At 43.9% G+C, this 57,671-nt stretch carries 56 protein-coding genes and 1 pseudogene (1 of these 57 running past the window's edge); 41 read left to right on the top strand and 16 right to left on the bottom strand.

The window, feature by feature from the left end; translation table 11 throughout:
- Nucleotides 1–20, bottom strand: the beginning of a protein-coding gene (locus tag AB4375_RS16050) for a winged helix-turn-helix domain-containing protein (protein WP_017071813.1). 742 nt of this gene lie to the left of the window's left edge; 20 of the gene's 762 nt are visible here — the first part of the coding sequence; the start codon lies at nucleotides 18–20; its stop codon lies beyond the left edge, outside the window.
- Between the two features lie 652 nt (nucleotides 21–672).
- Here AB4375_RS16050 and AB4375_RS16045 point away from each other — a divergent pair.
- The 12 genes and pseudogenes from AB4375_RS16045 to AB4375_RS15990 all read left to right on the top strand — a co-directional run bounded on the left by AB4375_RS16045 (nucleotide 673) and on the right by AB4375_RS15990 (nucleotide 14,465).
- Nucleotides 673–1,696, top strand: a pseudogene (locus tag AB4375_RS16045) (ISAs1 family transposase).
- 536 nt (nucleotides 1,697–2,232) lie between these two features.
- On the top strand, nucleotides 2,233–2,730 hold the full coding sequence (locus AB4375_RS16040) for a hypothetical protein (protein ID WP_017068469.1): 498 nt from the start codon (nucleotides 2,233–2,235) through the stop codon (nucleotides 2,728–2,730).
- A gap of 23 nt (nucleotides 2,731–2,753) precedes the next feature.
- A complete protein-coding gene (locus AB4375_RS16035; RefSeq protein ID WP_017071811.1) occupies nucleotides 2,754–5,444 on the top strand; it encodes a TcfC E-set like domain-containing protein in 2,691 nt (896 codons plus the stop codon).
- On the top strand, nucleotides 5,431–6,135 hold the full coding sequence (locus AB4375_RS16030) for a hypothetical protein (protein ID WP_017071810.1): 705 nt from the start codon (nucleotides 5,431–5,433) through the stop codon (nucleotides 6,133–6,135). The genes AB4375_RS16035 and AB4375_RS16030 overlap by 14 nt, the downstream gene beginning before the upstream one ends.
- A complete protein-coding gene (locus AB4375_RS16025; protein WP_372051994.1) occupies nucleotides 6,119–7,147 on the top strand; it encodes a hypothetical protein in 1,029 nt (342 codons plus the stop codon). The genes AB4375_RS16030 and AB4375_RS16025 overlap by 17 nt, the downstream gene beginning before the upstream one ends.
- Before the next feature lie 378 nt (nucleotides 7,148–7,525).
- A complete protein-coding gene (gene gbpA, locus AB4375_RS16020; protein ID WP_029235571.1) occupies nucleotides 7,526–8,977 on the top strand; it encodes an N-acetylglucosamine-binding protein GbpA in 1,452 nt (483 codons plus the stop codon).
- A 33-nt stretch (nucleotides 8,978–9,010) separates the two neighbouring features.
- A complete protein-coding gene (locus tag AB4375_RS16015; protein WP_017068474.1) occupies nucleotides 9,011–9,463 on the top strand; it encodes a TlpA disulfide reductase family protein in 453 nt (150 codons plus the stop codon).
- A 3-nt stretch (nucleotides 9,464–9,466) separates the two neighbouring features.
- Nucleotides 9,467–10,681, top strand: coding sequence for a hypothetical protein (locus AB4375_RS16010; RefSeq protein WP_372051992.1), 1,215 nt, complete (start codon nucleotides 9,467–9,469; stop codon nucleotides 10,679–10,681).
- Nucleotides 10,678–11,007, top strand: a complete 330-nt coding sequence (locus AB4375_RS16005; RefSeq protein WP_017068476.1) for a hypothetical protein — start codon at nucleotides 10,678–10,680, stop codon at nucleotides 11,005–11,007. The genes AB4375_RS16010 and AB4375_RS16005 overlap by 4 nt, the downstream gene beginning before the upstream one ends.
- On the top strand, nucleotides 10,970–12,103 hold the full coding sequence (locus AB4375_RS16000; protein ID WP_240698623.1) for a cytochrome-c peroxidase: 1,134 nt from the start codon (nucleotides 10,970–10,972) through the stop codon (nucleotides 12,101–12,103). Before AB4375_RS16005 ends, AB4375_RS16000 begins: the two co-directional genes overlap by 38 nt.
- Complete coding sequence (locus tag AB4375_RS15995) at nucleotides 12,069–13,091, top strand: hypothetical protein (protein ID WP_017068478.1); 1,023 nt, start codon at nucleotides 12,069–12,071, stop codon at nucleotides 13,089–13,091. Before AB4375_RS16000 ends, AB4375_RS15995 begins: the two co-directional genes overlap by 35 nt.
- A gap of 597 nt (nucleotides 13,092–13,688) precedes the next feature.
- Nucleotides 13,689–14,465 (top strand): sugar ABC transporter substrate-binding protein, encoded by a 777-nt coding sequence (locus AB4375_RS15990; protein ID WP_372051990.1) that lies wholly within the window; start codon nucleotides 13,689–13,691, stop codon nucleotides 14,463–14,465.
- A gap of 65 nt (nucleotides 14,466–14,530) precedes the next feature.
- Here AB4375_RS15990 and AB4375_RS15985 read toward each other — a convergent pair whose 3' ends face one another.
- From AB4375_RS15985 to hemC, 6 genes are all read right to left on the bottom strand, one after another.
- Complete coding sequence (locus tag AB4375_RS15985; protein ID WP_017068588.1) at nucleotides 14,531–14,953, bottom strand: ketopantoate reductase C-terminal domain-containing protein; 423 nt, start codon at nucleotides 14,951–14,953, stop codon at nucleotides 14,531–14,533.
- A 107-nt stretch (nucleotides 14,954–15,060) separates the two neighbouring features.
- Nucleotides 15,061–15,441: a 2-dehydropantoate 2-reductase N-terminal domain-containing protein gene (locus AB4375_RS15980; RefSeq protein ID WP_372051989.1), complete on the bottom strand. Its 381-nt coding sequence runs from the start codon at nucleotides 15,439–15,441 to the stop codon at nucleotides 15,061–15,063.
- Between the two features lie 876 nt (nucleotides 15,442–16,317).
- Nucleotides 16,318–17,499, bottom strand: a complete 1,182-nt coding sequence (locus AB4375_RS15975) for a heme biosynthesis protein HemY (protein WP_372051988.1) — start codon at nucleotides 17,497–17,499, stop codon at nucleotides 16,318–16,320.
- Nucleotides 17,499–18,725: a uroporphyrinogen-III C-methyltransferase gene (locus tag AB4375_RS15970; protein ID WP_017061006.1), complete on the bottom strand. Its 1,227-nt coding sequence runs from the start codon at nucleotides 18,723–18,725 to the stop codon at nucleotides 17,499–17,501. Before AB4375_RS15970 ends, AB4375_RS15975 begins: the two co-directional genes overlap by 1 nt.
- A gap of 19 nt (nucleotides 18,726–18,744) precedes the next feature.
- On the bottom strand, nucleotides 18,745–19,473 hold the full coding sequence (locus AB4375_RS15965; RefSeq protein ID WP_372051987.1) for a uroporphyrinogen-III synthase: 729 nt from the start codon (nucleotides 19,471–19,473) through the stop codon (nucleotides 18,745–18,747).
- Nucleotides 19,474–19,475: 2 nt separating this feature from the next.
- Entirely contained in the window at nucleotides 19,476–20,414 is a 939-nt protein-coding gene (gene hemC / locus AB4375_RS15960; protein ID WP_017061008.1) for a hydroxymethylbilane synthase, read from the bottom strand.
- 344 nt (nucleotides 20,415–20,758) lie between these two features.
- On the opposite strand from hemC, the gene AB4375_RS15955 reads away from it, so the two are divergent.
- Nucleotides 20,759–23,287, top strand: a complete 2,529-nt coding sequence (locus tag AB4375_RS15955; protein WP_017068591.1) for a class I adenylate cyclase — start codon at nucleotides 20,759–20,761, stop codon at nucleotides 23,285–23,287.
- Nucleotides 23,288–23,359: 72 nt separating this feature from the next.
- Here AB4375_RS15955 and cyaY read toward each other — a convergent pair whose 3' ends face one another.
- Entirely contained in the window at nucleotides 23,360–23,674 is a 315-nt protein-coding gene (gene cyaY, locus AB4375_RS15950; protein WP_017061010.1) for an iron donor protein CyaY, read from the bottom strand.
- Nucleotides 23,675–23,749: 75 nt separating this feature from the next.
- On the opposite strand from cyaY, the gene lptM reads away from it, so the two are divergent.
- The 8 genes from lptM (at nucleotide 23,750) to AB4375_RS15910 (ending at nucleotide 33,720) form a co-directional block, all read left to right on the top strand.
- Complete coding sequence (gene lptM / locus AB4375_RS21680) at nucleotides 23,750–23,866, top strand: LPS translocon maturation chaperone LptM (protein WP_017068592.1); 117 nt, start codon at nucleotides 23,750–23,752, stop codon at nucleotides 23,864–23,866.
- Nucleotides 23,867–23,908: 42 nt separating this feature from the next.
- Nucleotides 23,909–25,162 (top strand): diaminopimelate decarboxylase, encoded by a 1,254-nt coding sequence (gene lysA, locus AB4375_RS15940; protein WP_017066756.1) that lies wholly within the window; start codon nucleotides 23,909–23,911, stop codon nucleotides 25,160–25,162.
- A gap of 11 nt (nucleotides 25,163–25,173) precedes the next feature.
- Complete coding sequence (gene dapF / locus AB4375_RS15935) at nucleotides 25,174–26,004, top strand: diaminopimelate epimerase (RefSeq protein WP_017061013.1); 831 nt, start codon at nucleotides 25,174–25,176, stop codon at nucleotides 26,002–26,004.
- A gap of 44 nt (nucleotides 26,005–26,048) precedes the next feature.
- Nucleotides 26,049–26,747, top strand: a complete 699-nt coding sequence (locus AB4375_RS15930) for a DUF484 family protein (RefSeq protein ID WP_372051985.1) — start codon at nucleotides 26,049–26,051, stop codon at nucleotides 26,745–26,747.
- Complete coding sequence (gene xerC / locus AB4375_RS15925) at nucleotides 26,716–27,648, top strand: tyrosine recombinase XerC (RefSeq protein ID WP_017061015.1); 933 nt, start codon at nucleotides 26,716–26,718, stop codon at nucleotides 27,646–27,648. Before AB4375_RS15930 ends, xerC begins: the two co-directional genes overlap by 32 nt.
- A gap of 15 nt (nucleotides 27,649–27,663) precedes the next feature.
- The gene (gene yigB / locus AB4375_RS15920) at nucleotides 27,664–28,380 is read left to right on the top strand and encodes a 5-amino-6-(5-phospho-D-ribitylamino)uracil phosphatase YigB (protein WP_372051984.1); all 717 of its coding nucleotides are present in this window, start codon (nucleotides 27,664–27,666) and stop codon (nucleotides 28,378–28,380) included.
- 168 nt (nucleotides 28,381–28,548) lie between these two features.
- The gene (locus AB4375_RS15915) at nucleotides 28,549–31,047 is read left to right on the top strand and encodes an EAL domain-containing protein (protein WP_372051983.1); all 2,499 of its coding nucleotides are present in this window, start codon (nucleotides 28,549–28,551) and stop codon (nucleotides 31,045–31,047) included.
- Nucleotides 31,048–31,239: 192 nt separating this feature from the next.
- Nucleotides 31,240–33,720 (top strand): EAL domain-containing protein, encoded by a 2,481-nt coding sequence (locus AB4375_RS15910; protein WP_017063759.1) that lies wholly within the window; start codon nucleotides 31,240–31,242, stop codon nucleotides 33,718–33,720.
- A 145-nt stretch (nucleotides 33,721–33,865) separates the two neighbouring features.
- Here AB4375_RS15910 and AB4375_RS15905 read toward each other — a convergent pair whose 3' ends face one another.
- Both AB4375_RS15905 and AB4375_RS15900 read right to left on the bottom strand, forming a co-directional pair.
- Entirely contained in the window at nucleotides 33,866–34,462 is a 597-nt protein-coding gene (locus tag AB4375_RS15905) for a tRNA-uridine aminocarboxypropyltransferase (protein ID WP_017061019.1), read from the bottom strand.
- 2 nt (nucleotides 34,463–34,464) lie between these two features.
- Nucleotides 34,465–36,009, bottom strand: coding sequence for a COG3650 family protein (locus tag AB4375_RS15900; protein ID WP_372051981.1), 1,545 nt, complete (start codon nucleotides 36,007–36,009; stop codon nucleotides 34,465–34,467).
- 39 nt (nucleotides 36,010–36,048) lie between these two features.
- Between AB4375_RS15900 and AB4375_RS15895 the strand changes: the two genes are divergently transcribed.
- The gene (locus AB4375_RS15895) at nucleotides 36,049–36,516 is read left to right on the top strand and encodes an EVE domain-containing protein (RefSeq protein WP_372051979.1); all 468 of its coding nucleotides are present in this window, start codon (nucleotides 36,049–36,051) and stop codon (nucleotides 36,514–36,516) included.
- 87 nt (nucleotides 36,517–36,603) lie between these two features.
- Here the strand turns inward: AB4375_RS15895 and AB4375_RS15890 are convergent, their stop codons facing one another.
- Together AB4375_RS15890 and AB4375_RS15885 are read right to left on the bottom strand one after the other, a co-directional pair.
- Nucleotides 36,604–37,431: a Cof-type HAD-IIB family hydrolase gene (locus AB4375_RS15890; protein ID WP_372051978.1), complete on the bottom strand. Its 828-nt coding sequence runs from the start codon at nucleotides 37,429–37,431 to the stop codon at nucleotides 36,604–36,606.
- 182 nt (nucleotides 37,432–37,613) lie between these two features.
- Nucleotides 37,614–38,594, bottom strand: a complete 981-nt coding sequence (locus AB4375_RS15885) for an alpha/beta fold hydrolase (protein WP_017061023.1) — start codon at nucleotides 38,592–38,594, stop codon at nucleotides 37,614–37,616.
- An 81-nt stretch (nucleotides 38,595–38,675) separates the two neighbouring features.
- Here AB4375_RS15885 and rhtB point away from each other — a divergent pair, with 81 nt between their 5' ends.
- From rhtB to AB4375_RS15850, 7 genes are all read left to right on the top strand, one after another.
- A complete protein-coding gene (gene rhtB / locus AB4375_RS15880) occupies nucleotides 38,676–39,293 on the top strand; it encodes a homoserine/homoserine lactone efflux protein (protein WP_017061024.1) in 618 nt (205 codons plus the stop codon).
- 45 nt (nucleotides 39,294–39,338) lie between these two features.
- Complete coding sequence (locus AB4375_RS15875) at nucleotides 39,339–40,559, top strand: EAL and HDOD domain-containing protein (RefSeq protein WP_017061025.1); 1,221 nt, start codon at nucleotides 39,339–39,341, stop codon at nucleotides 40,557–40,559.
- Between the two features lie 99 nt (nucleotides 40,560–40,658).
- Nucleotides 40,659–41,000, top strand: a complete 342-nt coding sequence (locus AB4375_RS15870; protein ID WP_017063763.1) for a metalloregulator ArsR/SmtB family transcription factor — start codon at nucleotides 40,659–40,661, stop codon at nucleotides 40,998–41,000.
- Nucleotides 41,001–41,040: 40 nt separating this feature from the next.
- On the top strand, nucleotides 41,041–42,042 hold the full coding sequence (locus tag AB4375_RS15865; protein ID WP_372051977.1) for an ArsJ-associated glyceraldehyde-3-phosphate dehydrogenase: 1,002 nt from the start codon (nucleotides 41,041–41,043) through the stop codon (nucleotides 42,040–42,042).
- 21 nt (nucleotides 42,043–42,063) lie between these two features.
- Entirely contained in the window at nucleotides 42,064–42,555 is a 492-nt protein-coding gene (locus tag AB4375_RS15860; protein WP_372051976.1) for a cyclin-dependent kinase inhibitor 3 family protein, read from the top strand.
- A gap of 96 nt (nucleotides 42,556–42,651) precedes the next feature.
- Nucleotides 42,652–43,872 carry an organoarsenical effux MFS transporter ArsJ gene (arsJ, locus tag AB4375_RS15855; protein WP_372051974.1) on the top strand — a complete coding sequence of 407 codons (1,221 nt, stop codon included), beginning with the start codon at nucleotides 42,652–42,654 and terminating at the stop codon, nucleotides 43,870–43,872.
- A gap of 169 nt (nucleotides 43,873–44,041) precedes the next feature.
- Entirely contained in the window at nucleotides 44,042–45,055 is a 1,014-nt protein-coding gene (locus tag AB4375_RS15850; RefSeq protein WP_017061031.1) for an acyltransferase, read from the top strand.
- A gap of 60 nt (nucleotides 45,056–45,115) precedes the next feature.
- Here AB4375_RS15850 and AB4375_RS15845 read toward each other — a convergent pair whose 3' ends face one another.
- Nucleotides 45,116–45,445 (bottom strand): DUF2500 domain-containing protein, encoded by a 330-nt coding sequence (locus AB4375_RS15845; RefSeq protein ID WP_017061032.1) that lies wholly within the window; start codon nucleotides 45,443–45,445, stop codon nucleotides 45,116–45,118.
- Nucleotides 45,446–45,689: 244 nt separating this feature from the next.
- Here AB4375_RS15845 and AB4375_RS15840 point away from each other — a divergent pair, with 244 nt between their 5' ends.
- The 4 genes from AB4375_RS15840 to AB4375_RS15825 all read left to right on the top strand — a co-directional run bounded on the left by AB4375_RS15840 (nucleotide 45,690) and on the right by AB4375_RS15825 (nucleotide 48,732).
- On the top strand, nucleotides 45,690–46,064 hold the full coding sequence (locus tag AB4375_RS15840) for a hypothetical protein (protein ID WP_004736595.1): 375 nt from the start codon (nucleotides 45,690–45,692) through the stop codon (nucleotides 46,062–46,064).
- A 929-nt stretch (nucleotides 46,065–46,993) separates the two neighbouring features.
- Nucleotides 46,994–47,614, top strand: a complete 621-nt coding sequence (locus AB4375_RS15835) for a lysoplasmalogenase (protein ID WP_372051973.1) — start codon at nucleotides 46,994–46,996, stop codon at nucleotides 47,612–47,614.
- 90 nt (nucleotides 47,615–47,704) lie between these two features.
- Entirely contained in the window at nucleotides 47,705–47,941 is a 237-nt protein-coding gene (locus AB4375_RS15830; RefSeq protein ID WP_017066763.1) for a YecH family metal-binding protein, read from the top strand.
- 206 nt (nucleotides 47,942–48,147) lie between these two features.
- Entirely contained in the window at nucleotides 48,148–48,732 is a 585-nt protein-coding gene (locus tag AB4375_RS15825) for a YhgN family NAAT transporter (protein ID WP_102321185.1), read from the top strand.
- Between the two features lie 117 nt (nucleotides 48,733–48,849).
- Here AB4375_RS15825 and AB4375_RS15820 read toward each other — a convergent pair whose 3' ends face one another.
- Both AB4375_RS15820 and rsmD read right to left on the bottom strand, forming a co-directional pair.
- On the bottom strand, nucleotides 48,850–49,116 hold the full coding sequence (locus AB4375_RS15820; RefSeq protein WP_016784000.1) for a DUF1145 domain-containing protein: 267 nt from the start codon (nucleotides 49,114–49,116) through the stop codon (nucleotides 48,850–48,852).
- A gap of 10 nt (nucleotides 49,117–49,126) precedes the next feature.
- A complete protein-coding gene (gene rsmD / locus AB4375_RS15815; RefSeq protein ID WP_372051971.1) occupies nucleotides 49,127–49,729 on the bottom strand; it encodes a 16S rRNA (guanine(966)-N(2))-methyltransferase RsmD in 603 nt (200 codons plus the stop codon).
- Between the two features lie 230 nt (nucleotides 49,730–49,959).
- On the opposite strand from rsmD, the gene ftsY reads away from it, so the two are divergent.
- From ftsY to glpG, 6 genes are all read left to right on the top strand, one after another.
- The gene (ftsY, locus tag AB4375_RS15810) at nucleotides 49,960–51,144 is read left to right on the top strand and encodes a signal recognition particle-docking protein FtsY (protein WP_372051969.1); all 1,185 of its coding nucleotides are present in this window, start codon (nucleotides 49,960–49,962) and stop codon (nucleotides 51,142–51,144) included.
- Nucleotides 51,145–51,222: 78 nt separating this feature from the next.
- Nucleotides 51,223–51,900 carry a cell division ATP-binding protein FtsE gene (ftsE, locus tag AB4375_RS15805; protein ID WP_004736585.1) on the top strand — a complete coding sequence of 226 codons (678 nt, stop codon included), beginning with the start codon at nucleotides 51,223–51,225 and terminating at the stop codon, nucleotides 51,898–51,900.
- Nucleotides 51,887–52,855 carry a permease-like cell division protein FtsX gene (gene ftsX / locus AB4375_RS15800; RefSeq protein ID WP_017061038.1) on the top strand — a complete coding sequence of 323 codons (969 nt, stop codon included), beginning with the start codon at nucleotides 51,887–51,889 and terminating at the stop codon, nucleotides 52,853–52,855. The genes ftsE and ftsX overlap by 14 nt, the downstream gene beginning before the upstream one ends.
- Before the next feature lie 177 nt (nucleotides 52,856–53,032).
- Entirely contained in the window at nucleotides 53,033–53,890 is an 858-nt protein-coding gene (gene rpoH / locus AB4375_RS15795; protein WP_017055518.1) for an RNA polymerase sigma factor RpoH, read from the top strand.
- 440 nt (nucleotides 53,891–54,330) lie between these two features.
- Nucleotides 54,331–54,651: a thiosulfate sulfurtransferase GlpE gene (gene glpE / locus AB4375_RS15790; RefSeq protein WP_017061039.1), complete on the top strand. Its 321-nt coding sequence runs from the start codon at nucleotides 54,331–54,333 to the stop codon at nucleotides 54,649–54,651.
- A gap of 58 nt (nucleotides 54,652–54,709) precedes the next feature.
- Nucleotides 54,710–55,552: a rhomboid family intramembrane serine protease GlpG gene (gene glpG / locus AB4375_RS15785; RefSeq protein ID WP_017063770.1), complete on the top strand. Its 843-nt coding sequence runs from the start codon at nucleotides 54,710–54,712 to the stop codon at nucleotides 55,550–55,552.
- A gap of 87 nt (nucleotides 55,553–55,639) precedes the next feature.
- Here glpG and AB4375_RS15780 read toward each other — a convergent pair whose 3' ends face one another.
- Nucleotides 55,640–56,047 (bottom strand): flagellar basal body-associated protein FliL, encoded by a 408-nt coding sequence (locus tag AB4375_RS15780; RefSeq protein ID WP_017063771.1) that lies wholly within the window; start codon nucleotides 56,045–56,047, stop codon nucleotides 55,640–55,642.
- A gap of 162 nt (nucleotides 56,048–56,209) precedes the next feature.
- Between AB4375_RS15780 and AB4375_RS15775 the strand changes: the two genes are divergently transcribed.
- Both AB4375_RS15775 and ubiA read left to right on the top strand, forming a co-directional pair.
- Nucleotides 56,210–56,752: a chorismate lyase gene (locus tag AB4375_RS15775; protein WP_164091128.1), complete on the top strand. Its 543-nt coding sequence runs from the start codon at nucleotides 56,210–56,212 to the stop codon at nucleotides 56,750–56,752.
- Nucleotides 56,753–57,607: a 4-hydroxybenzoate octaprenyltransferase gene (gene ubiA, locus AB4375_RS15770; protein WP_017061043.1), complete on the top strand. Its 855-nt coding sequence runs from the start codon at nucleotides 56,753–56,755 to the stop codon at nucleotides 57,605–57,607.
- Nucleotides 57,608–57,671: the final 64 nt, after the last annotated feature.

The raw sequence follows: 57,671 nt of genomic DNA, 5'->3' as shown, positions 1-57,671 counted from the left end.
GGTTGATCAATCTTTTTCATAAATACTCATTACTAAAACTATAGATATAAATTAGCATATTTAAACCTCAGATTAATCAACTACCGGCTTAATCAGCCCCACCATATACGCGAAATACGCGAATTTAAAAACTCATTTAAAAAACTCATAATAAAGGCAACTACATTAAAAACATAATTAATCAATATGCAACCCATTAGATAAGCATAAAAGTTGATTTGATTTATTCGACTTAACATACACTTACCCATTAAAAGGGCAATAGTTTCTTCATTTAATTCTAATCGAAAATGCTATTTCCGCAAGTTTCTACCACATACCATATCAACATCAAACACTTAATATTTAATGATAATAAAAAAACATAAACAACTGATAAATAAACCTTTATTCAATCAAGCCCACAAAAGTAATACAAGGAACAACCCCAGTAAACCGTTCACACAATTAGTAAAAATATAAAGGTAAACAAAAAAATCAGAATTTTAACATTTGTATACACCACGGTATTCAACAAACGGCTAATAACGCTAGGTACGGTAAAACGGTCACTCAAAGCGCACCATAAAGAAGCTTTTATCACTCTCTAGAGTATTTCCTTTATCAGGGCGGGATCGCACTTTGTGAGCAACTATGATCTAATAGGCTCAAACCCACAAATCGGTATCAACTTTGAGCCTCATAGAACACCTTTCGATTGTCGAAGATACGCAGTCATCCATCAACCAAAATCATGATTTAGTTGACATTATTTTCCTTGTCATTAGCGACATAACTGCTGGCAGCGAGGGCTGGCAAGATATTGAAAGATATGGTGAACATAAACTGGAATGGCTTAGAAAATATCGACCATTTGCTCACGGTACCCCTCGTCGGCACACAGTCGCAAGAATATTACGTTCCGTTGTCGCCGAGTCTTTACTCGAAGCTCTCGCATTGTGGATTAATGAGCAAAGAGAAAATCAGAGTAAACCCGTTATCACTTTCGATGGAAAAGTGCTTCGCTGCTCTTATCGCTCTAACCCCAAAACGGCACTATGCCTACGATACAGAGCGTGGTCTTGTTCTCAGCCAGAAACCGACAGAAACAAATAATGACGAAATTAATATTGTAAGGCAGATGCTTGATATTATTAACGTTAAGGGCAGCATTATCACCATTGATGCATTACATTGTCAGTGTAAGACATTAGAAAAAATAGCTGCGAAAAACGCCCATGTTGTTATCCAAGTAAAGAAGAACCAACCTAAGTTGAGAGATGTCGTTGTCTCCCAATTTCAAACCGTTTTTGACGCGAAGAAAGAAAAAGTGGTGACGGAAGTAACGCAAACTCTGCATGGGAGAAAAGAAGAACAAATTGTGTTTCAACTCAAAGCAAAGCTTCCCCAGGAACTCGCGGAAAAGTGGACAACAATACGCAGTATTATTGCCGTAGAAAGTCACCGTACAATCAATGGAAAAGGCACTGTAGATACCTCGTATTATATCAGATCTCTTTCACCCAATCACAAGCTACTTGGTCATTATATCCGTCAACACTGGCGAATCGAAAACAGCCAACACTATGCTTTAGATGTTGTTTTTAAAGAAGACAGTTCACGAATCTGTTTAGAGGGTGCGGTGGAAAATATTGCTTTATTTAGACGTTTTGTGATGAACACGCTCAAACAATGTGAGTGCGGCGCTCCGAGCTAAAGACAAAAACTAAAAAATCGGGTTGGTGTGACGCTTACAGAGCACAAGTATTCTTTGGGTTATAAATCAATAAATCAATAAATAAATCAATCAATAAATCAAAGTATGCTAGAACCTTTATAAGCTTAGAATGAATGGTTTACGACTCACTTCTTTCAAAAAACTCTAACCGAGAGTTGGTAGAAACCCCCTCACTTGGCTCCAATGACTTCTTAATCAATAGCAAAACTGTTGCTAATTTTCATTCAAAATACCAGTAGATGAATTTACTTTTAATATGTGATTGGGTGCTTTCTTTTAATAACTGGTTTTCGCAGTAATTGAGCTTTTTCTGAAGAAGATAATCCATTTCTGTTAAATAGGTAAAAATCAGTCACTTGCATTGTTTTATTAATCATTAAAGTTTAATTATTTTTTATGGGGCGACAATATCTATATATTGGCGTCGTTCTATAAAAGACTGAAGCTTATCCCGCTTTACATGCGAGTAAAGCTAAATAATAGCTACAGCAACACTCCGTTAAAGGTGATTACAAATGAATGTCGGTAAAGTGGCCCTCTTTATGATTGTTTCGGCTGCGTGCTGCGCAGCCACGATTAATGCGAAAGCCTCTTCCTTCAGCAGGAGTTCGGAGGGGTTTCAGGTACAGGTGTCTTCAACGGTTAAACCTTCAACTTTTCCACCCATTATTACAGGTGAAGATGGAGCTCCAATTCCGGATTCGATTGAGGTTAAAGGCGATGCAGGAACTAATCAGATTAGGACACTTGAGGCAGTAGTTTTAGAGTCAATATCATCGATAAATGGCAATGAAGTCTCATCAGATTGGGACGTTAAGGTAAGTAGCTATTTACTCGATAGTACTAATCTCGATCCCGGCCTAATTGATATCTATATAGATGGCGTCAAGCAGGATTCTATCGATAATGTATCAAAATTGTCACTAAGCGTTGAAGCCGAAAATCAAGTTTTGCGGGCAGCTCAAGTTATCAACATTAAAGTTGAAGTTACCGCATCTATTTATATTCCCTGAGTGGATTGTTAGCGTAGTTAAATATGAAGTATATATATATTGCCTCAGCAGCAGGACTATTATTTTCGTTCTCATCGTTTGCTGTTATACCAGAAGGTTTTAAGTCTTTTTATATTGAGAAACAAGTCAATACGGCTGTCAATTTTAACGGCTCTGAGACGACTGTTTCTGCTTTGATGAGTTTTGAACGATATAAAGTATCTCAAAAGGGGACTGGTCAATTACGTAAATTTCTAGGTGGTAAGGTCAAGCCAGAATACATTGATAAGCTAGTTGCTTACCTCAATGATGGCGTAACATACAGTGAATATTGCGTAGGCAAAAGCTACGAGCAATGCGCGTTTATGCCAGAAGATATTGCGTTGGTGTTCGATTATCCGACTAAACAGGCAAAGGTATTTGTACACCCCGATGGTTTAATTAAGGAAGTAACCCAACAAGAATATGATGATGGTATTTTAGATAACAATGCGTTGATTAATTCAGTTAGTCTGGATGCGTCATATGATTCTGAAAGTAACACTGACTCTTCACTATATGGTGATGCCACGTTAGGAGTTCACTATGGCTACTTTAATGCAAAATACGAGATTTCAGAGCAGTCAGAGTTTTCCAACTTAACCTACACTTTAGATAGACCGGGTTATGCTTTCGTCGCTGACTACGCCAAAGATGGCGCAAGAACGTACTCCTCTTTTGGGCTATTCCCCTCAAGCAACCCAAACGGTGAAGTATACTCCCTTGGGGTAGTGACGTCTGAGAACCTGAACATTGATAAAGGTGATAATGGCCAGGTGCTTAATGTATTTTCCCCTGTGAATGGAGTTATGCGGATGTATAAAGGTGATCGTCTGATCGCTTCCAAAAATGTCAGTTCAGGATTTACTAAAGTCCCTTATTCAGGTTTACCCAATGGTATCTATGAAGTAACCATTGAGATTAGTGAACGAAATGAAGTGGTTTCAACGTACAATACTCAAATTTATAACTTAAATACGAGTAGAACGCATTCGAATTATAGTCTGAGATACTCATTTATAGATAGGCAGGATAGGGCTCTTCCTAGTTATCTTGACAATGTCGTGTCGCCTGAAACGTTATCAGATTTTCAACAAGATACTGGCATACTCGAGTCCGAGTTCGTTCTTCCAGTACTGGATAGTGCTAGGCTCGGCTTTTACGCGCTACTAGCCGATAACCTTGACTATGGGTTAGGAATAGGGGGCGAAGTCATTAACGACATATTTAACGTCGTTGGGTCTGTTAAAGTGTATGACGATATGGCCTATCAATTGTCTTCAGGTGTAAGTTTTGGGCCATTTAACTTGAGCTATAGTGATATTAATCACACTGATGGGTTTTCTGGTCACTATCCATTATCCAGATTAATGAATGGTAGCCAAAGCGAGAGTCTATTATCCTTAGGCTACTTCACTCAACTTGGCGAGAGAACAACGTTTAATCTTTCTATAAACGAGGCTCGTAGCACCGACTATGAAACATTCAGTGCAGATAGCGAAATTGGCTACCGCTTTACTAATGGTTGGGAGGTCAATTTGGGGGCAGGCTACGATAAACAAAGTGTGACGACTTCAAAAGAAGATGAATATTCAGCATCTATTAGGTTATCGATTCCTTTAAGTCGAAACATAGAGTTCTACTCTTATAACAGCGGTAAAGCGGCGGACTTTATCAGCCGAAATGAGATTCAATACTCCGGTGAATCTATTGATAGTGCAGGGGTTCGCACTACAATAGAAAAAGACGCTAAAACAGAGAGTGAGCTTTTTGTCGTAGACTCATATAAGAATGATGTCTTCGATATAGATTATCGAGGTGAACTTGATTCTGAGAGACTTAATGCAAGTACGTTCATTAACAATACGCAAGTAATATCTACAGAAGGTATCTTTTTTACGGCGGATAGCAATAAAAGTTACCTTATTGAGACGCCTAAAGTGGTCAGTAGTGAGGCCATGCTATCCAATGATGTTCTTGGAACGGCTAGGGTAAGTACAGAAGATCGAAGTAATAACTATATCCGAATCGGTCAAAATGATTTTTTAGTTGGGCTTGAATCCTACAAGGGTTATTCACATCAATTTATGCCAAACAATACTAGTTATATACTTGCAGAGGAATCATTGCTTATGACCGACCATTTTTCATTACCAGGATCAGTCGTTCACGTGCAGCCGCATTTAGTGAGCGTTTCAAGCAATATGGTTAGGTTGTCTATAGAAGGAAATGAGGTAGTGGAGTCTGCCCAATGCTTGACTGATTCATGCTATGACGCAAACGAAATAGCACCCGGAATCTATAACGTCAAGTACGCAGGCAAGCATACACTGTTAAGCAATAACCATGTGCTTTGTTCAGTAGAAACAGACCTGTCTTCTGCCGTTGCAAGTAGCTCGTGCTTTCCTGAAGTTGAGCCACTATCCGAATTTGTATTGGGTAAGGGTGAATATATTATGCTATCCGTCATATTCGAGGATAATGTGGAAATAAAACGTAATATGGAGCGTACTTTCGGCAAGCATGTTTTGTTCCACAAAATGGGTGATAATGTCGAAGTTGCATATATTCCTAAAAGTTTAGCAGATCGATACAAAATTTCTCAATTTACAAAAAATAATGAAGAAATGATTATTTCTTTGAGGAATGTTTATAAAAGAATTAATGAAAAGGATGAAATCTATGCTCAAAACTAATATTTTTCGACTTGGAATTTGTCGTTATTTTATTACTGCAATAGTCACTCTAGTTTATTCTAACCCGTCTCATTCACTAGATATTGAATCTTTAGTTGAATACTCTGATAGAGGAGAAAAAATCGACTATGTTTTAACTAACAATAAAGATGAAGATCTATTTATATCAACGAAAATATTTGAAATACATGTTGATAAAACTGGTGAGAAAGTAGAGAAAGAGTACTCTTCTGAAAATTTTGATGATTGGGATCTTACGCTATCGGAAGCTAAGTTTATTCTTAGGCCAGGTGAGGTTAGGACCGTAACGGCTTATCGTATCCATCCTGACCGTGAACTTGCATCAGATAAAGTGTTTAAAGTTCGATTTTCTCCTACTTCTGTAAATACTATCCAGAATACTGTAGCTATTAACTATGGTTACGGCATCCTTTCGATCTTTGAAACAAGCAACGAGCCGCAAGGGTACCCGGAAGTAAGCAAAGTAAAAGACAAGATTGAGATATCTAATAAATCAAATAAGTTCTTAGAGGCTAAAATTTGTTCTAGTAAGGATGACTGTGGTGGTGTGGACTATATTCTTCCAGGTAGAAAAACGAATATTTCACTTCCAGAAGAAATGGATATCAATAACGTATATGTTGAATTTTCAAGTAATGATGGGTCATTTGAATATGAAGCTGAGTTATAAGTCAATTTCGCAATTAGTTATCCTTAGCTCTGTTATTGCTTGCAATGCAACAGCTGATACTATGATCGCCGGAACTATTGAAGGAAAAACTATCAAATGGACCGATGGTGAAGAAAAGAACGATTACGTGATTTCGGAAGGGAATGAGCCTATGGGGCACATAGAGTATGCGACGGAGTGGAAGGCTGGTGTAAAATCCTATCCAAGTCAGATAATACTGAAGCACACTGGCACAAGCGACTCTGTGTATTTAACAATAGACAAAGTCGGAGGCTCATTTACTTATTCATATTCGCCTGCTAGCGTTCAAAACAACCCTGATGCTCGTTCGTGTGCTTATAGTGATTCTAATGGTTTGGCTTACGAGGTAATCTCCAGCAACGGTGTCTCTCGATGTTATGGTGAGGATAAAATATCTCTTTCTAGCTCTATGCAGCCATTCAGTTATATTAAGCCAATTGTTAGTTTTTCCAACATAATAGGTGCATTTAATGATAAACCAGCTGGTGTGTATGTTGGCTATATTCCGATTTCTTATACATACGGTTTTAATAACAACAGTGATCCTACCGGATACCGAGATATAGCTATAATGCAAAAAGTTGTTATTTCTAACATGCCTAACTTTATTCAGAGTATTGACCTATCTGCTGCTACTTTGGATCTCACCCCCCAAACTGATGGCTCAGGATCTATCTTTGCAGAAGAAACTTTAACGGTGACGGCCAATGGGAATATGGGACCGAAATTGAGTCTATATGTCCCTCAAGTTATGTTTAATTTGGTAAGTGGTAAAAATCTCATCCCTTTGAATGTTGAACTCTCAAGTAATAATAAGACTCAAATCATAGCTTCGGATGCAGTAAGGCAAGCAAGAACTTTTGATATTGAAACCCAAGTTAACCATTCCTCACATAGCTTTGATCTGATATTCAGCTACTCCGAAGATAGTATAGAGGATGGAGTGTATAGTAACAGCTTCTACTTCTTGGTAGAGATGCCATTACAGTAAAGGTTGATATTTATAATATTTATCAACCTTTAAATTTTAAACAATAAATAAATCAATTTTAAGGCTCTCTGCTTTATATCGGGCAGAGGGCCTTTTTATTTCCTATTTCTGCTGTTTGTTTCTCTAATTTTGTCTATTTTAATCCCATTCGATTCGAGTTTTAGGTTATTGTCTTATTTAACATTAGGTAATTGATGTTTTTATTAAGTTTTAAATAGTGTTCATTCTTATCTTTCGAAGCAATAGTGACGTTGCAGTCTTTGTGCACTGAAGCTAAGCACTAGGATTTTCACGGTTATAGCGATAAAGGAATGTCTTATTGTAAAAACCATTTGTAGTGCTTAAAACTTAAAACTTAAAACTTAAAACTTAAAACTTATGAAATTGGAATTTAAAAAAAGCGTAATTGCAGTTATGTTGTCCACCCTTAGTGGAGGAGCATTGGCACACGGTTATGTATCACTTTCTGAAGATGGCCTTATTGGCCGAGCTGCTCTATGTGGCTCCTCTCAATCGGAGGGTCTAACGATCAACACGAACTGTGATGGTGTGGAATGGGAGCCGCAAAGTGTAGAAGGACCAGATGGTTTTCCTGAAGTTGGCCCTGCTGATGGAAAAATCGCCAATGCTGGTATGGCAAGGTTTTTAAACTTAAATGAACAGACGGCCCAACGTTGGGTTAAGCAACCCATTCAATCTGGCAGTCAACAGTTTGAGTGGACTTACACTGCGCCACACCCAACGGCAAGCTGGAAGTACTACATCACTAAGCAAGATTGGGATGTTAATAGCCCGTTAACACGCGACTCGTTCGATCTTATTCCGTTCTGTGAAGTACAAGGTAATGGCGAACTCCCAGCAGCAGGTGCATCTACCGCACACGAATGTTCTGTTCCAGATAGAGATGGCTATCAGGTAATTCTTGCTGTTTGGGATGTATCAGATACGCCAGCTTCATTCTATAACGTGATGGATGTTGAGTTTGAAGACAACGGTCCACAGCTACCCGATTGGGAAAGGGCTGGTCAAATTATACCAACTATGGATCTTAACGTTGGAGACGCAGTTTATACACGAGTTTTTGAAACAAATGGTGAAAATCCAGCATTGAGCACGCGCATCGAAATTACTAGCGAGCAAAACGGCAAGAAAAGTAATTGGGCTCACGAACTTGCTAAGAAAGTGAACCAAGAGCAAGACGGCAGTAAGAGATACATTAAAGCGGGTGCTCTAGTTGAAGGAGAGCTTGTTCCAGCTTATGGCGCTAACCCAGTGTATGTAAATAAAGACCAAGGCTTAGTTAGTGTTGAAATTGGTTACGACATTGATGTCCCAGAATCCGAAATTAAGACTGAGGTTTCAGGACTGGATAATGAATATTTGATTGACGATACACCAACGGTTCTTGATTTGGCATTGGCTTCTCAGGGTGATGCACAAGTCGAGATTACGGCGTACAACCACAACCGTGATACTTTAGCCCATTGGGAAGATGCAGTGAAAGATGGGGAGTCTGTAAATCCTCAGCTTGAACTTTCTAAGTCTGAGCCAGGTCATCATATGTTGGTAGTAAAAACCAGAAACAGTGAGGGTAAGCTAGTCGGCCAAGAAACGCTGGACTTCAATTTGGTTGAACCCGCGGGAGATGTTAACTACGTATACCCAGATGGCTTTGGTCGCTATGTTGCTGGTGATGTCGTTAAGTTTGAGAATGAAGGTGTGTACGAATGTTTCGGTGCTTGGGCTGCGCATTGTAACACTGATGGATTCCAGCCAGGTGTTGCTGCGGATCCTGCTTGGGTCGCTCAGCAGTGGAAAAAATTAGACTGATTAGTCTATAGCCATCTAATAAAAGCGGCTTAAATGGCCGCTTTCTTTTCTTCGCATTTGAAACTCAAAATTATGAAATATGCCCAGTATCTAACTCTTTTTTTGGTGCTATCACCAGTTATGGTAAAAGCCTCGCCTTTTATTAATAGTGAACATGATAATGAAATTAACGTCGTTTCCTATTTCGCTGAGTGGTGTAAACCTTGCCGTAAAGAAGCAAAAATTCTAAACAAACTTAGTCAACAAGGTGTGAGTGTAGCAGGTATAAACTTTGACCAAGATAGCGATCAGTACACGCAAAAAGTCATCAAAAATCTGGGCATTGAGTACCCAGTGTACAAACAAGGTAAGCACGATACACGACTACCTCCTGTATTGCCAACCACATACATAATGTCTCAGGGGCAAGTCGTTCAGTCCCTTTACGGTGCACAGAGTTATACCGATATTATGCACGCGCTAAAATTTCGCGATAAGAGGCTCTAGACTATGAAGAAATTTCTACTTAGCCTTGCCTGTATATTACCTAATACCAGCTTTGCCACAGAGGTTAGTCTAGTTGCTACGCCAGCTGAAGAGGGAGCGGCTATGTCTCGTCTATACTCGAACGGCCAACAAACTGTGTTGTCTTGGGTCGAGGTTGAAGGTTCTGTCGCGACTTTAAAATACTCTCTACTTGAAGGAAATGAATGGAATGTGCCGACAACGGTTTTGAGTGGCAGTAACTGGTTCAATAATTGGGCGGATTACCCAAGTGTACTTGTTGATGGGGATAAAGTTCGCGCTCACTGGTTGGAGAAAACCAACTCAGGTAAATACGATTATCGAGTTCGTGTCACTTATTCAGAAGATAGTGGGGAAAGCTGGGCCCAGCCTTTTACCCCGCACCGTGACGGTGTAGATGCCGAACATGGCTTCGTTTCTATGCAGCAAAGCGGCTTAGAGACGTTCATTACGTGGTTAGACGGTCGTAACACCAAATCACCAACTGAACATGGCGATGATCAGCGCAACCATCATGGACATAGCGGAGCAATGACACTGAGAGCTGCTATGTTCAAAGGTGGAAAAATAAACCAAGAATGGTTGGTGGATGAACGCGTTTGCGATTGTTGTACTACAGCTGCGGCGACAACGGAAGAAGGGATCATTGTCGCTTATCGAGATCGCAGTGATGACGAAATCCGAGATATCCGTGTTCAACGCCTAGTCGGCGGGAAGTGGTTGCACTCAGAAAGTGTCCCTAAAGATAGTTGGAGCATAGCCGGGTGTCCTGTCAATGGACCCTCGCTCGCAGCATCGGGCAAGAATGTAGCATTGGTGTGGTTTACTGCGCCTAATGAACAGCCGCAAGTTAAGCTCGCGGTGTCTCTGGACAATGGCAAAACGTTTGGAAAAAGTATCACAGTATCTGAACAAACGATTGGCCGTGTCGATACCGTACAACATGATGGTCATGTGATTGTTAGTTACTTAGCGGTAAACGGTGGTAAAGCTGAACTTAAAGTAGACCGATACCATTTGGATGGCAATCGCATAGATTCCGACACCCTTGATATACTCAGTCTAGATCGGAAAACAGGTTTTCCTAGCCTTGGTATTCACGATGGCCAAGTCATAGTGTCGTGGAACAAAGATACTGTCTATACCGCGCAATTGGATTACTCTCGCGGAGCTCAAAATAGGGTGAGACTGAAACCATGAATATGCTTGTTATCGTGCTGTCTATAGGGGCTATGTGCTTGTTTTACTCTTTTGACGTGTTTGCTAAAAACGAAGCACAAAGTATGGCTACCAATACTATATACGCCTTTAAATTTGAAAAGCCCGATACCGACTGTGAGAACCTAAAAGTTTCTGGTTATATGTTGGGTCACAATCACGGTCTACCCACTAACCCAGTGGTTAGTGGCACGGGCGAACAGCAATGTGTAGTGAAGGGTTTAATGTTTAATATGCCAGGGAAATGGAAAATACAGATTAGTCGAGACAATGAAACGGTTCGTATTCTGTCTTTTGATGTTCGTTAGTTCCGCACTTGTTATTGGTACATGGTTGAGCTCCTCTCCTGAAGTCATTTCAGAGCCTATTACACCCTACGAGGAAACGTTGCTAAAGCGAACGATGCTAGATGTTCATTATCGTGCCGAGAGGAAAGAGGGGCTTTCATTGCAAGCCAAACTTGGTGAACGGTTGTTTCATGACCTAGGTCTGAGCAGGGGTAAAGATATAAGTTGTGCATCTTGTCATGTGCCTGAACACAATTTTCAGGATGTGGATAACCTATCAGAACAAGTTAACGGGTCGCCAATCCGTGCATTGAGCCTTCGCGGGGTTGCTGAGCAAGACTGGTATTTTTGGGATGGAAGAGCTGATTCGTTATGGGCTCAGGCTTTAGAAGCAATAACAAAAGACCATGATTTATCCACTCTAGAGGCGGTTAAATATGTTTGTGATACATACGGGCAACAATACGCCTCAGTGCTAACTCAATGTGGGCAAAGTGAATACTCAGAGCAACAAGCAGTTGAAGTGGGGAAAGTAATTGAATCCTATGTCTCTACAATAAATCACTATTGGACTCGTTTTGATGAGTATGTTTATAGACATTTGATTAAGGTGGAACAAAATAGTGATGTGCTTACGAGTGACGAACTTGCTGGAATGCGCTTGTTTTTCGATTCTGAAAAAACGGGGTGTATTGACTGCCATAGCGGGCCGCGATTCACTAATGGAGGCTTTTTCGCCATCGGAACTGGGCGAGACGAACAACATGATCGCATTGCCGGTGGAAAGAAGTATCAGGATTCCATCTACCAGTGTCAAAATTGGCAGGATCCAGAACATTGTGGTCACGCTCAATACGCGAGGTTTGAAGGCTCAGATTTAAAAGGAGCATTTAAGGTTCCATCACTTCGAAATTTAGCAGGTAGTCCATCTTTTATGCACGATGGTCGATTCAAAAGTTTGGAAGAGGTTATCGATTTTTACATTAACCCTTACGAATATCCTTTAGTGCATACAGATGTGACGCCGCTGAGGCTATTGCCTCATCAAAGAAAACAATTAATTTTATTTTTGCAGGCCCTAAATGATGAATATATCCCCCCATCGAATCCCAAATAAATATAAATGGTTTACGTTACTACTTTTAATACTGCCTTCGACATCATTCGCGCATGTCCAATGGTTTGTTGCCCCTGAGGAGATGAAACAGGTCTCCTTTGCATGGGATTGGGTGTATTACAGTATTACTTTATTGGTGTGCAGTTGTGCATTACTTGGTGTTCTTGTCTCCCATAATAGTGACAGATTAGGTGCTGTTAACTGGCTTATTGCAAAACCAGTCAATGGCAGTAGAGCTCTATATTCAGGGGTATTCTCTGGCCTGACTGTGCTGTTTTTTTTATTACTGGTTATCAGAGGGGGCTTCATAGCACCTAATATTAATTTACCAAGTGAATGGATAACAGCTGGAGTGATTTTACAAGGTTTAATAGTGCTATCTGCTTGTATTAGTATTTCGCTTTCGGGATTTTTTATTCTCCTGACAACGGTTTTTATGGGTGTAAATATTCCCGCAGTTATTACTGTCAACTACCTGTTTGAGTTTATCGCTGTAGGTATGTTTATGTTGTTAACTGGACACTACATCTCGAAGAACGACCAAAGGCTGGTTGAAGCTTTGAATTTGGATAGTGAGAACATGTGGAAAATCGCACTGATCATACTACGAATTGGAATTGGTTTGCAGTTGGCTATTTTGGCATACACAGAGAAGCTAGCTTATCCAGGTTTGGCTCTTGTATTTATTGAAATGTTCCCATTTTATAATTTCTTCCCAAGCATTGGTTTGAGCGTGATTTCGGATCTCCACTTTGTGTACTTTATCGGTTTATGTGAGTTGCTGCTTGGGCTGCTGCTAGCTTTTGGCTTTGCTAACCGTCTCGTGATGGTGATGTTAGCGTTTGCATTCATAACTACATCATTTATCCATGGTGCCCATGAAATTGAAGGGCATTTACCCATTTTCGCTGCTGCATTTGTATTGCTGCTTGAGTTATACAACCGACCAAAAGCGTTAGTGGAAAAAGTAACGGTAAGTCATGCCTGACAGAATACTGAGCATGGATGCTTGGTGACTGCACCGTAATTTGATTCAATGTTCAAAAGAATTTCAAACTCATGCCTATAACCAAAGATACTAAAGAAAAGTTCATTCAGAAAGCTATTCAACGCTGGGGAGAACGCTATGATTACTCCTTGGTAGAATATGTGAACAGCAGGACAGCAGTAACCATTATTTGTCCTGTCCACCAGTACCGGTTTACCCAGACTCCTAAAGCTCATTTTGCAGCCAAGCATCATTGTTGTCCGATATGTTACAAGGAGGTTCGAGGAAGTTATCAGAACAGGTGGCGTTTATCCTCTGAATCAAAATCTCCTTTGCGCATGAAATTACCTAGTCAAATTAATCAAGTTTTTCGTTTTTAGCCTTTAACTTCTGGTTGGTGTGTTAAAGATTAATTAGTTTTAAAGACTGGTTAACTTATATGAAAAAATATACGGTATTCATAATTTAGAAGAACTTTTCACTCACTTTATTATGATAAAAAAATTAAAGCGAATTTTCAAAAGTAGTATTCCTCAACAAAAAGTAAACTTGTTAGTTCACTCGCCTTGGGTAGGAGATTCGTCTAAGGCAATACTTGTGAAAAAGCTAGCATTTTTATCACAAAACTACGGTTGGAATATGAAAGTGACTCGACACCCCATAGAGTTTGGTGAACTCCTAATGTCAAAATTAATACCAACTGCGATTGTCGTCATGAATGACATTAGACCAATTGAAATATATTTGGATATGGCTAGTGACCAAGGCATTCCTATTATTGGTATGGACTCTATGGATTGTCCTTATCTTACTGCAAGCGTAAGTAGTAATAATGCATCAATGGCTCGAGAAAGTGCCGCTTATTTGGCAGCTGAAACTAAAGGTGAGATAGTAATAATAGGTTCGAATGCGCACCCTATGATTTACGAGCGTGAATTAGTAGCAAGATTTGAGTTTGCAACTCACAGTCACATCGAGGTGTCCCAAACGCTAGATTATGATAATAGTTTAGGCCATCAAATCTTAAAAAAGAAGTTAGCTGACGTTATAAAATCTGATAAAGGTGAACAGATCTCTGGTGTTTGGTCAGCTTGGGATAGACCTACTCTGGTTATCACTAAAATGATAGACAAGCTAGGCTATTCAGAAAGAATTAAAGTGGCCGGAGTCGATGGAACTAAAGGCACACTTGCATTACTAAAATCTTCACGCTCACTTATTGCTACATCAGCTCAAGATTTAGATGGCATCGCTCAGCGAGTTGCACATTTAGTTTCCATAAAAACTGAACGTTTATCTCCTGACTTACCTCACATTCAACTGCCAGCTAGATTACACACTAAATCGGATTTGCTTGAAGATCTCAGCATCTAGAAATCATTTTTCAAAATGAGCACTTTAAGCGCTACGCACCTAGTGCGATAGCGCTTCACGTCATTCTACTTCCTCAGCAGGTTCTCCAGCGTGTGACAAACTTGATTACCACGAGTGAACGACACGTGGTGAAGGGCGGCTAAGCTTCGTGTAGCTTGGAAAATGGCTTCAAACTCAACTTGTTTTTCACTGTCGAAGTCCTCTTTCATACTAAAGTAAGCCCCTTCGTAACTTGGTGCGTCCAGTAAAGAGAGCAGCTCAGAAATGGTGAGTTTGGGATGCGGAATAGATAAAGCGTCAAATAGTGTTAGAAATTCTTGTTCCACTTCTAACATCAACTCTCGGCATTTAGTATTTGTAGCTAGGCCACGCATATCTGAATCGTAGAGAAACGAAGCGGCGTTAGCTGCAAAGCTGATCATAAGTTTGGGCAGTCTCGCATGGTAAGTGCTGGTTTCACGTTTTACCTCATCAAAAGCATGGCTCAATATGGAATCCAGATAAGGATTCGCTTGGCCTTTATGAACGGCGTAAACACAGTCCAGTAACTGATTGTGCAAAGTGACCTGATAAGGGGCGGTGGTGTAACTGGCTTTTAAATGAGTGATTGCACTGATGATAGCGTTACTTGAATCGAGTGCTTGAGCGAGTTTTTCATCTTTCCCAATGCCATTTTGGAGTAAAACGATCGTTTTGTTTGTCCAGGCTTTGGCTTGCTCGAATAGGCCCTGTTATCGTGCGCCTTGGTTGCGATAAACACGACATCACCTGTCACCTGTTCTAACCCGTAGCTGGTGGCGTGTGCTTGACCGATTAGTGGCTCATCGGTTTCCGGATAGGTGAGTAACACCTGTTCGTCTTGCCTGATGGAACTCTTTCTATAGACCCATTGGATTTGAATATCGGGAAAAGAAGACAGTCGAGCGGCGAGAAATCCTCCAAGACTGCCTAAACCAACAATACTCACTTTCATCATTCCACACTCCTTGCTTGAATCGATAGCAGCATTCTACATTGCTTAAGAGTCTTTGCTAACAGCTTGGTTTTAATAAAGTAAGTATCAATAACCACATGAAATGATTACGTTCTTGGATGTTTTGTTCTCTTATATATTTGGCGTATTTTTCGATCAAATATTTTGGGTTTCTTTTATGAGATCTTAACTCGTTAATGAAGGCAAATTAACGTCTGATTGACAAATGTTAATAGGTGTTTCTTAAACTTGTGTGCCGCTGAATTTTAACAACACAATTAGGATACGTAATGCTAGTGGCTATTGGTTCGTTGATTAACTTTTCCTGAGCGTCTTGAGAGCTCTATCTCCTACTAATTTGAACTGGCTGATAAAGATGCCTCGTTTCTAATAACAAGGTTTTGTTGGTCGGTAACTCTTGCTATCTCCCTCTACTTAATAGATTAATCTACAGGCAGTTACGTGAACTCCCCGGTTATAACGGTTTATAGTTGGAACGTTGATGGCTATTTAATTGTTAATTCAGCGTGACTTTAAGTGGGCATCTGTCTGCGGGTAAATATCTTTAAACGCCTTCTCTCAAGGTGATCTCCATTTACTCTTGAGCTTCTAGGTGTCACTTTTCTCTATGACTCCTCTCGAACCTCTTATAAGGACTTGTTTATAAGAATGGTAAAACTACGTACAGACATAATTAAAGTCGTTCTCCGTCTGTTTGAGAGGCCCGATTGAGCAATTTCATGATTAGTTGGTTTGGTAGCATTGGATGGGTAGGGTTCGAGGCGTTTGGTTTATAGGTATTGTAGAAGTTATCTAGGGATAAGTAACAGATACAAAAAAGCCGATGTTAGACATCGGCTTAGTTTGAGTCACTTTGAATTAAGCGGGTTGAACTAGAGCGAGCGCTTTACGAGAAACCTCGTGAGCTGCTTTCGTTAAGTTCTGTTTTTCTAACGCGTCGGATAGGTATCCGTAATCTGATACGTTTGAGCGAAGTGCCAATGCCTTTTCAAAATGGTTTTGTGCTTTCGCCCATTTCTGTTCTCTGAGGTAGAATTGAGCTAATGCGCTATGCGCTTCAGCATTGCTATCATCCTTACTGATAGCACGTTCTAACATCACTACTATTGGGTGGTGATCGGCCAGGTTAAGCTCAGGTAAAAGCATGTAGAGCTCATTTGAACCACTCTTCGCAATGTTCTCTTTGATCACTGTGAACGCTTCTGAGTCAGCTTTGCGAGCGATCAGTTGCTTCACAAAGCAAGATACAAGGTGCGAACTTTGTTTCTGCTTTCTTGAAAGCTTGTTCCAATGGCTGATTAAACCTTCGCTACCTTGTTGTTGAGCTACATCATGAAGTAATCCACATTGTGCTTTCTGTTCTAATTCACGTTGCTCATCAGCTGTTAGAAGTTTGTTCTTAACTAATTTAGGCGTTAACTCTAGCAATGGCTGCCATAACTTCAGTTGCAAGTAAGTGGCTTTTAACAGGCCAAGTACAGCAGTGTTATTAGGGTATGTGCCTTTTAGGGTAGAAAGTGTATCGAATGCAGCTTCGTAGTTTGACTCGCTGATTTGCTGTTTAGCTTTAGTTAGCTCAACCGCCAGTAGAGAGTCGTCCTGTTGGCTAGCAAGCTCGATGTACTTATCACGCTCACTCGTATTACCTTGTTCGTGCGCCGCTTGAGAAGCGACTAAATAACAAAGTAGAGGCATGTCGTGATGGTTAGCCCAACGTGTTACCTTCTTCTCAGCGCCTTTCCAGTCACCTTCAAGCAGCTTGATGATGCCTTCATTGGTATAACGACGAGAGCGTTTCAATTTACGAACACTGAACCAATTCCAAGTTGTCGAGCTCGCGTACATAAGCTTTTTAAATAGGTACTCTAAGCCGAATAGAGCCGCTAGAAGAGCGATGACGAAGATAACCAGTGTTGTCACGCTCATCTCAATGGTCTTATTCGCAATTGAGATCAGAACGTAGCCTTGTTGACCAGAGAACTGAGTACCAACAATTAACCCAGCACCTAGAACGAGAAAAAGAAAAATCCAACGAATCATTATTTTTCCTCCGTGGTCATAACGGTGACTTCACGACGTAGGCGCTCACGTATCACATCTGACAACTCATTTTGAGACTCAAGCTTTACAGGGTATTTCACAGAGATGTTCTGTTCACTTAGCTGTTTAATCGCTTTCTCAAATTCAATCACTGAGTTGTTATCTTGATTTAGATAAGCTTTCGACCACTCGCTAGCGGTATTAAGAGCTGCGCTATAGAGTTCACCTTGTTCTTTGTAGACGGCGCGAATCGCGGTTTCTAATTTACCTTTGATGTTTTCACGCAGGTAGAAGTGCTGTTCTGGTGATAGTAGAGGGATAACTTCGCCATCACGACTGCGGAATGTGATGAAGTTTTCTGAGAAGTCTTTCATCGACGTCATCAGGTTGTTCTGCCAATCATTAATATCTTGCGATACCGCTTTTTTCTCAACAACCGCAGCTTCCGGAAGAATCGCATTGGCAAGCGGCAGTGTATCGACTTGCTGTTGCAAGCTTGTGATACGCAGAACTAAGCCGTCACGGTCGATCAGAGGAATAGTGCGAAGCTTGGTAATGTCATTGGTCATTGATTGACGCAGTGACACTAAGCTCGGGTCATTCAGTGCTGCGATACGTTGATCGGCGCTTTCCATTAACTTGGTTGCGCTAACGGCATCATGCTCTAGGAACAGTTTACGCCCTGCTAGTTTCACAAGGTAATCGGCTTCGGCAAGTAACCAGTCATTCGGGCGGCGACCTTTCACGTCAGCGACTGCTAACTGCAGGCTTTGAATGCTCTTCTGCTGTTGAGACTGTACGACCTGAGTTTTCTCCACCGCGTGTGAGGCTTCTTGGATAGTCTCTTGCTTGATGGTTTGTAGGTCTTTATTTACTGCAGATTGGGTATTTTGAAGTTGCGCTTGAAGAGCAGCGATTTGAGCCGAGTACTCCGCGCTCTTTTGCTGCATTTGAAATGCGATACCGCCACTGAAGATAATTGAAATAGCGATCGCAATAGCGCCTAGTTTGACACCGCGCTTACCTTGCTTTTCTGCTTTCTCTATTTGCTCTTTATGCTCAGCTTGAGGCTGCTCATTTTTAGCGGTATTTGAAGCAGAGGCATCAAGCTTCTGTTCAGGTTGTTTTGTCTCTGTAGAGTCAGCTTTTTCGTTTTCAACAACTACTGGCTGAGTATCTTGTTTCTTTTCAGGTTCAATATGCTCATTATTTTTTTTGCTTGTCATGCTTATTTCCTGTTTCTAGCTAGGGCCGGAGAGCAGCCAGTAATATTTGGTTCGTAGCACTGTGAGTATTGGTCACATTCGAGAAACCGAGTTGCAGTGCTCGTTCTACAATGCGCTGGCTTGGGACAAATAGATGTCTTGTTGAAAGCCAAGCCAAATACTCATCAGGGGTAATTGAGCAGAGATACTCCAATTGTTCCTGACTAGTGATGACAACTTTGGACGTTTTTTTGTTTATCCATGTTTGATAGGTATTGTGGTCGCTAATAGGAATATATTCTCTACGGTAGGTCTCACAATAAGAGACTTGTGCACCTCGATTGAGTAGAGAATCCCTAATGAGCTCACGCCCACCATTGCCACGTAGTATCAAAATGGACTTATTTTCTACGCCATTAAGTTCAGTAAGTTTAAGAAGATGTTCACTATCACTAACTTGAGGATAGTTTACTTTTTGTTTACAGACTTTGCTTAAAACGTGCGCAGTTTTTTGACCAACGCCAAGATAAAGCGGCGAAGTAGGCCAAATGGATGAGGTTTTTGAAAGGATGCTTTGGGCAGCCGCCACGGCGTGGTGACTGACTGCAATAATGATATCGCTGTTATTAAGCTGGGTGCTTAAATCCGCAGAGTTGGGATTATCCACGATACGAATCAGCGGATGATGGATTGCTTGAACCCCTTCATCCGCTAGTTGTTGGCAAAGCGATTGTCCCTCTGAACCGGGACGAGTCACCAACACTGTCATGATTATTCTTGGTCAACGTAGAGCTTGGTTAAGATCTCTCTCGCGCCATCATCCAGCAATTGATTTGCCAGAGTCACGCCAAGTGCTTCTGCATCTTTGCGAGGGCCAGAGATCTCACCACGAACCATCTTAGAACCGTCCGGTTCACCAACTAATGCACGTAGCCAGATGTTTTCGCCATCTAATAATGAGTAGCTGCCGATAGGAACCTGACAGCCACCTTCTAGGGTAAGGTTCATTGCACGTTCGCACAGTACACGATCAGCCGTGTCTTTATGATTCAGTGGTTCAAGGAGTTTAATCAGACGCTCGTCATCAAGGCGACACTCAATACCAACAGCGCCTTGGCCAACAGCAGGGAGAGACTGCTCTGGTTCGATGAAGCTACGAATACGCTCTTCTAGCTCTAGACGTTTAAGACCTGCAGCAGCCAGTACGATCGCATCGTATTGACCATCATCGAGTTTACCTAGACGAGTACCAACGTTGCCGCGCAGCTCTTTGATGATCAGATCTGGGCGGTATTCTAACAGTTGGCATTGGCGACGCAGACTGCACGTACCCACGACAGCACCTTGTGGGAGTTCGTCGATGTTGTTGTAAGTGTTTGATACGAAAGCGTCACGCGGATCTTCGCGCTCACAAATTGTTACCAGACCTAGACCTTCAGGGAAGTCGACAGGTACATCTTTCATTGAGTGAACCGCTAGGTCAGCACGACCTTCTAGCATGGCTACTTCAAGTTCTTTAACGAACAGTCCTTTACCACCCACTTTAGCAAGCGGAGTGTCTAGGATGATGTCACCTTTGGTCACCATAGTTACCAACTCAACCTCTAAACCAGGGTGAGCAGCTTGCAGTGCATCCCTTACAAAGTATGCCTGCCAAAGGGCAAGAGGGCTTTTTCTGGTCGCGATACGGATTGGTGCTGAATTTGTCATGGTGTTTCCGATATAGGTTCTGTAATAGCCTAATCCTACCATTATGAGGCGAGAATTCTTACTGTTTGATCATTCCATACTTTGATAGCTGAGAGATTTTCATGAGTTCACCAAAATAGTGTGATTAGTATCTCATTTGAAACATGGGCTATTATTAGAAATAGTCAATAAAGAGGACACTACGGCGCCGTGAGTTTAACTTTCTGTCATCAAGGAATTGACCAGTATGACGGGTTCCTTTGCTTTACCATTAAGGGTAAAAGTGTTAAATTGATCACGTTTTGTTGCTCCTTTCGTTCAGTAACTAAACAGAACTGCACTTAACCTCAAACCAAGGACTTACCTTGCAGGCTTACACTCAAACTTTGATTCAACGATTAGACAATCTAAATCAGCAGCGCATTGATCGTGCGTTGGCGTTGATGAATGTGCAAGGCCAGCGAGTATTCAACCTTATTCCCGCACTGCTTCACTTCAATCACCCGATGATGCCTGGTTATTATGACCAACAAGTTCCTTTTGGAATTCGTAGCTTCACGCTTAATGAATTCCAAAAGCAATTTGTCTCTGATACCGAATTAACGCTGGGTGGCAAACTCACCGAGACGGATGAACCAGCAATCCTTGGCTTGTACACCATGGGTAGTACTTCTTCTATTGGTCAAAGCACTTCAAGTGATCTTGATATCTGGGTGTGTGTTTCCCCGGATATGGATGGCGCCTCTCGCGATAGCCTAACCAACAAGTGTCTCTTGATTACCGATTGGGCTGAAACCTTGGGAGTAGAAGCGAACTTCTTCTTGATGGATGAAGAGCGTTTCCGTTCGAACCATTCAGAAGAGATGACCGGCGATAACTGTGGTTCTTCACAGCACTTATTATTGCTTGATGAGTTTTATCGCTCTGCGGTTCGTTTGGCTGGTCAGCGTTTGTTGTGGCAAATCATTCCGCCAGAAATGGAAGAGTGTTACGACGAGTATGTTCAAGGTTTGTGTCAGGATGGCTATCTTGATTGCTCGCAGTGGATCGATTTCGGCAAGCTGAATCGCATTCCCGCTGAAGAGTACTTTGGTTCAAACCTGTGGCAGCTCTATAAGAGTATCGACTCACCGTATAAATCGGTTTTGAAGGCGATCCTGTTAGAAGCCTATTCATGGGAATACCCAAACACCCAACTGCTGAGTATTGATACCAAGCGCCGCTTCTTTGCGGATGAACCGGATCTGTATGGCATGGATAGCTACTATCTGATGCTTGAAAAGGTAACGCGCTATCTAGAACGCATTAACGACCACACTCGATTGGACTTGGTAAGACGCTGTTTTTATCTTAAGACCCACGAGAAGCTGTCACGAGATGCGGGCATTGGTTCTGTTGCGTGGCGTCGTGAAGCCTTGACTGAGATGACTAAGTCTTGGAATTGGGGACATGAAACCATTGCTGAGCTCGATAACCGCCGTAACTGGAAGGTTGAGCAGGTTAAAGTGGTGCACCATGCACTGCTTGATGCCTTGATGCTGAGCTACCGTAATCTGATTCAATTTGCGCGTCGTAACGACATCACTTCGGCAATCAGCCCACAAGATATCAGTATCTTGGCACGTAAGCTTTACGCTGCGTTTGAGGTATTGCCAGGTAAAGTGACACTGCTGAACCCGCAAATCTCTCCGGATCTGCATGAACCCGACTTGAGCTTCATCGAAGTTCGTCAGGGTCAGTCGAATAAAGCAGGTTGGTACTTGTATAAGCAGCCACTGGTTGCATACCGCATTCTTGGTCAGCCTTCTCTAGAGCACCATGAGTACTTGAGTAAGTTGGTAGCATGGTCGTTTTTTAATGGCTTGATTACCGAGTCGACACGTTTGCACTCTGTGGTACGTGACGCTCACATCGATATCGATAAGTTCTATCAAATGGTGAGCGACCTGCGTAATACGTTTTCTTTGCGTAAGCGTCGCCCAAGTATGCAAGCACTGGCGAGCCCGTGTGAGATAAGCCAGCTAGCGATGTTCATCAACTTTGAAAATGACCCGACGTCTGAATTAAGTGGTCGTGCATTAAAAGTGGACCTCAAGAACGCCGATATCTTCAGCTTTGGTGAGGAAGGTAAGAGCTTAGTCGGCAGTGTCGATTTGGTTTATCGTAACTCTTGGCATGAAGTACGTACGCTGCATTTCCAAGGTGATACGGCAATGCTGGATGCGCTGAAGACGGTACTTGGCAAAATGCACCAAGATGCTTTACCGCCAGAATCGGTTGATGTGTTCTGTTACAGCAAAAACCTGCGTGGTGTGATGCGTAACATGGTGTATCAACTGCTTGCTGAGTGTATCGATTTACGATTGAAACCGATTGAACCCGAGAAGCGCCGCCGCTTTAAGGCTATTCGTTTAGCTAATAAGATGTTTGGTCTGTTCTTCGAACGTCGTGGTGTGTCGGTACAGATGTTGGAAAACTCGGTCGATTTCTACCGTAGCATCTCAACCAATAAGCTCAAAGGCTCACCTTTACTGATGCTCGATAAAGAGCAAGAGTATCAGCTACCAGAAGTGGTGGATGGTTTTGCGAGTGAGGGCTTGATTCAGTTCTTTTTCGAAGATACCGACAAAGGCTTCAATATTTATGTATTGGACGAGTCGAACCAAGTTGAGGTCTACCACCAGTACAGCGGTGAAAAAGATGAGATGATCGCGAGCGTGAATTCTTTCTACACATCGGTAAAAGATGAGTCGAAGATGTCGTCTAAGTTGATTAACTTTAACCTACCTCAGTACTACCAAATCGTTCATCCTGAAGAAGGCAATTCTTACGTTGTGCCTTATCGTAACGATGCAACTTTAGCTTCTCGGAGCTCAAAGATAGTTAACATCTAGTCTTACTAAGCCCGATTGATTTTAAAAAAAGGAGTGATTGATTCACTCCTTTTTAGTTTTGCTTACAAATGATTAGACCCAATCGATCGCTTCACCTGCGTGCTTCACGCATTCTTCTTTAACCATCTCAAACAGCTCCATGCCCGTCTTTGAACATGTCCACTTGTCGTCAACTAGCTTGAAGTGAAAGCCACCAGATTTAGACGCTAACCAGATTTCTTTCATTGGTTCTTGGCGGTTAATGATGATTTGGCTGCGGTTCTCAAACTCCAGCGTCATCACGTTACCAGTCACTTCGTAATCAATATCTGCCTCTGATTCATCGATAGCTTCTTCGATGTTTTGCATCTGTATATCGACCAGCTGATGAAATTCAGTCTCGTTCATCCTTTCTATCCTATTGCTTTTCCTGAGTGTGGTGCGATTATAGGGGGCATTGAGTTAATAATCACGATATGCAAAATGAAAAAATTAATTACTGCTCTATTTATGATGTCCGTTATTGGACTTTCTGGTTGTGGTCAAACGGGTCCTTTGTACGATCCTGATGAAGTTCAGCAAACCGAACAATCACAATAAGTGAAAACACGCAGAAATCGTTATTTATAAGGGATAAGAACTTTGGATTACTTCAACTATCAGGAAGATGGCCAGCTTTGGGCTGAGGACGTCGCACTTTCACAACTAGCAGAGCAATATGGTACACCGCTGTATGTATATTCTCGTGCAACATTAGAACGCCACTGGAATGCGTTTGATTCATCGGTTGGTGAGCATCCGCACTTGGTGTGTTATGCCGTTAAAGCTAACTCAAACCTTGGCGTGTTGAATACTTTGGCTCGTTTGGGCTCTGGCTTCGATATCGTTTCTGGCGGTGAGCTAGAGCGTGTGGTTGCTGCCGGTGGCGATCCAGCAAAAGTTGTATTCTCTGGTGTCGGTAAAACAGCCGCTGAAATGAAGCGTGCGCTTGAGTTGAACATTAAGTGTTTCAACGTAGAGTCTGAACCAGAACTAGAGCGACTGAATAAAGTAGCTGGTGAGCTTGGTGTTAAAGCGCCGATTTCACTGCGTATCAACCCAGACGTTGATGCGAACACTCACCCTTATATCTCTACTGGTCTGCGTGATAACAAGTTTGGTATCGCTTTCGACCGTGCTCCTGCTGTCTATGAGTTTGCAAAAACACTCGATAACTTGTCTATCCATGGTATTGATTGCCACATTGGTTCTCAGTTAACGGATATCGAACCTTTCATCGATGCAACCGATCGCCTACTTGCGCTGATCGACCAGCTACGTGCTAACGGTATCAACATCAAACACCTTGATGTCGGTGGCGGCTTGGGTGTGGTTTATCGTGATGAATTACCACCACAGCCTTCTGACTACGCGAAAGCTTTATTGGCTCGCTTAGACAATCATTCTGATCTAGAGCTGATTTTCGAGCCTGGAAGAGCGATTGCTGCTAACGCTGGTGTATTATTAACGAAAGTCGAGTTCCTCAAGCCAACAGAGCACAAGAACTTTGCCATCATCGATGCAGCAATGAACGATCTAATGCGCCCAGCACTTTACCAAGCTTGGCAGGATATTGTTCCTGTGAGCCCTCGTCAGGGTGAAACTGTGACTTACGATTTGGTTGGCCCAATCTGTGAGACAGGCGATTTCCTAGGTAAAGATCGTGACCTTGTTCTTGAAGAAGGTGATCTGCTAGCAGTTCGTTCAGCGGGTGCTTATGGCTTCGCGATGTCATCTAACTACAACACTCGTTCGCGTGCGGCTGAAGTGATGGTGGATGGCGATAAAACTCACTTGGTTCGTCAGCGTGAAGAGCTTACGAGTCTGTGGGAACTTGAAAACATTCTTCCGGAGTAATTTTAAGCGTTATGCACTTCCACTTTTCTAAAATGCATGGTTTGGGCAATGATTTCATGGTCGTGGACTGCATTACTCAAAATATTTTCTTTTCTCCAGATTTGATCCGTCGCTTGGCGGATCGTCACACTGGCGTGGGCTTTGATCAGTTACTTGTGGTTGAGGCTCCCTATGATCCAGAAACTGATTTCCATTACCGCATATTCAATGCGGATGGCAGTGAAGTGGAGCAGTGTGGCAATGGTGCACGTTGTTTTGCACGATTCGTTCGCATGAAAGGCTTGACGAATAAGTACAGCATCAACGTGAGTACCAAGAAAGGTAAAATGGTTCTCAAGATTGAAGAGAATGACCTGATCACGGTGAACATGGGCATTCCTGAGTTCGAACCCGGCAAGATTCCATTCAAGGCCAAGCAGCCAGAGAAGACGTATATCCTAAGAACGGATGTACACACCTTATTCTGTGGTGCGGTAAGCATGGGTAACCCACATGTGGTTACCGTGGTTGATGACGTCGACACGGCTGATGTGGACACCTTAGGCCCACTACTTGAATCACATGAACGTTTCCCTGAGCGTGTTAATGCTGGCTTTATGCAGGTCGTTAACCGTGAAGAAGTTCGTCTACGTGTTTACGAACGCGGCGCGGGTGAAACTCAGGCATGTGGCAGCGGAGCGTGTGGCGCAGTTGCAGTGGGTATCACTCAAGGCTTACTGGCTGAGAATGTGAAGGTTCGTCTACCAGGCGGTGACTTACACATTAGCTGGCAAGGCCCGGGTAAACCTCTGTTTATGACCGGCCCTGCAACGCATGTGTTTGATGGTCAACTTTCTTGCTAATAACGACCCAAAACAAATATATTCATAAAAATAAAGGATAGGTTTTGTCTTACGTTGAAGCCGACGCACTCACCGCAGAAGTGGTCGCGGAATATTTACGTGATAACCCAGATTTTTTCCAAGACCGAAAAGATTTGGTTGATCGCCTTGCTATCAATAACGTTGAGCAGGGCGCTGTTTCTCTGGTTGAGGTTCAGCTTAAACGCCAACGTCATCGAATCGAAGAGCTTGAAGAAGAGATCACTGACTTGATGTCGTTGGCAGCAAATAACGATAAAACCTTCTATGAGTTTATGGATCTGCAAGCGCAAGTGCTGAAATGCAGTGACTTCATGCAGGTGATAAAAGCCGTTGAACAAAAAGCGTTAGATCTTGGGCTTAAGGCTCATGTTCGTATTCTTTCGCAATCTGGCTTTTATCAGTTGAGTGCTGAGGGTTATTCGAAGTTTTCGCTTAACCATTTCAATGGCAAAGATGCTTATCTTGGACGCTTGAGAAAAGCCGACAGACACGATTTGTTTGGTGATTATCCAGTTCCAGAGCTAGGCTCTTATGTAGTACTACCGCTTGCTAAGCAGTCTCCATTGGGTTTGCTCGCCTTTTCTAGTGAAGATGGCGGACATTTCCAACCCCATATGGATACGCTCTTTTTACGCCATTTAGCACTTGTTGTCGCTCATTTGGCGGACACCTTACCTTGGCAGATAAATAATGAGCCTAGAGCCCAAAATACCTCTTCCTAACAGCCTTCAAAAGCCACTTTCTCGCTTCTATGAATATCTCCGAAGCGAGAAGGGACTCAGCCTACACACCCAACGTAATTACAAACAACAACTTGAAACCATGGCCGGTCATTTAGTCACTCTAGGGCTAAAGGATTGGGGTCAAGTCGATGCGGCGTGGGTCAGACAACTGGCCAGTAAAGGCATGCGTGAGGGAATGAAAGCGAGCAGCATTGCAACGCGCTTATCGTCACTGCGCAGCTTCTTTGATTTCCTTGTGTTGCGTGGCGAAATGACCGCCAATCCAGCCAAAGGTGTCTCTGCACCTCGCAAACAACGCCCTTTGCCTAAAAACCTCGATGTTGATGAAGTGGGTCAACTGCTTGATGTGAATGAGGACGATCCATTGTCGATTCGTGATCGAGCGATGATGGAGGTGATGTATGGTGCTGGATTACGACTGGCAGAACTGGTCGGCATCAATCTGAAAGATGTGTTGGGTCGACAAGGCGAAATCCGAGTGATTGGTAAAGGCGACAAAGAACGCAAAGCGCCTTTTTCTGGTTTAGCTAAAGAGTGGGTCGATAAATGGCTCAAAGTTCGTGGTGAATTGGCTTCACCGGGTGAAACCGCGCTGTTTGTCTCTAAGCTCGGGACTCGTATCTCTCACCGCAGCGTGCAAAAGCGCATGGAAGAGTGGGGCAAGAAGCAATCTGTCGCGAGCCACATCAGCCCGCATAAACTGCGTCACTCCTTTGCAACGCATGTGCTGGAATCGAGCCAAAATCTTCGTGCTGTGCAAGAGTTGCTTGGCCATGAAAACATCTCGACGACCCAAGTGTATACCCACTTAGATTTCCAACACTTAGCACAAGCTTATGATCAGGCTCACCCGAGAGCTCGTAAGAAGAATAAAGATTAGATTAAAGGGTTTACTATGCGAATTTATCGAGGGTTAAAGCCCATCAAAGCCATGACCTTTGACTTGGATGACACCCTGTATGACAACTGGCCTGTGATCATGAAGGTAGAAAAAGAGATGGCGCAGTGGCTTTACCAAAAGCACCCAGTGTCGGCTTCTTTATCGCTTGAAGAGTGGCAGGGCATTAAGCAGCAAGTCGCCTCTGAAAACCCAGCTTTAAAGCATGATGTTACTGTTTGGCGTGAAACACAGATTAAGAGTGGCTTACTGCAGTTGGGCTACTCTCAGCAGCAAGCTGAACAGGCGGCTCGTGAGGGGATAGAACATGCTTTGTGGTTGCGTAATCAAGTCGATGTCCCTCAAGAAACGCATCGAGTGATGACTGAACTTAGCCAACGTATTCCTCTGGTTGCGATTACCAATGGCAATGTCGATCCACACAAAATTGGCTTAGGGCTGTACTTTCAATTAATCCTTAAAGCCGGCCCTGATGGCAGAGCAAAACCCTATCCAGATATGTTTGAAAAAGCTCAGCAACACCTAGGTTGTGACGCTGAGAATATTCTTCATGTTGGCGATCACCTCAAAACGGATGTCTATGGAGCCAAGCAAAATGGCTTCCAAGCGTGCTGGTTTAATGACACTGGTTCCAATTTATACCGCTCCCCGAAGGCGAGTGTGCTCCCTGATGTTGAAATAGACCAACTTAGCGATCTTATGCGACTAATTTAATGGCTCGGTAAGCTTATTGTGTCGCATTTATGCTATTGAATTGTTACATTAGTCGCCTATAAAAGCCTGATTAGGCTAGGATAATTGGCGACTACTTTTTATCGATTCATTTCAGTCATAGCAGTGGTTGCGGGTTGTTACTTCACTCGATTTTGAACAAGGGTTGGCATGCAAACATTTACATTTCTCGCAAATACTGAGGCGTTATTTAGAGCTCAATTTGATCAGCGAGAATGGTGTGACAGCAAACAGTACCTTATTCAAATTTTCTCAGCTCAATCTTCAGATCTAGCTCGTCAAATCGCGGGTGTTGCCCTCAATCGTTTAAATAATGCGACGCTAATTGGCCAGAGTGCTCGTCATGTTATCTGTGATAATTGCCTTGAAAGTGCATGCACCTTAGTCATCATCAGTGAGTTCAACGAAACCCATCTAACCTCTGCGGTCCAGCCTTTTTCCGGCAATCCAAATCAAGACAGCCAAGACTTAGCTTTTCAGCTGCGCCTTACAGAAGAAACCAAAACGGTCATCAGCTTGTGCGATCAGGTTGAAGGGCGTGATTATCCTATTTATAGCGCTTTTGAAAATTTGCCTTACGCCTTGCCGATAGCTGGTGGACTGTGCCATGAGAATGAATTTGGCCGTTGGGTTATGTATAACGAGCAAACCTACCAGCACGCCTGTGTTGCTGTGGCTCTGACTAACCCAAGATTGAAGGTTTGGTCGGACGCGTACTCTGAGTGGAACCCGATTGGGATGAAGCTACGAGTCACACACGCAATCGGAAATCGCTTATACGCATTGAACGACAAGCCGGCTATTGAAGTATTCAAACATTACCTTGCGGATGGCAAAGACCTTCCTTTTAGTCAACTGATGAGCTTTCCACTTTATCGAGAACTTGGCAGAAAGAAGGGTATCTCGACGCCGCTACGTATTAATGATGATGGCAGTATTGAGTTTGATAGCCCTTGGCATGTCGGTGAAGAGGCGCAGTTTTGTTATAACCACCCATCGCTCACTGCAGAAAAGGTGCACCACGGTGCCGAGATGCTAGCCATGCATCAGCCTGAATCGGTGATCATTTATAACTGCGTATCTCGACTTGAATTTATCGACAGTAAACTTGAGCTCAAGCCATTTGAAGGGATAGTGAATACATGTGGTGCCTACTGCATGGGGGAGCTATACCGTAATGAAGACCGCCAAGAGATACTGCACCACAGCTTGACTTATATCGCTATGCGCGAGTCTGACGAGATTAAAGAGTTTCATTGCGAAGACTTTCAGTGTGGCTCAACCGTGTCGCCATTGCTTAACCTAGTCAGAAATGCAGTCGCTGATCTCGACAGTATGAATACTCAGATGGAAAAGAAACTCCATCAACAAGCGCGTCGCTTAACCGAAAGCTATCGCATTGACTCGCGTACTGGTTTGCCGAACCGTATCGTACTGAAAGAGCGCCTCAATACGATTCTGTTCAGTGAACATCTGCTGACCTTAAAGCTAACCAACTTCCATCAGGTTAACGAGAAGTATGGTTATCAAGTGGGGGATCAGCTGCTACTCGATCTGTCTAATCACTTTATCGAGCGATTACAGCTTCGTGTGGTTAAAGAGCCTCGCGTGAAGGTAGAGCTATTCAGTATTGGTGTTGGAGAGTGGGCGATTATCTTCAATGCTAGTGTTGGTAGTACGAAAATAAAAGAAGGTTTCGTTGAGTTCGCCGATGACATCGAACACATAAATTTTGAGCCATATGGTTTGGCTGATATTGATTACCTGTCAGTTTCTCTGTGTGGCGGCTTCGCTAGTCGTTGCGATTTCCTAACCGATAGTGGTGATGAGATCTTATTAAAAGCGATCGAAGCTCGACGTTATGGGGTCAGGAATAACACTCACATCACCAATGCTAAAGACATTCAGGTGAGTGAAGAAGATCGTAAAGAGCAACTCGGCTGGCTGAGCTGTGTAAGTCGTGCGATTTTAGATCAGAACATCATCACTTATTCCCAGCCAATTGTGGCGTCCGGTACTCACGAAATGATTGGCCAAGAGTGCTTGGTCAGAATCATGGAGTCAGACGGTACCATTGTGCCACCAGGTAAGTTCTTACCTATCATTGCCGACACGCACCTTTACACTCGCCTCAGCCGACACATGATTAAGAACACCATAGGTTATATGGCGGATAAGCAAAGCCCATTTTCTATCAACCTATCCCCGCAAGATTTGTTGAGCGACAAGACGCTTGAGGTGCTCGAGACCGCCATCAGTGCTATGAACGATCCCACTCGACTTGGCCTAGAGGTTCTCGAGTCTGAGCAGATTAAAGATTATGGTCGCATGATTGAGGTGTGTGATCACTTCCGTGCGCTCGGGGCGAGAATCATTGTTGATGACTTTGGCTCTGGTTACTCCAACATCGAGGAAATCATTAAGCTTGAGCCACAGATCATTAAGCTCGACGGTAGCTTGATTCGTAATATCGACAAAGATCAAAAACAAAGAAACATAGCCTCTCAGTTGATTCGTTTGTGCCAAGTGTTCAATGCCAAAACGGTCGCTGAATTTGTCCATAACCAACAGGTTTGTGAGATAGCAGAGCAAATGGGTGTCGATTATCTGCAGGGTTACTACTTCGGTGAGCCTAAGCGACTGTTTTAGCAGTTAAAGCTTCCCGCATTGTGTAACGACTGGCTATAAAAGTACTGCGCCGCCATTAATGACTGCTTTTTGGCGGAATGAATGATGTCTAACTAAGGTCACATTATTCATAACGCGATCGCAAGTATTCCGTGCAAGCCTTATCTACAATAAGCACAATAATAAATCATTAACGTAACGATTAATGTGAATATGCAGTCGACTTCTCTCCTGATACAAGACATTGAGCAAACCCAACGTGAATTGGAAAAGATAGATTTTCATCAACATGAAAGCCTACTGATTCAGGTGTTTTCGTCTTTCGAGAAAGGTTCTGTTTTGGCTGCCTGCCAAGTGATTCAATCGACTTTTCCCAATGCCAAATTGATTGGTTGCAGTGCTAACCACTACATTAGTCAAGGTGTCATCCTGCACCAAGGTCTTTATCTGATTGTTACCCGCTTTGACGCGACGTCTTACTCTTGTGGTGTTGTCGAATATAGCGAACAACCATTGCTCGATAGCCACGCTATGTGGCAACAGCTTGAGTGCAATGATAATACTCAAAGCATCATCTGTTTCGCAGACCGCTTGCAGATAAATAACCGAGATCTATTTTCAGCGTTTGAGCAGTCGATGTATTCATTACCGATCTGTGGCGGTGCATCGACCATCACAGATAATGGGCGATGGGTGATGTTAGACGGCATTTGCTATGAAAATGCCTATGTGATGTTGGCGCTGCACAGTGTTGAGCTCTCCATCGCTAAGGGTTACTACACTGAATGGAATCCGATTGGTCGAACTTTTCGAGTGACAGGTGCTCAAGAGAACCGGTTGTTGGAACTGGATGGGATGCCTGTTCGCGAACTCTACAATCGTTACCTCGCTGATGGCCTCGAAGTGCCTTTTGAGCAACTGCATAACTTTCCCTTGATGGTCGGTGACCCGAAAGAGCAAAACATTCACTTACCGCTCAAGGTAACGGAAAGTGGAGAGATAGAATTCAGCGGCCTGTTCCAAGTGGGCGATGAGGTCCGGTTTTGTTATGACCATCCATCACTGACCTTAGAGCAGATACGACTGGGCGTGCAGCAGATCGCCTCTCATAGGCCAGAACAGTTCTTCATTTATAACTGTACATCTCGTATCGACTTTATTGATGGCAACCAAGAGGTTGAGGTTTTCCAAAAATTGGCCGACAGCTATGGCGTTTACTGCATGGGAGAACTTTATCAAGAGAATGGCCAACAGCGAATCTTGCACCATAGCCTCACTTATCTTGCGCTTAGAGAAGGCGAGGGTAAGGCAGTATTGCCATTAGAGACGCAACCCGCGACCAACATATCCCCTCTGTTTTCATTGATCCGAAATGCACTGCTTGATGTCGATGACATGAACAACAGCATGGCGAGTAAGATTCAGCAGCAAGCCACTGCATTGACGGCAAGCTATCGAATTGATCACCGTACAGGTTTACCCAATCGAAGTGTGCTGCGTGAGAAACTGTCGAAGATGAGCAGTGATAGCCACTTACTAGCTTTGAAGGTCACGACCTTTGGTCAGATCAATGAGAAGTATGGTTATCGAGTAGGTGACAAGCTTCTGCATGATTTGAGTGAGTACTTTCAAAAGGCGCTGTGGCAGTTCTTTGATGAGGGCTGTCAGCTCTACAGTATCGGTATTGGTGAGTGGGCGGTGGTGTTTGATAGTTGGGCGAGCCAAGAACATATTCATCAGCGATTCTCGGAATTTGCCGATCAAACCGAGCATGTGAATTTTGAGCCTACCGGTTTACCCGATATTGATTACTTGTCGGTGTCTATCTGTGCGGGTATCGCCAGCCGTCGAGATTTCCCGACTACCTCTATTGATGACTTATTGTTGAAGGCGATTGATGCGAGGCGCAGCGCTGTCAGCCAGAACAAGCACCTAGTGAGCGCCAAGGCACTCATTCAATTGGAGAAGCATCGCCAAGAGCAACTTGGTTGGCTGTCGTGCGTGAGTCGCGCGGTGCTTAATCAGAATATTGTGGCGTGCTCTCAGCCCATAGTTTCAGCACACAGTCATCAGGTAGAGAGCTACGAGTGTTTGGTTCGAATTGAAGAGGACGGCCAGTTAATTGCACCGGGTAAGTTCTTGCCAATCATTGAAGGAACCCATCTCTATACACGCCTCAGTCGTCAGATGATAACGCGCACCTTCGATTTTATGAGTCAGCGAACCGATTCGTTCTCAATTAATTTAGCGCCACAAGATTTCAGCAATGAGAAAACCATTCTTCACCTTGAACAAGCGATCAAGAAAATCAGTCACCCACAGCGTATTGGCTTGGAGGTGTTAGAAACGGAACAAATTCAGGATTACGGTCGCTTGATTGAGGTGTGTAATCACTTCCGCGATCTTGGTGTGAATATTATTGTTGATGACTTTGGTTCGGGCTATTCGAACATTGATGAGATATTGAAGCTAGAACCACAGGTGATCAAGCTTGATGGCAGTTTGATTCGCAATATTGATAAAGATAAAAAGCAGCGCAAGATCGCTCAGCAGTTGGTGAGCTTATGCCAGATTCTGAATGCTAAGACGGTGGCGGAGTTCGTTCATAATGAGCAGGTGTGCCGTATTGCTGAAGACATGGGGGTCGATTACTTGCAAGGGTATTACTTTGGTCAACCTCAGCGTTTGTTTTGATGGAGCGAGCGTTTCACGTGAAACACTGGTTGGCTCAATAACGAAAATACGATGTAACAAGGGTGAGCTTATGGCTCACCCTTTTTGTTTTTAGTGTCTGTCTCGTCCTGAAATGTGTTTTTACCTTCCCGCGCGCCTGCTTGGTCTATTTGAGGGCGTGGCCACACTTGTCGGCGTGGAACACTTTTAGATAATGCTGGTAGTAGTCATCAATGAGCTTGGCAGATTCACTTTCACCTAAAGATTTGAGTAACTCAATACCCACTTCACAAGTACACAAGTGGCCACTGTCTTGGTTGCGGCGCAAGGTGTATGAAGATTCGCTGGTAATATCGAGGTGAACTTGCGGAACGGCTTGTAACCACGAGCTCTTGTTAAGCATCTTCTTCGCTTCTTGCCATGTGCCATCCAAGATGATGAATAGCGGCTTACGGCTCTGGGCTTGGGTCATTACAGCTTGCTGGCACTCGACACTTTGATCACTTGGGAATAAAAGAAACGGTTGTCGTGTTTCATCGTCAAGCAGTGCGATGAGCTCCGCTGGTGGTGTTTTCCTTTGCCATACAATGGACTGACACTGATCAAGGGATTGCTGAAGCAGCTTCCCTGTATTGGTATCGCGTGACAGTTCATTCTCATGAGTGAGCAGTACAAGATCGATTTGGCTTGCGACACTAGGTATCAGGTGACAAATACATTGGTGAGTGAAGCTACAACCATGGCAAGCTTGTTGGTTACTCATGTTTACAACTTAACTCCACTTTGTGCGGGTGAGATACCATCAGCAAACAAAACCACGTCGCTGATATCAGCATCATCTGCAACTGGAGCGACACTTGGGTTTAGCGGGTAGCTGACACCAGAGTATGAAAGTGTGTGTTTCGCCGGTGTTGCACCGCCGCCACTGACATTGAAGATCAGATCCTGCCAGCCGTGGTTTTGCGATTTACCTAAGCGTATGTCGCCCTTAACCAGTGTCACTCGGCTATTGAAGCGCCAGTTATCTTGATGGTTTTCGAAAATTAGCAGTGTACAGCCACCAGAACCACACCAATCGAGTTGGGCGAACAGCTCTTCTTTACCGTCGCCGTTGAGGTCGTAGGTTAACCAGCGGTATTTAGTGTCGTCAGGTGAGCTGTTGTTGATCTTAAAGTATTCGCGGATCGCTTGGTCGACTTTTGGATCAAGTTGATCGCTGGAGTTCACCTGCTTTGCGGTTAGATCAACGTTAGTGGTGGTGTTTACTTGTGCTTGCGCACTCTTAGCTTCGAATAGCACCAGACCGCCATTGGCAATCGGATACACCACGTTGCCCACTTTCTCTTTTTCAGCGATTAGCTTGCCATTATCGAGTGTGAAGATGCGCTCGGAGATCAAATATTGTTGCTGGTGGCGAGTCATAACCACTTGTACCTGATTTTGGTTCAGTTGCTGCCAGAAGCCTTGTTCAACAATAGAAGGGTCTCCATTGCTGTATGAATAAGTCGTGATAGCACTGTGGTCATTGTTGAGTTCAAGGTTGATAGAGAACCCTGAGTTTTGCGTTGAGCTAGCGAAGTAGAGTCCGCTCCAGTCCAGAGTTGGATCTTGGTTAGATACTGTTGCACAACCGTTGTATTTGTTGTCATTAAGGTTGAGTTTCGCTTCCCAGCCATAGATCGAATCGCTCATGCCGTCGCTGCAACTCTCTTTTGTAAGGTTGAGTTTGCCTTGCGCTGCTTTACCTTCTAATTGGTAATCACGACTGCTTGGTGTGGTGCGGCTTGATTCAATATCGAGGAACTGTGGCTGTTCGCCCATCTTAGTGTATTTGAGCTGGTCTTTATCGAAGCTTGCTGACCAGAAAGGTTCATTGCCGAATACACGTGTTGAACGCAAGGGTTGCTCACAACGATCAGGGTTTTCTGCGGTTAGGATGTTCACTTGGTCAACCACGAAACGCGCTGTGAAATCTGCGTTATAACCCGTTTGGCTCGGCACGGTTAGGTGACCAATCAGCTCGCCATATAAGGCTTGGTAAGGTCTCGTTGAGAGCCCTTGTGCTTCTAACGCTAACTCTGGAGATAAGTCTAACCAGTATTGTTGTTGGCTACCGCAAGGAGTGAAGGTTCGGCTTTCATGGCCAACCACCACCTGACCACGCATGATGAAGGTTTGCGGTTGAATGCTCAGTGGCTCATCCAAGTTTGCTGGGGGCTGTTCAGGTTGTTGCGGCGTATCAGGTGCCGTAACACAGCCTTGTAGAGCGAACGCGACTAGCCATGTCACTGGGTTTTTCATTACCTTCATGTTATATCTTCCTCGGAGCAACCGTTAATTGGATTTATTATGGCATATTGGTTATTTAAAACAGAACCCGACACCTTCTCTATTCAGACTCTTAGAGTACAAAAAACCTCTTGTTGGGAGGGTGTACGCAACTATCAGGCTCGAAACATGATGCGTGATGACGTCAAGCTTGGCGATCTGGTGATGATATACCACTCATCATGTAAAAAAGTTGGCGTAGCGGGGATCGCTAAAGTAACCAGAGAAGCCTACCCAGACCACTTTCAGTTCGACCCTGAGAGTGATTACTACGATCCTAAGTCTTCACCCGATAACCCACGCTGGATCATGGTGGATGTCGAGTTTGTGCGATTGACTGAGCGCTTGATTCCTTTGGTTACGCTTAAAGCCATGCCTGAACTCTCCGAAATGCCCTTGGTGAAACGCGGTAATCGCTTATCGATCATGCCGGTTACCGAACAAGAGTGGCAGGCAATCTTAAGCAAAGAAGTGTTAGGTTCTCGATAGCGTTAGAGAGAGCTTTTTACGTAAGGTTCAAAAAAGGCAGCCAGTTGGCTGCCTTTTTATTTATTCAGATCTGTTCAACGAGCGAGATTAGAGCAGATGCTTTTCTAGGTAGTGAGCAACGGCATCGTCTGCGTTACTGCCAATCACTTCATTGTCAGGTAGTGCTTTCATCACTTTCTCATGTGATGTACCCATGATTAGACCTTTACCCGCCATAGCCAGCATTTCAGCGTCGTTCATGCCATCACCAAAGGCAACACAGTTATCCAGAGTCAGGTTTAGTGATTTTGCAACAGCGTCTAGAGCGTGGCCTTTAGAGACTTCAGCTGCCATCACTTCCAGACACCAAGGTGTAGAGAAGGCGATGTTCAGTTTGTCGCCAAAAGCATCTCTTAGCTTTTGTTCAAACGTGACGAGATATTCGTGGTCTTGTTCTGGATGTGTGAAGAAGACTTTCGCGATGCCTTCGCTTGGTGCGTTTTCAGCTTCAAAGCGCTTGTAGCTAAAGCCAGACTCACTGTGGAATTTAGCCAAAATTTCATCTTCACGGTCTAGTAACCAATCTTCATTCTGGTACATGTGAATAAAGAGGTTTGGATCTTGGCGCACAATATCAATAACTGGCTGAACGAGTTCCTGAGGTACGTTCTGGCTATACATCAGTTGATCGTTTTGGTCATGCACGCGTGCACCGTTTGAAGTGATCATGTACGCCGGAATACCTGCTATCTGACGAATACCCGCCACATCGACGTGGTGACGACCCGTAGCGAAGATGAAGGTATAACCTTGGTCGTGTAATTTCTTAAGCGTTAGCTTGGTAAAGTCGCTTAGCTGATGGTTGGGAGCCAAAAGCGTACCATCTAAATCAGAAGCAACAATTTTCACGGAATCTTTTAGTGCAGGAATACTCATTTAACCCTCATTGCAAAATGCTTAACCAATATTGACGCTAGCCAGCGCTAGAATCGTTTTAACTACAATATCTCTAGGTAGAAATTGTATGCCAAATTCATGCAAGAAAAGAGGGCAAAGCTCACTTACTTCTCTTCCTCTTTAGCGCTTATTTTCTTGGTAGGTTGCTTAGCCTATTAGCTCTAGGCGAAAAACTGATTGATTGCATCCAGTGTTTGATTGCGATATTCATCCTGCTCAAACAACACCTCATGCCTAGAACCCTCAATCAACTTAAACTGACAATCAGAGTTGGTTTTCTTCAGCTTAGAGATGAACTTTACTTGAGCACTGTTACTGACAATCTTTTCATCCCCAGCTTGAATCAATAGCAGAGGGATCTTGATTTGACGAGTTTGTTGAATTGCTTGCTTGGCGGCCATTAACCCTTGCCACACCCAACGCGTGCTTGGTCCACCCACCTGCAAAGATGGAGACTCGTCATATAAGCGACGGAACCACTGATAGCGAACCTTACTGTGGCTCAGTAAGTTGTTTTCAAAAGGCTTCGAATAATATGCTTGCTGGCCCGGCGCGTAAGTTGGCTTGGCATAAAAAGCGGTAAGCACTTGTCCAACGATCATCGCGATAGGTTTCAGGTACCACTCGGTATTGATACCAAACATCGGAGCGCACAGAGTCACCTTATCAAACGGGTGGTCTGGATGGGTTTGTAGGTAGCGAGTGGCTATGGTGCTGCCCATTGAGTGTGCGAGCAGGTAGCGATTGGAATACTTACTGAGATCAAAACTGGCAATGACGTCAGACATGTCAGATTCATAATCATCAAACTCATGAATGTGACCAATGTCAGAGTCTGTTACCATACGTTCAGACTGGCCTTGACCTTGGTGGTCAAATGAATAAACGTCATAGCCTTGTTGATAAAAATCATAAAAGATTTCTTGGTATTTTTGGCAGCATTCGATACGGCCATTTGAAATCACAATAGCTTTGCTGTGCTTTTCTGAGGTGAGGCTGCACCAGTACAGTTTCTTTTTACCAGACGATGTTAAAAACCCCTCTTTTCTTTGTTGCCAAAGAGCGTTGATCGGGTGTTTAATCGCATGATCGAACTGAGGTTCTTGAGTGTAAGGGAAGGTGGCTTCGCTGTGGTTTTCCATGGGAAATTACCTGAACTGATGCGTGTGAGAGCTTTATTGCTACTAATGTTGTTAGATTAAAGAACTAGTAAGGAAATGCAAATGGATACTCATGTTTGGCTTGCTTATGTTGTCACAGCGATTTTGTTTAGCTTGGCTCCGGGCTCGGGTACCGTTAACTCAATCAGTAATGGGCTTAGCTATGGCACTAAAAAGTCACTCGCATCAATTGTTGGCTTACAGCTTGGTCTTGCGTTTCACATTATGCTGGTGGGCGCGGGTATCGGTGCACTCGTTGCTAAGTCTGCGTTGGCGTTCACCATCATTAAGTGGGTCGGCGTGGTGTACTTACTTTGGTTAGGTATTCAAAAGTGGCGTGATAGCTCGAGCCTAGTAGCATCTGAAGAAAGCTCTACTCTGTCGAGTGGCAAACTGCTGAGAAACGCTGTGCTTATCAACCTAACTAACCCGAAATCAATCGTGTTTTTGGTGGCTTTGTTTCCTCAGTTTATTGACCCTACACAACCTCAAGCACCTCAGTTATTAGTGCTAGGTGTGACGACAGTATTCATTGATAGCGTTGTTATGTTGGGTTACACCTCATTAGCGTCACAAATGGGACGTTTTATTCGCTCTGATCGCATAATGGGTAAGATAAATAAAATATTTGGTGGTATGTTCATGGGCTGCGGTGCTTTGCTAGCTGCCGCGAAAGCTTAGATTAAGCGACTGAGTTATAGTTAAACCAATCAGAGTTATCAAGAAATGACCGCTACATACGTTGCTCGACAACCTATCTTAAATCGCAAGAGGAATACACTCGGCTATGAGTTGTTATTTCGCGATGGAGAAAAGAATGCATACCCAGCGCATATTGAGTCTAATCGAGCAACGTATCGTCTGATTGTTGAGAACTTCTTGTCTGTTGGTCTTAACCCTTCTATTCCATCTTCACGCTGCTTTATCAACTTCCCTTATCAAAGTTTGATTCGTCGACTGCCCTTAAGTTTGCCGAAAGATAAGGTGGTGGTAGAGATTCTGGAAACCTGTAAACCAACAGATGAATTGTTGGAAGCGGTTAAAGACCTTTACCAAGCGGGTTACATGATTGCCCTAGATGATTTTACTTCGACCCCAGAATGGGAACGTTTCCTTAAATACACGCATATCGTAAAGCTCGATATTATGCAGATGGGTTTGGATGAAGCGTGTGATTTGGTTAGGGCGCATCAAGGGAAAAAGTTTAGCTTTTTGGCGGAGCGCGTTGAGACCGAACAAGAATTCCAGCAAGCCAAAGAGGCTGGCTTTAAGTTTTTCCAAGGTTACTTTTTCAATAAACCGGAAATCATCAAGAGTAAATACATTAGCCCTGAGCAAGTGATTGCTATGGAGCTGTTTCAAGAAGTGTGTAAGCCCGATGTGGACTTTCAACGGGTGGAGAGCATTGTCGCGAAAGATGTGGCGCTCTCATATAAGCTGCTGCGTTTTGTGAATACTATGTCGCCGCGCCTTGAAGTTACCATCTCTTCTTTTCGTCAGGCTTTGGTATATCTAGGTCAAGAGAAACTGAAAATGTTTGTCTCGTTAGCCGTCGCCTCTTATGTGTCCGATAAAAAGCCTAAAGAGCTGTATGGATTGTCTCTACAGCGTGCTCAGTTTTGTCAGCGTATGTCTCGCTATCAGGCATTTGAAGGGTATAGAGAACAGGCCTTTATGATTGGCTTATTCTCCTTGTTGGATGCTCTGTTGGACTTGTCGTTAGATAACTTAGTCGAGCAGTTGCCGCTGTGTAAAAGTATCAAGGTTGCTCTATTACGTAGAGAAGGGCCATATGGTACCTTGCTCGCACTTGAAGAGAGCTTTGAGCATGCCGATTGGCAACAGATTGATGAGCACTGCGCCGATTTAGGATTAAGCGTGGATCAGGTTAAAACGGAGCTTACTGAAGCGCGCCGTTGGAGCCATACCGTGACCAACAAGCTCTGATATTTCTTCGTTAAACTTTTATGACAATTGAAACGCACGCCTTGACGTGCGTTTTTTTATATCTAAGATATGTGCATATCCATATATGAGTATGTTTTTATGCTTCCTCACCAATTTTTTAAATTACTGTCCGATGAAACGCGAGTGCGTTGCTTAATGTTGATAGTTCGCAATGAGTGCTTATCGGTTGGTGAGTTGACTCAGGCATTGCAAGAAAGTCAGCCAAAGGTTTCACGCCATCTTGCGCAGCTGCGTTCAAACGGTGTTTTGATTGATGTTCGCCAGGGGCAGTGGGTGTTTTACCGCCTGTCACAAGATTTACCAGGTTGGATGCTAAAGTTAATTGACGACCTTATCGCATCGAACTGTTTGAAAACTGAATACCAGCAAGACATTGAGCGTCTAGAGTCGATGAACTCACGCCCAGTATGTTGCGTTTAAGTCTTAATTTAAGTTTCACCACTAACTGAGAGAACACAAAATGACAGTTAAAGTAGGTATTAATGGTTTTGGTCGTATTGGCCGTCTAGCACTTCGCGCAGCTTTCGATTGGGAAGAGCTAGAGTTTGTACAAATTAATGACGTTGCTGGCGACACAGCGACACTGGCGCACCTTTTAGAGTTCGATTCAGTGCAAGGTCGTTGGAACCACGAAGTTGCGGTTGAAGGCGATGAGATGATCATCAACGGTCAGCGCATCAAAACCACACAAGAGCGCGACATCGATGCGATCGATTGGTCTGGCTGCGATGTGGTTATCGAAGTGACCGGTGTTCACCGTAAGACTTCTTTCCTAAACAAATACCTAGAGCAAGGCGTGAAGCGCGTTGTGGTATCGGCGCCAGTGAAAGAAGAAGGCATTGCAAACATCGTGGTTGGTGTGAACGACAATATCTTCGACCCTGCGGTACACAAAATCGTAACGGCAGCGTCTTGTACAACGAACTGTATCGCTCCTGTGGTTAAGGTAATCAACGAGAAGCTTGGTATCGAGAACGCAGCGTTCACCACTATTCACGATCTAACTAACACGCAAACTATTCTTGATGCGCCCCATAAAGACTTACGCCGCGCACGTGCATGTGGCATGAGTCTTATCCCAACAACGACGGGCAGCGCCAAAGCGATTGTTGAGATCTTCCCTGAGCTAGAAAACCGCATCAACGGCCACGCAGTTCGTGTACCGCTAGCGAACGCTTCTCTGACAGACATCATCTTCGAAGTGAAGCAAGACACCACGGCAGAAGAAGTTAACGCGATGCTGAAAGAAGCGTCTCAGAATGAACTAAAAGGCATTCTTGGCTTTGAAGAGCGTCCACTGGTTTCTATCGATTACAAAGGCGACCAACGCTCAACAATCGTGGATGCACTATCAACGATGTTGGTCGGTAAGCGCATGGTTAAGATCTACGCTTGGTACGACAACGAGATGGGTTACGCAACACGTACCGCTGAGCTTGTTCGTACCGTTGGCCTTGCTTAATAAGAATCTGGAGAAGATATAATGACACATCCAACATGGCAACTAGACCTAGAGCAAGGTGCGCTAATCCTGACTCCATGCCCAGGTACAAAAGAAGCAACGCTTGATGCATCACTGGCTCAGCTAAAAGAGCAAGGCGTTGAAGCTATCGTGACGGCACTTGATGACCATGAGCTTGCAAGCAAAGACGTGGCGGCACTTGGTGAAAAAACACGTGCGTTAGGTATGCAATGGTTCCAGATCGAAATTGAAGACGACTGTGCACCGGGTGCTGGTTTTGCTGCGAAGTGGCAAGCAGCTAGCCCTGAGCTACATAACATCGTCGATAACGGCGGCAAGGTTGCAATGCATTGTATGGGCGGCTCTGGTCGCACTGGTTTGTTCGCAGCTCACCTACTGTTAGAAAAAGGCTGGGATTTGAGCAAGGTAGTTCAAGAGGTGCAGGCACTGCGTCCAGGTGCCTTCACTAAACCTATCCAGGTTGAATACATTAATGGCGTAGCGAATAGCTAATAGTCATCAGTGTTAGACAGGGAGCTTTTGGTATCTGGAGTGTTGAACTTATCATGATCCAAAAGCTCTTTTTGTTTAGATTGCAGAGATAGCGTTATGTTTTCAAATCTAAGTAAGAGCGTTCGCCAATATATGTTGGTGACTTTCAACTACTGGAACTTCACCATTACTGATGGTGCACTTCGCATGTTGGTGGTTCTGTATTTTTACGACCTTGGCTACAGTTCGTTAGAAATCGCCTCACTGTTCCTTTTCTATGAATTCTTTGGTGTGGTGACTAACCTAATCGGTGGCTGGTTAGGGGCGCGTCTTGGCCTCAATAAGACCATGAACATTGGGTTAGGCATGCAAGTCGTCGCCTTGGGTATGCTCGCGGTGCCAACGGCAATGCTGACCATTCCTTGGGTCATGGCGGCGCAAGCCTTGTCTGGTATCGCTAAAGACCTCAATAAGATGAGTGCCAAGAGCTCAATTAAGACTCTGGTTCCTGATGAACAACAAGGCGCGCTTTATAAGTGGATTGCGATTCTGACCGGATCTAAGAATGCGCTTAAAGGGGCAGGCTTCTTTATTGGTGGTTTACTGCTTTCAACGATTGGCTTCCAATACGCCGTGCTCGCGATGGCAGCCGTGTTGGCATTGGTCTTCGTTGGCAGTGTGTTGAGCTTAGAAGCGGACATGGGCAAAGCGAAAACCAAGCCTAAGTTCAAACAGATCTTCTCTAAGTCTGAATCCATCAACATCCTATCCGCAGCACGTATGTTCCTGTTTGGCGCTCGTGATGTGTGGTTTGTGATTGCTTTGCCGATTTACCTAGGCAGCGTGTTTGGATGGGATCACTCATGGGTGGGTGGCTTCTTAGCGGTTTGGACCATCGCTTATGGCTTTGTACAGGGCATAGCGCCGAAGATTACTGGTAAAGCTCAAGGTAAGGTGCCAGATGGCCATGCCGCGCTGTTATGGGCTGGTGCGCTGGCTATAGTGACCGCTGCTATCGCTTATGCGGTACAGATTGGCTGGCAACCCGAGTTAGTTATTATCGGTGGCTTGATGGTGTTTGGTGTCATCTTTGCGGTGAACTCATCACTTCACTCATATTTGATTGTGAGTTATGCGAAAGGCGATGGCGTTTCTCTTGATGTCGGTTTCTACTACATGGCAAACGCGATGGGCCGTTTGATTGGCACGATATTGTCGGGCTTGGTATTCCAAATGGCAGGTTTGTCTGCGTGTCTGTGGGTTTCCTTCGCATTCTTGGCGATAACGACGGTGATCTCTCTGCGTTTACCGAAAGTGCCGCAAATTTCAGCGGCATAAGCTTCAGCCACATGAGCCTCATTTGTGAGAGCTCAAGTCGCAGAAGCTAGAGTCGTATGAGCTAAATTCGCGATAAGTATCTCCTTTAACACTAAGCTGACTTGGTATTTATTCCGGTCAGCTTTTTTATTGCTATAGTAGAATGATTGAATATTAATCAGGCATTTACATGAAGCAGCGAATTCTCTTTTTTGATTTAGCACGATGTGTCGCGGCCGTAGCGGTTATCGCGATTCATGTTTTGGCGCCTTATCGGAATGAATTAGGCACTATTCCTTTCGGTGAGTGGCTGACCGCCATTACGGTGAACGGTTTCAGTCGTTGGGCGGTGCCGGTGTTCATCTTGATTACTGGCGCTCTGATGCTCAGTGATCAGCGCCCGTTTGACGCCAAATACTACCTCAAGCGTCGTTTGGGCAAGGTACTGATACCTTTCATTGTCTGGTCGCTTTTCTATACCTATCTGTCGGGCTGGTCGGCAATGGGCTTTGATGCCGACGTCAGTTGGGACGTGTTGCTTAATAGCTACCATCATTACACCTATTACCACCTTGGTTTCTTCTATTACTTCATCCCACTCTATTTTGTGATTCCGTTCTTGCAGATCATGGTTAGAAAGTACGGTGATAGATCGGTCTATGCCTTTACGGCGGTATGGTTGTTCACAACATTGCTGTTCTTACTGAAAATCGATGGCCCTTGGAGTCACGAATTGTGGTTGTACACCGGTTACTTACCATTGGGTTACTTGCTGTATAAGATTGTGCCACTTAACAAGATGACCGTTGGCGTGAGTGTGTTACTGGGTGGGCTAGCGTTACTAACCACGGTTTACATGGTGGTTGATGCAAGCTTGGTAGCAGAAGAGTACACGGTAGGGCGCTGGCTATCTTACAAAACGTTGAATACCGTATTAGCCGCGAGCATGGTGTTCATGGTATGCCGTTACTATGGTGAAGGCCTGTCTGAGAAGAGTAACCAAGTGGTTGGCTTTATCAGTAAGCACAGCTTAGGTATTTACCTGCTGCACCCGATTTTCTTGTGGCCGATGAAAGAGTTTGGTTGGTACCAAGGACATCCGGCATGGGTTATTCCATTATGGATTGTGATCAGCGGAGCTGGCGCATTATGGATGAGCTGGTTGGTGTCTAAGTCAGAGAAAACGCGTTGGTTATTGCCTTAGCGGTGATTGCTAAGGCTTTCTGATGGATTGCTTAGGGACGACAGTTGAAGCGGCTGACGTTTAGCGCTTCAACGCAAAGTGTAAGAACTTATCGCCTTGGTAGGTTAAGGTTCCTTTGTCGCCAGGGTTAAGGGCGTGGAAATAGTGGATGCCGACTTGGAATTCTCGCTTCGGACCAACCACACCACGTTGAACGTAAATCCAGTACTCTTGATCTTCTTGGCCCGGTTCTGCGTCAGGAAGGTCGATCGATTGTTTGTCTAACACCGTGACATTCACTTTCTTCTCTGGCGCATTTTCACCTTGCGAGTGTTTTCGATAGAAACCAATAAATACCCAAGCCGCTAGAGCAGCGAGAGCAAAGATGGCAAAAAAGAGTGAATTAGGCATATAACCTCCATGTAGTCGTGATGGTTATTCTAGTCTTTCAGGCAATAGGGATATGTGTTTAAAGCCGTTATTCGTGAACTGTTGTAAGCCAAGCTGATTATTTTTCGGCAGACATCACATTTAATGGTCAGTTTGGGATAAAGCATTGTTATTTATTGTCTCTTTCTCTCGTAAATAACAGTGATTTTGTATAAGAATAGGGAAATGCTCGACTAGAATTATAGTGTGGAGTGGGAGGGCTAAGATGACCGATATTGAAAAAGTGGTGACAAGAACTCGCAATATAGAGAAATTATTGAGGCTTCAATATCATGCCGAAGGCGAAGGATTGCATGAGCTTGTAACAAGCTGTGAAGAAAGGCTACCGCACGATATGGTGAGCAAGCTGCGCTATATCGCAACGTGTCGTAATAAGGTAGTCAATGAACATGAGGCTAAGTTGGAAGACCAACATAAGTTCATCATGATGTGTAACGACTGTGAGAAGGAGCTGACTCCACGTAGTGGTCGTTTTATCTGGCGAGTTGCGATCTTACTGATGATGGCAATGACTTTAGCTGCCGCAGGTTTCTATTATGCGAACTGGGATGTGCTAACACTGCATCTGTTTTCGAAGTGAAAAAATTGAACAAAAAAAGGGACGCTCATGGCGTCCCTTTTTTTATCTGTAACTTGCTTAGTACATCATCGGTAGTGTCATTAGACCTACAACTACCGCGATCATTACAAGTCCTTGTCTTTGCGAAGATGAAATCATAACACTACTCCTAAATCTGGTTGTCTCTCGCTATGTTTTAAAGAATAGCACTACTTATGGCTCTAGATCAAGAATTACTTTCGAAGCCTTTAAAAGTGATAGAAAACTATTGGGTTTTCTATCACTTTTGCTATGTTTTACTGTGTATTTTGGGGAGCTCTTATTTTGTTCGTTATGATTTTTTTTTGTTCTCATTTGTTTTAAGTGATTGTTTTGTAATGGTCGTTTTGTGTAATTTATATTGTTAAAGGTTGTTAAACTGTATTAATGGGGCTTGGTGGTGTCTAGGTTTGTTTAATTAAGATTTATAGGTTTTAGGTTTAATTTTTTTGATGGTTTTTTGACAGGAAGCTTAGCGAAACCTGACAAAGTGGTTTTTATAAAGGTAATTTACGCACTTTGTAAGTCTAGGTTTGTATAGTGTTGGAAAGTTCTATGTAAGTCTGTTTTTTTGATTTTAAGTGTTTGTTTTAAAGGTGTTTATATATTTAATTTTGAACTTTTAGTTATGTGGTATTTGCAATATATAGCGACATATTGTGGAGTTGGCAGGATAGAAGTGATTGGAATTTAAGTTTGGGTTCTCTAGCGTCAATTTATATGAGTTTTCCGAACAATGAGTCTATTTTAAAAGGAATAATCACTATCGCTGCGGGTATTGTGACGACTTCAATCTAAAGATGCTCTTTTTAGTGGAAGCGTAATCAAGATCCAATTTTGAGGGGCTGAGGCTTTACATCAACACTCGTGTGCCTAGACTGGCGACGATTTAAAGCAATAGGGCAAGTGGTATGTGGAGTTGGTTAGCGGTTTCCTTATCTGGTATCGGAGCAATAGCAGGAACGAAACATGGACATATCGGTCAGGCCTTATCGTATAAGGTATTTACCTTTGTATTATTAGCGACAATTGCTTTAACTCAGTCGGTTGTGGCTGACTTTACCTATTGGATAGTTGCGGGGTTGGCTATCTCTGCGATCGCAGATGTGCTTCATACTGTTACTCAAAAACGTCTTCTGCATTTTGTGTGTTTCCTGTTGGCTCAACTTTGTTACAGCAAAGCATTTTGGTTACAGCTATCAGGAGAAATGGTTTGGTGGTTGTTCGCGCTGTTATTGGCAGCTTGCGTTGTTGCTTTCTTTTTACTGCTGCCACGCTTAGACAAACTCGTTTTTCCCGTGGTCATCATGGGCATTGTGCTTATTCAGTTAGCATGGGCTTCTGGTGAGGTTTGGCTGCTGGATCCTCAGTTATCACACGCGGTCGGTTTTGCTGGCTGTAGCGTGCTGCTCCTTTCGGCCTTAGCTTATGCGCTAAACAGTTACCGCAGCCCAATCAAGGGCGCTTACTTTTGGGTAACGGGCAGTTACTTTCTCGCACACGCATTCATCGTCGCATCGATTACTATTTAGGGTAGAGCTCTCTCAAGCCTGAGCTACATCAAAACGGCGTTGCTAAAACTCGGTACTCTACGTGTAATTCATTAAACATGAGATTGAGTTATGACGACTGAAATTCACGCACACAACGTTTTAAACCTGCTTAGTGAAAAGCCACTGACTCGCGAAGAGCTAACATTAGCGCTTGCTCAAACCTATGGCGAAGAAGCTCGCTTCCATACTTGTAAGCTCAATGGTCTGGATTTAGATAGCCTGTTGAAGTTTTTCTTGAAGATGGAAAAGGTTGTCGTTGTCGATGATAAGCTTTGCACTAACCGCGAACGTGTGTGTAATCACTAATTCTTAGTGGCTTGTTTTATTCGTGAATAAAGAGTGGGTGCATGTTTCGGCTCCACTCTTTTCATTACCTTTCAATCTGCTTTCGCTAATTTGCCTTCTTATAACATCCCCTTTTAAAAGCATCAGTTAACCCGCTTATCACTGCGTTCGAAAATCAATGTTGAGGCTGCTATACTCCGCGCACTTACGCTTTTCGAGACAAACTTATGGAAATCTTATCTGCAGCAACCATGCTGTTTCTTATCATGGACCCGCTTGGCAACTTGCCAATCGTGCTCTCTATCCTTAAGCATATTGACCCGAAGCGTCGCCGTATTGTTCTGATTCGTGAGCTGATGTTCGCACTGGTTATCTTGCTGCTGTTCTTATTTGCGGGTCAAAGCATCATGAACTTCCTGCACGTGCAGCCTGAAACCTTGAGTATCTCTGGCGGTATTATTCTGTTTATTATCGCGATTAAGATGATTTTCCCAAGTGCGGGTAGTATTACTGGCCTCGCGGCGGGTGAAGAACCGTTTATTGTGCCGATGGCGATCCCAATGATTGCTGGCCCTTCAGTGATTGCGGCATTGATTCTGTTGTCGACACAGCACCCTGACAATATGTTAGAGCTTTCAGGCGCAGTGATGCTGGCTTGGGGTGCTACCTTCTTTATTCTGATGTTTAATGGCTTCTTCCTGCGAGTGCTGGGAGAGAGAGGTCTTAAAGCCATCGAACGCTTGATGGGCTTGTTGTTGGTTATGCTGTCGACGCAAATGTTCCTCGATGGTGTGAAAGGCTACATGGGCTAACATCAATATCATTGCTGAATAAAAAAACGCCGCTCAAATGAGCGGCGTTTTTGTCTCTACTGTTTCTGTCATGATGTTTTCTTTAGCTAAGCGTTTTATATCTGGGCTTAAGCTCGATTACATCATGTGTTTGCGTCGGATATCGAGTAAGGCGAAGACACCGAAAATCAATATTGACCACTTCTCCCAACGTGACATCTCGATCTTGTCGCCGAAAGCACCGATGAAAATCAGCATCTGCAGGCCGTGCATGAAGAACAAGAATGCTGTCATGATATAAAGCGCAATCGCAGCATTACCCGGGAACGGGTAGAAAATATTTACGATCAAGATAAACCAAACAAAGGCGATGGCTGCTTTTGCTAGTGGAAGCAAGAACTTCATTCAATAACTCCTATTCTTCAGTAATTCGATTGAACAGTCGGTAGCTTGACTGTCCGGTGGTCTTATCGCGATGCAATTCCCAGTTCTCTGGCATAGCTTCGAGTTTCAGTTCTTTCTCTGTCTCGACGTAAATGATGGCATTGTCTGAAAGCCAACCGTTACTCTCAAGCAGTTGTACTGTTTCTGCCAGTAAGCCTTTGCGAAATGGTGGATCAAGGAAAACCATATCGTAAGGCGTGCCTGGTTTCTTAAGGAAAGAGATAGCATCAGTATTCACGACATTAATGTTGTCTGCCTTGAGCTCTTTCGCGTTATCAGAAAGCTGTTTAGCCGCCTTTTGATTCATTTCGAGCAGTGTCACCATTTTGGCTTGGCGAGAAGCTGCTTCAAAACCTAGACCGCCAGAACCGGCAAATACATCCAAGCAAGTTGAATGTGGGATATCTTGAGCCACCCAGTTAAAGAGTGTTTCTTTTACTCGGTCAATGGTTGGGCGTAATCCTTCTAAATCATGAACAGGCAGCTTTCTACCTCTCCATGAGCCACTAATAATTCTAACAAAGCCTCCGGATGGCTTTTTTTGTGATGTGTTTTGCTGGCGACGTCTTACCATAGATTTTTTGACCGCTAATAAAGTGATACTATACCGAGCCCAATTTAAGTGGGTTCGTGTATTAAATAAATTTGCAATGACAAAGTGTATCAAGCTAAAAGCAAACTTATCACTGCTTTGTCATTTTTCTTTACTATTCGTTTGTACAAGCTTGTATTGTATAACAATAGCAAAGAGTCGACGTGTATTAAGTCAATACAGCTAATTAGTAGATCTAGGAAACTCCTCTGATGACGGAAAAAAAGAAGCGCGGATTATTATCGTGGCTTGGTTTTGGTGAAGAAGAACAAAGCCCAAAAACTCAGAATGAAGCGAACGTAGAAAGCGTTGAAGATCAAACTGAAGTTGAATCACAAGTTGAGGCTGAACAGGTCGCGCCTGAAGAAGCTCAACAAGAGCAGCAACCTGTCGCAGCAGAAGCAGAAGCAGAAGCAGAACAGGAAGAAGTGGCAGTTCCTCAAGCTAAGGTTGAAGAAGTACAAGAGAAGCCGACAGAAAGCTTCTTTGCTCGTCTTAAGCGCAGCCTAAGCCGCACTAAAGCAAACATCGGTGCTGGTTTCTTTGGTCTGTTCAAAGGCAAGCAAATCGATGAAGACCTGTTTGAAGAGCTAGAAGAGCAACTTCTGATTGCTGACGTGGGTATGAATACCACGGTTAAGATCATTGAAAACCTGACAGAAAAAGCATCTCGCAATGACCTAAAAGACGGTGAAGCGCTTTATGGTCTGCTCAAAGAAGAGATGGCAGACATCTTAAGCCAAGTGGAACAGCCACTGGTTGTTGATACCACTAAAACACCTTACGTTATCTTAATGGTGGGTGTGAACGGTGTAGGTAAGACAACTACGATCGGTAAGCTGGCGAAACAATTCCAAAATGAAGGCAAGAAAGTGATGCTAGCAGCGGGTGATACCTTCCGTGCTGCAGCCGTTGAACAGCTTCAGGTTTGGGGTCAGCGTAACGATGTGCCAGTTATCGCTCAACACACTGGTGCGGACAGTGCGTCTGTTATCTACGATGCGATTGAAGCAGCGAAGGCTCGTGGTGTTGATGTTGTGATTGCTGATACAGCCGGTCGTTTGCAGAACAAGAGCAACCTGATGGAAGAGCTACGCAAGATCGTTCGTGTAATGAAGAAGATTGATGACTCTGCGCCACACGAAATCATGCTAACGCTCGATGCAGGTACAGGTCAGAACGCTATCAGCCAAGCGAAGTTGTTCAGTGAAGTGGCTCCAGTTACGGGTATTACACTGACTAAGCTAGATGGTACGGCGAAAGGTGGTGTAATTTTCTCAATTGCTGACCAGTTCCAGATTCCAATCCGCTACATTGGTGTGGGTGAAGGTATTGATGACCTGCGTCCATTTGAATCTAAAGACTTCATTGAAGCACTATTTAGCCGCGAAGAGTAACGCGAGTAGCAAAGTGGTTTATCCTTAATCTGCTACCGTTTTTAAATTTGATATTAGTGATCGTAAGAGGAATTTTCGGTGATCAAATTTCAGCAAGTGAGTAAAGCCTACCGAGGTGGAAGACAAGCGCTCCAAAAAGTGGACTTTCACCTGAAACGTGGAGAGATGGCTTTTTTGGGTGGGCACTCTGGGGCTGGTAAAAGTACCTTGCTGAAGTTGATCTGCGCGATAGAGCGTCCAACTGATGGACGTGTCTGGTTCAACGATCACGATATCACTCGTATCCCAGCCAAAGACATTCCTTTCTTACGCCGTAATATTGGGATTGTTTTTCAAGACCATCGCCTGCTGATGGACCGTTCGATTTTCGATAACGTCGCTCTGCCTATGCGTATTGAATCTATTTCTGAAAACGAAATAAAACGCCGAGTCAGTGCTGCGTTGGATAAAACCGGTTTATTAGATAAAGCCCGTTGTTTGCCAAGCCAACTTTCTGGTGGTGAACAACAACGCGTGGGTATTGCTCGCGCCGTGGTTAACCGTCCAACTCTGCTTTTAGCCGATGAGCCTACCGGTAATCTAGACCCTGAATTATCTAACCGTGTGTTGCGATTATTTGAAGAATTCAACCGCGCAGGTGTGACGATCATCCTAGCGACGCACGATATCGGGTTAGTGAACACTCGCCCTCAGTACCGCCATCTTGAATTAAACCAAGGATTTTTGAGTGAGGTTGAAGACTATGGCCGCGAATAAGCGCATCAAAAAACCTCAATCTAATCGAGCAGCAAACCGCGCTTCAAGCGACGGCTTCTTTGTTGTTCACTGGAAACAAGCCAAGTCATCGTTCTCGCAAATGTGGCAGCGCCCGTTAGGCAACTTACTGACCCTTGCGGTGATCTCTATGGCGTTGGCGATGCCAGCTTGTTTGTACCTATTAGGTAAAAATGTAGGGGAAGTGGCGCAAGATGTCACTAGCCCGTCACAAATAAGTGCTTATGTAGAGGATGGTATTCCTGAGCCACGAGTAATGGTGCTTAAGGATGAAATCGAAAGTTGGGATCAAGTTGAGCTCGTGGAGTACATTTCTCCGCAGCAAGGGCTTGCAGACCTCAGCCAGTATTCTGGTTTTGAAGACGCCCTAACCATTCTCGACGATTATTCACTGCCAGGTGTGCTGGTGATTACGCCAAGCGTGCACAGCGATACCTTAATTAAAGAGCTGGCAGGCACAGTTAAACAACAAGAATTAGTGACCGATGTTCGCCTAGACGAAGATTGGTTAGCGCGATTAGATGCGATCAAAGCATTAGCGGCTGTCATCGTGATTACCTTAACGGTATTGATGCTGGGCGCGGTATTTCTGATTATCGGCAATACACTACGATTTAATGTGTTGGCGCATAAAGAAGAGATTCAAACCATGAAGCTGATTGGTGCGACCGACAGCTACATTCTTCGACCATACCTTTATGCTGGGATGTGGTTTGGCGTTTTAGGTTCGATTAGCGCTTGGGTAATGACGGCATTGATTACCGTATTGCTGAACAGCGCGGTGGATGACTTGGCTCAGCTATACGACAGCCACTTCCGTTTAATTGGCCTGAGTTGGGATGAATCTTTACTGCTTTTGATCGTCGGAACTCTGCTTGGTAGTGTGGCTGCAAAGCTTTCTGCACAGCGTCACCTAAAAGAAATTGAACCAGTTTAGGTGAATAGAGTCATATTTAGACGAAAAATAGGCACTTCTTAACCAGTTTTTGCCTTGTATAGACGAATTGATTATGCATAATTACTTCCCCCTCCTTGAAACCTGTTCATTTTAGGTTCAAGATTGTAGGGTTTTAATAGATGTATTACTCCAGATCAGAGATTGATGAGGAACCGAATGGCAAACCAAGCGTATCAAATGGCTTTAGTCACACAAGATAGTTTAGATAGCTATATCCGCTCAGCGAACAGCTACCCTATGCTGACTCCTGAAGAGGAACGTGGACTTGCAGAGCGATTACATTACAAAGGTGAGATCGACGCTGCGAAAGGCTTGATCCTTTCCCACCTAAGATTCGTGGTGCACGTTGCAAGAGGCTACTCTGGCTACGGGCTACCAATGGCTGATCTCGTCCAAGAAGGTAACATCGGCTTGATGAAGGCTGTTAAGCGCTTCAATCCAGAAGTTGGTGTTCGTCTCGTCTCGTTTGCTGTTCACTGGATCAAAGCTGAAATCCATGAATACGTTCTACGTAACTGGCGTATCGTTAAAATTGCGACCACTAAGGCACAGCGTAAACTGTTCTTTAACCTTCGTAAGTCTAAAAAGCGTTTGGGTTGGTTCAATAACGGTGAAGTTGAGACGGTTGCTCGTGAACTGGGTGTTGAGCCTTCAGAAGTTCGTGAGATGGAATCTCGCTTAGCAGCACAAGATGCGACGTTTGAAGCGCCTATGGACGATGACGATGGCGGTTCTGCTTACACTGCTCCAGTTTACTACCTAGAAGACAAGGCGTCAGACGTTGCTGAGACGGTTGAAGCGGCTAACTGGGAGTCACACACCAATAATCGCCTAGGGCTAGCACTAGCAAGCTTAGACGAGCGTAGCCAACACATTGTTCGCTCACGTTGGTTAGACGACAACAAGGCAACCCTGCAAGACTTAGCGGATACCTACAGTATATCAGCTGAGCGTGTTCGCCAGTTAGAAAAGAATGCGATGAAGAAATTGAAACAAGCCGTTGGTGATTTCTAATAGCATCTAGTTTCTATTAGCTTCTACTTTCTAGTAGAGCTAACAAATAGCTGAATTTTGAAAAGGCCGAGATCGAGAGATCTCGGCCTTTTTGTTTTGGATCGATTTCTCAACTTTTGCGATCGAAATTTGCAAAATGATTTTGTGGATAACTCTGTGAGAAGTTTATTCGTCAGCTATCTAAAAGCAGTGTGTAGTAAGGCTTTGACGGGGTTTTTCGAGTGGGGATATGTTTCAGTTAACCCACAGTTAGATCAGGATCATTACTACATGTTGTGGATCTATTTTTGAAAAGACACTTTATTCACGCAATTCACAGATTTATCCACAAATGGTGTAAAAGTGATCGCTGGTGGATAACCTTATTAAGTGGATGTGAATGTTAGCCTTGGGATAGGTTACAATGGCAGCAAAGTAAATCAGTATAAAAAGAGAAAGTCATGGACCAGTTTAAACATATCGATGTTAAAGGCGCTCAAGCCCTCATCGAACAAGGCGAAGCTCGACTTGTCGATATACGTGACCCGCAGTCTTTTGCGGTTGCCCACCCAAAAACAGCCTACCACCTGACTAACGATACGATGGTGTCATTCATGGATGAGGTTGAGTTCGAACAACCTATCTTAGTGATGTGCTACCACGGCATCAGTAGCCAAGGTGCGGCACAATATTTAGTGAACCAAGGCTTTGAAGAGGTATATAGTGTTGATGGTGGTTTCGAAGCTTGGCATCGTGCTGAACTTCCAGTGATCGCAGGTTAATGACTTTCATCACCTGAACCGCCTCAAGCATCCCTCATAGAATGAATAGGAAGTAACAATGATTAGATTGATGGTGTTAGACAATCCACGTCTTGCTCAAGCATTTATTGATTATATGGCCTCTCGTCAGATCCCTATTCAGATGTCTCCAGAGGGAGAAGGGCGTTTTGCTCTTTGGCTTCTTGATGGCCAATTTCAGGTTGAAACCGAAGCTGAGCTGAATCGTTTTCTGGCTGAGCCCAATCATAAGCGCTATCAAGCTGCATCTTGGGACATGGCAGAGACCAGAAAGAGCAACTTCCATTACCACACGCCAAGCTTCATGGGCATGATCAAAGCCAAAGCAGGCCCAGTGACACTAAGCCTGATGTTGGTGTGTGTGGTGATTTTTGCGCTGCAACAGATCGGTTTTGGCCAAGCTATTTTCAATGCCCTACATTTCCCAGCGGTGGATGGACAGCAATGGCAGCTGTGGCGTTGGTTGAGTCATGCCGTTCTACATTTCTCTGTTATGCACATCGCATTTAATATTTTGTGGTGGTGGCAGCTAGGTGGAGACATTGAGAAGAAACTTGGCAGCCTCAAGCTACTTCAGATCTTTGCTGTCTCTTCTGCGCTTTCAGGTGCTGGGCAGTATTGGGTTGAAGGGGCGAACTTCGGTGGTTTGTCTGGTGTTGTGTATGCCTTGGTTGGTTACTTATGGGTGGTTGGTGCGAAGGCGCCACAACTTGGTTTAGGTATCCCAAGACAGATTGTCGGCTTTATGTTGGTGTGGTTGGTGCTTGGGTACATGCAGCCATTTATGGCTATCGCCAATACGGCGCATTTAGCTGGTCTAGCCGCTGGTGTGATTATTGGCTTTATCGATGCGATGAAAGCACCAAGCTCGGCAAGAAGCTAATTCATATCTTCTAATGAGTAGCCAAACGATAGAGACAAAAAAAGCGGCCAGATGAGCCGCTTTTTTATTGGGATTCGTTTTACATCATTACTGATAAAGGTATTTGGTAAACAGTAAGTCAGCAATCAGGGTTTTACCTGTCTCTGGAAGCAAAATCTTGTTGAGGTGTTCAACTAAGGATTTTCTTAAGTCTTCACGGCCAGATAGAGATTTAATGGTTTCTTCGTTTTGTTTGCCAAGCAATTCAATCACCGCATCGCGAATCAGTGGTTGGTGATGCTCAATAGCGGCCAAGTCGCTACTATTTGCCACCATGATGTCGAGGCGAACCTGAATGTAGCCCAGTTTTTTACCTTTAGTGTAAAAATTGGTGGTCAGGTCTGGCTCTAGCGTGAAGTAGGCGAGTTTAGCTGCCGACTCCTCTTCCGCGAAACTTGATGCTGAAAAGAGTAGGGTAATCGCAAGAAATATTTGGGCTACATAACGTTTGTGCATATTTGTGACTTTTCTTTAGTTTATTCGCGATATTCGAAACGCATTAGTCTTGTTACAATGAGCGGTCTAAATCTAAATACGTTTACAATTCGAAGAACGCTTTAATTTTGTTCGAAAGTTGAAGCTTTATTGTACGTGTAAAGTCACCTATTGAATACTAGTATGAATCAGCCAATATCGCTGTATCTTAATTCGTTAATGAATGTAGATTGGCAAAGTACAGAAACATTTGATTTTCCTAATGAAACCACCAAAGAGTGGCTGATGGAGCAAGGTTCTCTTTCCCGCAAGTTGGGGAAGTGCTGTCAGCACCTGTCTGTTGAGTTGCTTCATAATCAAGTTGTAGAACGCTCAATGCTGCAACAAGACGAGGAACATCTTTTATCATCGTTTGATTGCTTACTGCGTAAAGTGATTTTAAAGGGTGATGACGAACCGTGGGTGTTAGGTCGAACCTTGATTCCCCGAGTCACATTAGAAGATCATCAGCACTCAGACCTTTCTCAACAAGGTAATGTCCCGCTTGGATTGACCGTTTTTAGTGCTGAGAACGTGGAGCGAGATGCGCTGCAAGTTGGTTGGGTTATCGCAGGCGATGAGCGATTACTCGCGCGTCGTTCTCGATTATGGATGAACCATAAACCGATGCTTGTGGCAGAACTGTTTTTACCAACATCACCCATTTACTCTAAGGAGAGTGTGTAAATGCTTGCCACCAAAGCGAAGGCGTATTGGCAATTAACGCGAATGAATCGCCCGATTGGTACCCTATTACTCCTTTGGCCGACCTTGTGGTCACTGATTATCGCCGCACAAGGTATGCCTGATTTTGATGTCTTGGTTGTTTTTGTACTCGGCGTGGTGTTGATGCGTTCAGCTGGCTGTGTGATCAATGACTTTGCGGACCGTAAAGTAGATGGTCATGTTAAACGTACCAAGCAGCGTCCACTGCCGTCTGGTTTGGTTTCCAGTAAGGAAGCGATTCTGCTCTTTTTAGTGCTAGCCGTAGTTTCATTCTTGCTGGTACTCACCATGAATCCACTGACCATTAAGCTCTCATTTATTGGTGTGGGTCTGGCGTTCATTTACCCTTTCATGAAGCGTTTTACGCATCTTCCACAGTTGTTTCTTGGCTTAGCGTTTAGTTGGGCGATACCAATGGCTTGGGCGGCACAAACCAATGAACTGCCAAGCATTGTGTGGTTTGTCTTCGTGATTAACGCGTTGTGGACGATTGCTTACGACACGCAATATGCGATGGTTGACCGAGATGATGACTTGAAGATTGGTATTAAATCGACGGCTATTTTATTTGGTCGCTTCGATAAACTGATTGTTGGCTCTTTGCAACTCGTCACCCTAGCGATGCTGATTGCGTTAGGCATGCATTACCAACTAGGAGATACCTTCTATTGGGCACTGTTGGTAGCGGGAAGCTTATTTGTGTATCAACAACACCTGATGCGCCACCGTGATCGAGACCTTTGTTTCCAAGCCTTTCTAAACAACAACTATGTTGGAATGGCAGTGACAGCGGGCTTGTTCATTACCTTCTGGTAAGCATCCGCTTTTCGAGTTAACGAATGCTAAAGAAAAAGGCACCCATTGGGCTGTCTCTTATACA

Origin of the sequence: Vibrio sp. 10N.261.51.C6 (assembly GCF_041471785.1) — a bacterium.
Taxonomy (GTDB): domain Bacteria; phylum Pseudomonadota; class Gammaproteobacteria; order Enterobacterales; family Vibrionaceae; genus Vibrio; species Vibrio crassostreae_C.
Note: the sequence above shows the minus strand (reverse complement) of the source record. Positions and strands in the feature narration are given on the sequence as shown.

Bases quoted from the DNA above. Each gene is read 5' to 3' on its own strand.
- AB4375_RS16040 (WP_017068469.1), top strand. From the start codon at position 2,233: ATGAATGTCGGTAAAGTGGCCCTCTTTATGATTGTTTCGGCTGCGTGC.
- AB4375_RS16035 (WP_017071811.1), top strand. From the start codon at position 2,754: ATGAAGTATATATATATTGCCTCAGCAGCAGGACTATTATTTTCGTTC.
- AB4375_RS16030 (WP_017071810.1), top strand. From the start codon at position 5,431: ATGCTCAAAACTAATATTTTTCGACTTGGAATTTGTCGTTATTTTATT.
- AB4375_RS16025 (WP_372051994.1), top strand. From the start codon at position 6,119: ATGAAGCTGAGTTATAAGTCAATTTCGCAATTAGTTATCCTTAGCTCT.
- gbpA (WP_029235571.1), top strand. From the start codon at position 7,526: ATGAAATTGGAATTTAAAAAAAGCGTAATTGCAGTTATGTTGTCCACC.
- AB4375_RS16015 (WP_017068474.1), top strand. From the start codon at position 9,011: ATGGCCGCTTTCTTTTCTTCGCATTTGAAACTCAAAATTATGAAATAT.
- AB4375_RS16010 (WP_372051992.1), top strand. From the start codon at position 9,467: ATGAAGAAATTTCTACTTAGCCTTGCCTGTATATTACCTAATACCAGC.
- AB4375_RS16005 (WP_017068476.1), top strand. From the start codon at position 10,678: ATGAATATGCTTGTTATCGTGCTGTCTATAGGGGCTATGTGCTTGTTT.
- AB4375_RS16000 (WP_240698623.1), top strand. From the start codon at position 10,970: ATGAAACGGTTCGTATTCTGTCTTTTGATGTTCGTTAGTTCCGCACTT.
- AB4375_RS15995 (WP_017068478.1), top strand. From the start codon at position 12,069: ATGATGAATATATCCCCCCATCGAATCCCAAATAAATATAAATGGTTT.
- AB4375_RS15980 (WP_372051989.1), bottom strand. From the start codon at position 15,441: ATGATGAAAGTGAGTATTGTTGGTTTAGGCAGTCTTGGAGGATTTCTC.
- AB4375_RS15975 (WP_372051988.1), bottom strand. From the start codon at position 17,499: ATGATTCGTTGGATTTTTCTTTTTCTCGTTCTAGGTGCTGGGTTAATT.
- AB4375_RS15970 (WP_017061006.1), bottom strand. From the start codon at position 18,725: ATGACAAGCAAAAAAAATAATGAGCATATTGAACCTGAAAAGAAACAA.
- AB4375_RS15965 (WP_372051987.1), bottom strand. From the start codon at position 19,473: ATGACAGTGTTGGTGACTCGTCCCGGTTCAGAGGGACAATCGCTTTGC.
- hemC (WP_017061008.1), bottom strand. From the start codon at position 20,414: ATGACAAATTCAGCACCAATCCGTATCGCGACCAGAAAAAGCCCTCTT.
- cyaY (WP_017061010.1), bottom strand. From the start codon at position 23,674: ATGAACGAGACTGAATTTCATCAGCTGGTCGATATACAGATGCAAAAC.
- lptM (WP_017068592.1), top strand. From the start codon at position 23,750: ATGAAAAAATTAATTACTGCTCTATTTATGATGTCCGTTATTGGACTT.
- dapF (WP_017061013.1), top strand. From the start codon at position 25,174: ATGCACTTCCACTTTTCTAAAATGCATGGTTTGGGCAATGATTTCATG.
- xerC (WP_017061015.1), top strand. From the start codon at position 26,716: ATGAGCCTAGAGCCCAAAATACCTCTTCCTAACAGCCTTCAAAAGCCA.
- yigB (WP_372051984.1), top strand. From the start codon at position 27,664: ATGCGAATTTATCGAGGGTTAAAGCCCATCAAAGCCATGACCTTTGAC.
- AB4375_RS15915 (WP_372051983.1), top strand. From the start codon at position 28,549: ATGCAAACATTTACATTTCTCGCAAATACTGAGGCGTTATTTAGAGCT.
- AB4375_RS15910 (WP_017063759.1), top strand. From the start codon at position 31,240: ATGCAGTCGACTTCTCTCCTGATACAAGACATTGAGCAAACCCAACGT.
- AB4375_RS15905 (WP_017061019.1), bottom strand. From the start codon at position 34,462: ATGAGTAACCAACAAGCTTGCCATGGTTGTAGCTTCACTCACCAATGT.
- AB4375_RS15900 (WP_372051981.1), bottom strand. From the start codon at position 36,009: ATGAAGGTAATGAAAAACCCAGTGACATGGCTAGTCGCGTTCGCTCTA.
- AB4375_RS15895 (WP_372051979.1), top strand. From the start codon at position 36,049: ATGGCATATTGGTTATTTAAAACAGAACCCGACACCTTCTCTATTCAG.
- AB4375_RS15890 (WP_372051978.1), bottom strand. From the start codon at position 37,431: ATGAGTATTCCTGCACTAAAAGATTCCGTGAAAATTGTTGCTTCTGAT.
- AB4375_RS15885 (WP_017061023.1), bottom strand. From the start codon at position 38,594: ATGGAAAACCACAGCGAAGCCACCTTCCCTTACACTCAAGAACCTCAG.
- rhtB (WP_017061024.1), top strand. From the start codon at position 38,676: ATGGATACTCATGTTTGGCTTGCTTATGTTGTCACAGCGATTTTGTTT.
- AB4375_RS15875 (WP_017061025.1), top strand. From the start codon at position 39,339: ATGACCGCTACATACGTTGCTCGACAACCTATCTTAAATCGCAAGAGG.
- AB4375_RS15870 (WP_017063763.1), top strand. From the start codon at position 40,659: ATGCTTCCTCACCAATTTTTTAAATTACTGTCCGATGAAACGCGAGTG.
- AB4375_RS15865 (WP_372051977.1), top strand. From the start codon at position 41,041: ATGACAGTTAAAGTAGGTATTAATGGTTTTGGTCGTATTGGCCGTCTA.
- AB4375_RS15860 (WP_372051976.1), top strand. From the start codon at position 42,064: ATGACACATCCAACATGGCAACTAGACCTAGAGCAAGGTGCGCTAATC.
- arsJ (WP_372051974.1), top strand. From the start codon at position 42,652: ATGTTTTCAAATCTAAGTAAGAGCGTTCGCCAATATATGTTGGTGACT.
- AB4375_RS15850 (WP_017061031.1), top strand. From the start codon at position 44,042: ATGAAGCAGCGAATTCTCTTTTTTGATTTAGCACGATGTGTCGCGGCC.
- AB4375_RS15845 (WP_017061032.1), bottom strand. From the start codon at position 45,445: ATGCCTAATTCACTCTTTTTTGCCATCTTTGCTCTCGCTGCTCTAGCG.
- AB4375_RS15840 (WP_004736595.1), top strand. From the start codon at position 45,690: ATGACCGATATTGAAAAAGTGGTGACAAGAACTCGCAATATAGAGAAA.
- AB4375_RS15835 (WP_372051973.1), top strand. From the start codon at position 46,994: ATGTGGAGTTGGTTAGCGGTTTCCTTATCTGGTATCGGAGCAATAGCA.
- AB4375_RS15830 (WP_017066763.1), top strand. From the start codon at position 47,705: ATGACGACTGAAATTCACGCACACAACGTTTTAAACCTGCTTAGTGAA.
- AB4375_RS15825 (WP_102321185.1), top strand. From the start codon at position 48,148: ATGGAAATCTTATCTGCAGCAACCATGCTGTTTCTTATCATGGACCCG.
- AB4375_RS15820 (WP_016784000.1), bottom strand. From the start codon at position 49,116: ATGAAGTTCTTGCTTCCACTAGCAAAAGCAGCCATCGCCTTTGTTTGG.
- rsmD (WP_372051971.1), bottom strand. From the start codon at position 49,729: ATGGTAAGACGTCGCCAGCAAAACACATCACAAAAAAAGCCATCCGGA.
- ftsY (WP_372051969.1), top strand. From the start codon at position 49,960: ATGACGGAAAAAAAGAAGCGCGGATTATTATCGTGGCTTGGTTTTGGT.
- ftsX (WP_017061038.1), top strand. From the start codon at position 51,887: ATGGCCGCGAATAAGCGCATCAAAAAACCTCAATCTAATCGAGCAGCA.
- rpoH (WP_017055518.1), top strand. From the start codon at position 53,033: ATGGCAAACCAAGCGTATCAAATGGCTTTAGTCACACAAGATAGTTTA.
- glpE (WP_017061039.1), top strand. From the start codon at position 54,331: ATGGACCAGTTTAAACATATCGATGTTAAAGGCGCTCAAGCCCTCATC.
- glpG (WP_017063770.1), top strand. From the start codon at position 54,710: ATGATTAGATTGATGGTGTTAGACAATCCACGTCTTGCTCAAGCATTT.
- AB4375_RS15780 (WP_017063771.1), bottom strand. From the start codon at position 56,047: ATGCACAAACGTTATGTAGCCCAAATATTTCTTGCGATTACCCTACTC.
- AB4375_RS15775 (WP_164091128.1), top strand. From the start codon at position 56,210: ATGAATCAGCCAATATCGCTGTATCTTAATTCGTTAATGAATGTAGAT.
- ubiA (WP_017061043.1), top strand. From the start codon at position 56,753: ATGCTTGCCACCAAAGCGAAGGCGTATTGGCAATTAACGCGAATGAAT.